Genomic DNA, 49,793 nt, shown 5'->3' on the forward strand with positions numbered 1-49,793 from the left:
TCTGGTTGCACACCGTCCTCCTCGGTTGGGGCCCGTCCCCCCGGCGGGCGGTGGCCCTGGCCGGCGGACCACGCCGCGGGGGGGGCCGGACCCCCCGCGAGGGGGGCGCCCGCCCCACCGGCCACGACAAGCGTCCGATCAGCCGCGAAGGGCCTGGACCGCGGCTTCCAGCCGCTTGCCGAAGTCGCCGTCCGCCTGGCGGAAGTTGTTGATCGCGCGCTCGGCGATGTCGTCGCGCGAGACCTTGGAGATGAAGCCGGCGAGGTTGTCGACGAGCCGGCCCTTCTCGTCCTCCGTCATCAGGCGGTAGAGGTTGCCCGCCTGCACGAAGTCGTTGTCCTCGGCGTGGACGGGGGTGACGTAGTTGCCGGTCGCGCCGGTGACCGGGACCGACTGCCACAGCGGCCGGTCGGTCTGGGCGGGGCCGCCGAAGCTGTTCGGCTCGTAGTTCTTCGCGCCCTTGTGGCGGCCGTCGTACAGGAAGCCGTCCCGGCTGTTGGTCCGCGCCTCGGTGGCGTGCGGGCGGTTCACCGGCAGGTGGTCGGCGTTGATGCCGACGCGGTAGCGGTGGGCGTCGCTGTACGCGAAGAGGCGGCCCTGGAGCATCTTGTCCGGCGAGGGGCCGATGCCCGGCACGAAGTGCGCGGGGCTGAAGATCGACTGCTCGACCTCGGCGAAGATGTTCTCCGGGTTGCGGTTGAGCTCCAGCTTGCCGATCTCGATCGGCGGGTAGTCCGCGTGCGGCCACACCTTGGTGAGGTCGAACGGGTTGAAGCGGTAGGTCGCCGCCTCGGCCGCCGGCATGATCTGCACCTGCACGGTCCAGGACGGGAAGTCGCCGCGCTCGATCGCCTCGCGCAGGTCGCGCTGGTGGCTGTCGGGGTCCTGGCCGGCGAGCTTGTCGGCCTCCTCCTGCGTGAGGTTCTTGATCCCCTGGTCGGTCTTGAAGTGGTACTTGACCCAGAAGACCTCGCCGGCCTCGTTGTTCCACTGGTAGGTGTGCGAGCCGAACCCGTCCATGTGGCGCAGCGAGGCGGGGATGCCCCGGTCACCGAAGAGCCAGGTCACCTGGTGCGTCGACTCGGGCGACAGACCCCAGAAGTCCCAGACGTTGTCCGCCTCCTGGGAGCCGGTGTACGGGTCGCGCTTCTGGGTGTGGATGAAGTCGGGGAACTTGATGGCGTCCCGGATGAAGAACACCGGGGTGTTGTTGCCGACGAGGTCGTAGTTGCCCTCCTCGGTGTAGAACTTCAGCGCGAAGCCCCGAGGGTCGCGCACCGCGTCGGCGGAGCCGAGGTTGCCCGCGACGGTGGAGAAGCGCAGGAAGGTCTCGGTCTGCTTGCCGACCTCGGAGAGGAACTTCGCACGCGTCCACTGCGAGACGTCGCGGGTCACCGTGAAGGTGCCGTACGCACCCGCGCCGCGGGCGTGCACGACGCGCTCCGGGATGCGCTCCCGGTTGAAGTGGGCCAGCTTCTCCAGCAACGCCTGGTCCTGGACGAGGACCGGACCGCCGGGGCCTGCGGTCTCGCTGTTCTGGTTGTCGGCCACCGGCGCGCCGGCCTCCGTGGTGAGGGGTCCCTGCGTCACGTGCGCCTCCTGCGTCATGTCCTGCACTTCGGGGATCGGCCGACCTCGGTCGTCGGCCGACGTTCCGCACAGCCTGTCCCTTGGCGTATGCCGGTCCCGATCCTACAATGGACATTGTCTAAGTCAAGTGAACATCCAAAGTCACACCTGATCGGGACTCGGTCCCCACACTGTTAGGCTGGCCCCATGAGCGACCTGCTGGAACGACTCCGTGGACGCGGCTGGCGCATGACGGCGCAGCGGCGTGTCGTGGCCGAGGTCCTCGACGGGGACCATGTGCACCTGACGGCTGACGAGGTCCACGCGAGGGCTGTCTCCAAGCTCCCCGAGATCTCCCGCGCCACCGTCTACAACACCCTCGGCGAGATGGTGTCCCTCGGTGAGGTGCTGGAGGTCTCCACCGACCACCGGGCCAAGCGCTACGACCCGAACGCCCACCGCCCCCACCACCACCTGGTGTGCGCCCGGTGCGGCGCGATCCGGGACGTGCACCCCGCGGGCAACCCGCTCGCGGACCTGTCGGTGGACGAGCGCTACGGCTTCACCGTCTCGGACGTCGAGGTGACGTACCGCGGCGTCTGCCCCGCCTGCGCCGCCTCCGCCTGAGCGGACCGGGGCCCGTCCCGCGGCGGGCCCCTCTTCCCACGGGCCGCGCCCACGGCTCGAAACACGACGAAGGCCCGGATTCCTGAGAATCCGGGCCTTCGTCTTCAGTAGCGGGGACAGGATTTGAACCTGCGACCTCTGGGTTATGAGCCCAGCGAGCTACCGAGCTGCTCCACCCCGCGTCGTTGAACGCAACATTACGTCAACGGGTCGAGCGGTGCAAATCGCTTCCCCACCACCCCGGAGCCCACCGGCCGAAGACCGCCGGCCCCGGTCGTCCTACGCGGTCAGCTCCTGGTGCAGCGCCTCGCGCAGCCGCGCCGCGCGCTCGGCCACCTCCGCCGGGCCCAACTCGACCGCGCGGGCGCACCAGCGCTGCCCCTCGGTCAGCTCGCCCCGGCGTGCGGCGAGCAGCGCCAGCCGCAGCGCGGCCCGGCCGTGGCCGGCGTTGGCCGCACGGCTCCACCACAGGGCCGCCTCGCGCTCGCTGCCCTCGCGGGCGAGCAGCAGGCCGAGGTTGAACGCCCCGTTGCGGCTGCCCGCCTCGGCGGCCTCCCGGTACCAGTGGGCGGCGCTCTCCACGTCCCCGCGGGCCGCGGCGAGCATCCCGACGCGGACCTGGGCCCGGCGGTGGCCCTGCTGGGCGGCCCGCTCGTACCACTCCTCGCACTCGGTCTTCTCCGGCATCGGCTCCCCCAGCGCGGGCGGCCCCGACGGCGGCTGGCGCGCGTCCAGCACGCCGGCCAGCCGGAACGCCGCCTCGGCGCTGCCGCCGCCCGCCGCGGAGCGCAGGTGCCGCTCGGCCTCCTGGTCGTCGCCGTCGCGCAGCAGGGCGATGCCGACCTGGAGCGCGGCGTCGGTGTGCCCTGCCGCGGCCGCGCGCTGGTACCACCCCAGGGCCGTACGGTCCTCGTCCCGTCCGGCGTGCAGGATGCCCAGGTTGAACGCGGCGTCCACGCTGCCGGCCTCGGCCGCCTTGGAGAACCAGGGCTCGGCCCCGGTGTGGTCCCCGGCCTGGAGCAGCAGGACGGCGAGGGCGTTGGCGGCCTCGCGGTGCCCGGCGTACGCCGCCCGGCGGTACCACTGCTCGGCCTGCGGGGTGCGGTCCTGGGCGGCGCAGAGCAGCCCGAGGTTGTACGCCCCGTTGACGTCCCCGGCGTCCATCGCCGCCCGGTACCAGCGTTCGGCGGTCTGCTGCTCGCCGCGTGCGGCGTGCAGCGCTCCCAGCGCGTTGGCGGCGTTGCCGTCGCCGTCCTGGGCGGCGCGCAGCCACCACACGGCGGCGCTCTCCTCGTCGCCCGCGTCGCGCAGCAGGAAGCCGAGGGCGCAGGCCGCGCGGGCCTCGCCCTCCTTGGCGGCGGTGAGGTACCAGCGGCCGGCCTCCTTCAGCTCGCCGCGCTGCTCCAGGATCGCGCCCAGGTGCAGGGCCGCGCGCCGGTGGCCCCGTGCCGCGGCCTGGCGGTACCACTGCTCGGCCTCGCCGATCCGGCCGGCGGCGGGCCCGGCCACGGGGCTGTCGCCGTCGGCGGCGCTCCTCGCGCCCGCGGACCGCACGTCGGGGGCGGTCGCGGGACCGGGGCGCCCCAGGCCCGTCCCGGCCCGGCCGGACCGGGGGCCCCGGCCCAGGCCGAAGGCGTCGTGCGGGTCCTCGACGGCGTTCCGCTCCAGGGTGCGGGCCAGCCGGTAGGCGGCCTCGCGGTGCCCCTGCTCGGCGGCGGCTCTCAGCCAGCGCTCCGCGCCGACGTCGCCCCGGTGCTCGAGGAGGTCCGCCAGGGCGTAGGCGCCCAGTGCGTGGCCCTGCTCGGCGGACTGCCGCAGCCAGTACTCGGCGCCGGGCTCGTCGCCGCGTTCGCGCAGGTGGCGGCCGAGGGCGTGCGCGGCGGCGGCGGACCCGGCGACGGCGGCGACGCGCCACCAGCCCGCGGCCTCGTCCGGGTAGCCGCGCTGGTGCAGCAGGACGCCCAGGTTGTTGGCGGCGGCCCGGTCCCCTTCGGCGGTGGCGGCGCGCAGGTACGTCTCCGCGTCGTCTAGCTCGCCCCGGCGCAGCAGCATCGCGCCCAGGACGCTCATCGAGGCGGTGTCGCCCGCGTCGGCGGCGCGGCGGTGGCGCGCCTCGGCCTCGGCGCTGTCCGCCGCGTCCACGGCGTCCGTGGTGTCCTGGTCGGAGGCGGCCGCGTCCATGGCCGGACCTCCGCCGGGCTGTTCCATCCTCGTGTGCGTGGTGCGCCCCCCGGTCAGGGACCCGGACGCCGCCGCGGTCCCCGGGCCGCCCGATACGGCGGCGTCGTCTGCGGCGGATGTGCTGAAGCCTGCTGCGGCCGTCCCGGAGACGGTGACGACGAAAGCCTCGTCCACGGTGTTTCCCGTCCCTTGGCCGCGCCGCTGTGCAAACCGCCCCGTCTCCAACAGAGTTGCCCTGTCCCCCATAAATACCATCGTCGCACCACCTGTTACCCGCGTACACCTGGTATAGCGCGGCCAGTGAGGTCACTTCAGCGTTTTGTCGACATGCCCACAGAGAGATAAGTCAAACACGCCCGAACCCAACTCGTGCCCATCGAACCGCGCTTCACGCCCGCCGTTCGGGAAAGTCGCGGTACGGGACGACCAGGACATGACGAAGGCCCGGATTCCAGAGAATCCGGGCCTTCGTCTTCAGTAGCGGGGACAGGATTTGAACCTGCGACCTCTGGGTTATGAGCCCAGCGAGCTACCGAGCTGCTCCACCCCGCGTCGTTGTGTTCACAACCGTACCACGACGCGGGGTGGGTCCTTCTCAGCTCCCCTGGTCACCGCTCTCGGCGGCCCCGGCGGGCTCGCGGGCCGGCTCGGCCCCGTCCACGCCCGCCGGCCTGCCGGTGCTCGCGGGCTTGACAGCACCGTCCGGCTTGGCGGCGGCCTCCGGCTTGGCGCCCGCGGTGGGCTGTGCGGCAGCGGCCCTCTCCAGAGCCTCCTGGAGCGCTTCCTGCGCCTTGCCGTAGGCCGGCCAGTCCTGCTCCTCCAGCGCCTTCTCACCGTCGGCGTACGCCTTCTGGGCGTCCGCGATGGCCTTCTTCAGCGCGGCGGCGCCGGTGGCGGGCGGCTCGGTGGTGTCGCCCGGCGGGTCACTGGGGTCGGGCGGCGTCGTCTCCGCGTCGCCGTCCACCCCGAAGACCGCGTTGAGCGCGTCCCCCAGGCTGTTCTCGAAGACGATCTTCGAGCCGTAGGAGGCGGCCACCTTGCGCAGCAGCGGGTAGTTCTGCGTGCCGCCGCGCGTGTAGACGGGCTCGATGTAGAGGAAGCCGCCCTCCAGCGGCACCGTCAGCAGGTTGCCGTACTCGATGTCGGAGTCGGTGCCCTTGAGGTTCCTCACGAACTCGGCGACGTCGTCGTTGCCGTTCAGCTCGCTCTGGAGCTGGCCGGGGCCCTTCACCGTCGAGGTGACCCGCAACAGCCTTATCGTTCCGTAGTCCTTGCTGGCCGCGTCCGCGTTGACCGCCATGAACGCCCCCAGGTTCGGACGCCCCTTGGGGGTGAACGTGGTGGTCAGCGAGAACTGCTGCTCGTCCTGGCCCGGCATCTTCATGCTCAGGTAGTAGGGCGGGACGGAGCCCGGCTCCTTGTTGGTCGGGTCGTCCGGCACCTGCCACGCGTCACTGCCGCTGTAGAACTGCGCGGGCTTCTCGACGTGGTAGCGGGTCAGCAGCTCGCGCTGGACCTTGAACAGGTCCTGCGGATACCGCAGGTGGTCCATGAGCTCCTGGGGGATGTCCCCGCGGGCCTTCACCGTGTCGGGGAACGCCTTGCGCCAGGTCTTGAGGACCGGGTCCTCGGTGTCCCACTCGTAGAGCCGGACCTTGCCGTCGTAGGCGTCGACGGTGGCCTTGACCGAGTTGCGGATGTAGTTGACCTGGTTCTGCTGGGCGACGACCGCGCGCTGGTTGGTGGTCAGCGAGTCGGCCGTGGTGTCGCCGAGCGTCGTCCGGGACGCGTACGGGTAGCCGTTCGTCGTGGTGTACGCGTCGACGATCCACTGGATCCGACCCTTGACGACCGCCGGGTAGGCGTCACCGTCGATGGTCAGCCAGGGGGCGACCGCCTCGACGCGCTCCTTGGGCGTGCGGTTGTACAGGATCCGCGAACCCTCGCCGATGGCTCCCGAATAGAGGATCTGCGGCTCGCTGAAGGAGACCGCGTACGCGGCGCGGTTGAACGAGTTGGCGAGGCTGACCCCGCTGTCGCCCTTGTAGCTCGTGGTCTTCTCGCCGTCCTCCTCGTAGTCGAGCTCCTTCTGGGGCCCGCCGACGATGGAGTACTGCTCGGTCTTCTCGCCGTAGTAGATCCGCTGCTCGTACTTGTCGAACTCACCGGTGGAGGGTAGGCCCGACTCGGTGAAGTCCGGGGACCCCGGCGGGTTGTTGCCGGTGGTGGTGCCCCGCGCCGCGATGGCGCCGTAGCCGTGGGTGTACGTGAAGTGGTCGTTGATCCAGTTCCGCTTGGGCAGACCCTGGATGTTCAGCTCACGCAGACCGATGACCGTGTCCTGCTCCTTGCCGTCCGCGCCCTTGTAGCGGTCGACGTCCAGCGTCCGGGGGAACTGGTAGTAGTTCCTCTTCTGCTGGAGCTGCTGGAAGGCCGGCGAGACGACGTTGGGGTCCATCACGCGGTAGCTGGCCGCCGTGTTGGCCGCGGCCCGCAGCGTCGTGCCGTCGTCCGTCGTGGCCTGGCCCTCGTAGTCGTCCACCTTCGCGTCGTCGATGTCGTACGCGTCGCGCGTGGCGTCGATGTTCTTCTGGATGAACGGCGCTTCCTTGGCCTGCTCGTTCGGCTGGACCTGGAACTTCTGCACGATCGCCGGGTACAGCCCGCCGATCAGGATCGCCGAGAGCACCATCAGGCCGAAGCCGATGACCGGGAGCTGCCAGGTGCGGCGCCACAGCGTGGCGAAGAACAGCACCGCGCAGATCACGGCGATGCAGAACAGGATGGTCTTCGCCGGGAGGTAGGCGTTGGCGTCGACGTACCGCAGGCCGGTCCAGTTGTCGGTGGCCTTGAAGTCACTGGACTTCACGGCCAGGCCGTAGCGGTCGAGCCAGTACGCCACGGCCTTCAGGGAGACGAAGACGCCGAGCAGCACCGAGAGGTGGCCGGTGGCCGCGCCGGTGGCGCGGGCGCCGGGGCTGGTGATGCGCAGCCCGCCGTACAGGTAGTGGGTCAGGGCGGCGGCGATGAGCGAGAGCACGGTCGCCGCGAAGCCGAAGCCCAGCAGGAAGCGGTACCAGGGCAGGTCGAAGGCGTAGAAGGCGACGTCCAGCTTGAACTGGGGGTCCTTCTGGCCGAACCGCACGCCGTTGACGTACATCAGCCAGGTGCGCCACTGGCCGGAGGCGGAGGCTCCGGCGATCAGCCCGACGAGCGCCGTGACGGCGAGCAGCACCCACTTCTTGAAGGGGGCGACGCTCATGCGGTAGCGGTCCAGGCTCTGCTGCTCCAGCGACATCGCGCTCAGCGGCGGCCGGAGCCGGTGCGCGAGCCAGATGTTCACGCCGATGGCGAGCGCCATCAGCAGCCCGAAGACGAGGAAGAGCCCGATCTTGGTCCACAGGGTGGTGGTGAAGACGGATGAATACGCGACCGACCTGTACCAGAGCCAGTCCGTCCAGAACCCGGCGAACATGACGAAGGCCATGGCGAGGACCGCCAGGACGCCCAATGTCATGAGCAGGGTACGGGCGCGCCGGGACGGGCGGCCGACTCTGATCCGTGGCCCGGTCGGGCCTCCGCCGCGGTCCGGCATCTGGAAAGCCAACGTGCGCACCTCGAAGTTCGCGGTCGTGGGGAACAGGCTCAGCGATCCTAGAGCCCACCTATGCAACTTACTGAGGCTTTACCTAGTTCCCGCTTCCGGGGTGGAAGGAGGCAGGATATTGGCCATGCCCAACGTTTCCCCCGCAGGACCTCCGATGGCCGCGAGTCCGCTGACCGTCGCCGTCCTCGAAATCGACGCCTACGCCTCCACCCTCGGCTGGGACCAGCCCGCCCGGCTGTTCGCCCTGGTCGACACCGCCCGGCTGCGGGCCCAGGAGCCCGCTCTCGCCGCCCAGCTCGGCCTGGACGGAGCCGCCGCCGCCCCCGTCGCCTCCCTCACCCCCGTCGAACAGGAGGAGTTGCCCGCCGGCACGGCGCTGGACGACTTCCTCGCCACGATCGCCTGGCCCGACGCGGTGGCCGGGTGCGCCATGACGGTGGAGCGGCTGATGCTGCCGCCGTCCGCCGAGGCGTCCGTGCCGGAAGGGCTCAGCGACAAGCGGCTGGCGGAGTGGGTGGCGAACCACCCCGACCGGCAGGAGGTCCGGATGACCGTGGCCGTCCTGCGGGACGGCGCGCGCGAGTCGGCCGTACGGCTGCGGGAGAAGGACTCCCCCACCGAGGTCCTGACCGGCGCCGGGCTGGTCCCCGGTCTCGCCGAGGCCCTCGCGGCGACGTTCGAGGCCTGAGCCGCGCCCGTCGTCCGGACCCGCGCCGGTCCGGGCGGCGGGGCCTCAGCTCGCCGAGCAGCTCGGCAGGCCGTCGGTCTCGCCGTCGCGGATGCGCTCCAGCGACTTCTTCGCGTCCGCGATGGTCTTCACCCGCACGAGGGTGAGCCCGCTCGGGACGTCGGCCGCGGCCGAGGCGCAGTTGTCGCTGGGCGTGAGGAAGTAGCGGGCGCCCGCCTCGCGGGCCCCGACGAGCTTCATGGTGATGCCGCCGATCGGGCCGACCGCGCCCGCGTCGTCGATGGTGCCGGTGCCCGCGACGAATTCGCCGCCGGTCAGATCGCCGGGGGTGAGCTTGTCGATGATGCCCAGGGAGAACATCAGCCCGGCGCTCGGCCCGCCGACGTCCGCGAGCTTGATGTCGATCTCGAACGGGAACGTGTGGTCCGTGCCGGCCCTGATGCCGACGATCGCGCGCCCCTTGCCCGCGCCGGCCCCGCCGCCGTCCTCTGCGGGGGCCTTCCGGGTGGTGAGGGTGACCTTCTCGCCGCCCTGGGGGGTCCGGCCCGCCTTCTCGGCGGCGGCGGCCTCATCGGCCGGGACGACGGTGAAGGTGACGTCCTCGCCGGGGCGGTGCTCGGTGACGAGCTTCGCCACGTCGTCGGGCTCCTTCACCGCCGTGCCGTCGACGGCCTTGATCACGTCGCCCGCGTGCAGCTTGCCCTCGGAGGGGCTGCCCTTGACGACCGTGGAGACCACGACCTGCGTGGAGACGGGGATGTCCAGCTCCCGCAGGGCGGCCACCTTGGCGCTCTCCTGGGACTGGCTGAACTCCTCGGCGTTCTCCTGGGTGGACTGCTCCTCGGTCTTGCCGTCCGGGTAGAGGGTCTCGTGCGGCACGACGACGCTGTCGTGGGCCAGCCAGCCGTAGACGGCCTCGACGAGGTTCATCCGGTAGTCCGCACCGGTGACGCGCACCGTCGTCATGTTGAGATGCCCGGAGGTCGGGTACGTCTTGCGACCGGAGACCTGCAGGACGGGCTCGCCACGCGCCTCGCCCAGGGTGTTGACCGTCGGTCCGGGGGACATCTCCGCGTACGGCACTTTGATCAGCACGCCTGCGCAGAGCAGCGCGATGAGGACGAGGGTGGAGGCGAGCATCGTCGCGGTGCGGCGTGGCATGGAACGACAGTACGGGAAGGGCCCGTCAGTGCACTTCCGGGGCCGGTCCGTCCGGGAGGGCCGGTGCACGGCGGAAGGGCGTCACACGGCGTGCGGCTCTCTCAGAGGACTCCGGAACCGGAGTGCGACTTCTCCATCGCGTCCCGGAACCTGGCGTAGCCGGCGAGTTCGGTGACATCGCCGGCCGTGCGGTTGCGGGCAGCCCAGCTCGCCCATATCGCACCGCCGACAGCAGCGAAAAGTGGAATCAACAACCAAGCGAGTGCCGCCATCACGACCTCCCTACCCCATGAGCGACCGAGTGACCGATCAGCAGATTAACGATCCGGAAGACCAACGCTCACGCCAGGGGGGCCGTTACGCAAATCGGGGCTGATGCGCCCCGGTCCGGTTTGCGGTCAGCACGCTCCGACCCATTCCTCCGTGCCGTCCGTGAAGCGCTGGTGCTTCCAGATCGGAACCTCGTGCTTGAGGTCGTCGACGAGCCTGCGGCAGGCCTCGAACGCCTCGGCCCGATGGGGGCAGGAGACGGCGACGACCACCGCCGGATCGCCCACCCGCAGTTCACCCACCCGGTGGACGGCCGCCAGCGCCCGGACCGGGAAGTCGGCGACGACCTTCTCCGCCACCCGGCGCAGCTCGTCCTCGGCGGAGGGGTGGCACGAATAGCCCAGCGCGTCGACGTCCTGCCCCCCGTCGTGGTTGCGCACCGTGCCGACGAAGAGCGCGGTGCCGCCCGCGGCGTCGTCCCCGACGGCGCGGAGGACCTCGTCGACCGAGAGGGGAGTCGGCCGGATCGCGAGCAGCCTGACGGGGTCCGGAGCCGCCTGCTCGCCGGGGTGGTCGTGGGTGCGTGCCATGCCCCCATCGTGCCGTACGGCGCCGACATCGCGGTACCGCCGTCTCACCCGGCGGCGGGCGGGTCGTCCTGGAGCCTCCTCCAGGACCGCGGCCGCGAGGCGTCAGATGCGGCGGCGCGCCTTGCGGGCGCGGCGGACCAGGGCCGCTGTGCCGAGCAGGGCGACCGTGGCGCCGGCGGCTCCGGCGGCGGTGGCGTCCTTGCGCCCGAGGCGGCGTCCGGCGAGGGTGTGGCGGCCCTCGACCTCGGCGAGGAGGGAGCCGAGGACCTCCTCGTTGGTCCACTTCGGCCGCCACCCGGCGTCGTGCAGCCGGCTCACGCTCACCACCCAGGGGTGCATCGTGTACGCCAGGTCCCCGGCCGGCGAGGGCGTGAGGCCGATCCGGTGCAGCCGGGCGGCGGCCCCCAGGGCGACGGCGGAGGGCAGCTCCATCCGGCGTACGCCGCTCAGCTCCTCGATCTCCTCCTGCTCCAGCCAGCCGTCGCAGCCGACCGCGAACTCGCCGTCGATCTTCTCCAGGGCGGCGTACTCCAGGGCCGTCACCAGGTCGTCCACGTGGCAGAACTGCCAGGTGGGGCGCGATCCGGCGACGACCAGCAGGCGGGGTGACTCGAAGTAGCGGGTCAGCGCCGTGTCGGTGCCGCCGACCAGCACGGTGGGGCGCACGACGGTGACGTTCAGACCGGGGTGGGCGCGGGGGGCGCGGCGGCCGAGCCGTTCGATCTCCAGGAGGTCGCCGACGCCGGTGGCCTCCGCGGTGGCGCGCAGTTCGGCGTCCTCCGAGAGCGGCACGTCGTTGTCCGGGAACGCCCCGTAGACCATCGCGGAGGTGCACAGCACGACCCGGTGGACACCTGCGGCGGCGGCCGCGGTGAGCACGGTCTGGGTGCCCCGTACGTTGTACGCGGTGCGGGCGGCGGGGTCGGTCTCCAGGTCGAGGTCGAGGGCCAGGTGCACCACGACGTCCGCGCCGCGCAGCTTCTCGGCGATGACCGGGTCCCGGACGTCCAGGACGTGCCAGGTGGCCTCGGACACCTCACCGCGGCGCTCGTCCATCGCGATGACCTGCTTGACGGCGTCGGACGCGGCGAGGTGGGCGGTCAGCAGGTGGCCGATGCCGGTCGCGGCGCCGGTGACCGCGATGACGGGGCCCCGGTCGCGCGGGGACTTCTTCTCGGGCGTGTTCTCGGGCGAGGGGTCGGACAGGTTTCGCGCTGCGCGAACCTGCGGATCTGGGGAACTCACCGGGCGTCTCCAGCGGTTGTCTTCAGTACGTACCCGAATGACGCGTACGTACCAGGTGGCGTCCATCCTGCCGCAGGCCCGGAGTCGGCGGAGCACTGAGCCCCGATGCGGGCGTGGTGTCTACGCTGGATGGTGATGTCGGGCAGCCGCCGCCGGTTCCAGCCGGCGGCCCTACGAGCCGAGGAAACCCGTGAGTGACACCCCATTCGGATTCGGCCTTCCGCCGGAGGAGCCGGAGAACGGCGACGAGGGCAAGAAGAAGGACCCCACCGAAGGTGGGCAGAGCGCGGGCGGCATGGGAGGCCCGTTCGGTTTCGGACCGGGAGCGGGCGGTGAGAACCCGTTCGCCGCGATGTTCGGCTCGATGAATCCGAACGATCTCGGCGCGGCCTTCCAGCAGCTCGGCCAGATGCTGAGCTACGAGGGCGGTCCCGTCAACTGGGACATGGCCAAGCAGATCGCCCGCCAGACGGTCTCGCAGGGCACGTCGGACGGCACCAAGGACGAGAGCGTCGGACCGGCCGAGCGCACGGCGGTCGACGAGGCGCTGCGCCTGGCGGACCTCTGGCTGGACGGGGTGACGTCGATGCCCTCCGGCGCCGTCTCCACCGTGGCGTGGAGCCGCGCGGAGTGGGTCGAGGCCTCGCTGCCCGCCTGGCGGCAGTTGGTCGACCCGGTGGCCGAGCGGGTGGGCCTGGCGATGGGCGATGTGCTGCCCGAGGAGATGCAGGCCATGGCGGGCCCGCTGATCGGCATGATGCGGTCGATGGGCGGCGCCATGTTCGGCCAGCAGATCGGCCAGGCCGTGGGCGTGCTGGCCGGCGAGGTGGTGGGCTCCACCGACATCGGGCTGCCGCTGGGCCCGGCGGGCAAGGCCGCGCTGCTCCCGCTGAACGTGGCGCGCTTCGGCAAGGACCTCAGCGTCCCGCTGGACGAGGTGCGGCTGTACCTGGCCCTGCGGGAGGCGGCCCACCAGCGCCTGTTCGCCCACGTGCCGTGGCTGCGGTCCCATCTGTTCGGCGCCGTCGAGGCGTACGCCCGCGGCATCAAGGTGGACACCGCCAAGCTGGAGGACGTGGTCGGCCAGTTCGACCCCTCGCAGCCGGAGCAGTTGCAGGACGCCCTTCAGCAGGGCATGTTCCAGCCGGAGGACACGCCCGAGCAGAAGGCGTCGCTGGCCCGGCTGGAGACGGCTCTGGCCCTGGTGGAGGGCTGGGTGGACGCGGTGGTCCACGAGGCCGCGAGGACCCGGCTGACCTCGGCCGACGCCCTGCGCGAGACGATGCGCAGGCGTCGCGCCTCGGGCGGTCCGGCCGAGCAGACGTTCGCCACGCTCATCGGGTTGCAGTTGCGTCCGCGGCGGCTGCGGGACGCCTCGCGGCTCTGGGCCTCGCTCACGGACGCGCGCGGTCTGGAGGGCCGGGACGCGCTGTGGTCGCACCCCGACATGCTGCCGACCGCCGGCGACCTGGACGACCCGGACGGGTTCGTGCACCACGAGCAGGCGGACTTCTCCGAGCTGGACAAGATGCTCGGCGAGGCGGCGAAAGGCTCCGGCGGGGCGGCCGCGAAGGAGCCGGGCGCCGAGGACGGGCCGGCGGGCGACGCCGGCGCGGAGCCCGAGAGCGGTTCCGGGAGCGGCGGCCGGGACGACGAGGACGGCAAGGACGGCCCCGCCCGGTGAGCCTGCACGACGACGCCGTCCTGGTGCTGAAGGGGTACGCCGAGGAGGACGGGAGCGGCGAACAGGCCGGGCTGCGCCAGACCTATCTGGACCACCTGGCGCTCCACGGCGACGGCATGTGGAAGGCCTGCGGGGCCGGGCACGTGACGGCCAGCGCCCTGGTCGTCGACCCGGAGCGCGGCCGGGTGCTGCTCACGCTGCACAGGAAGCTGCGGATGTGGCTCCAGATGGGCGGCCACTGCGAGCCCCAGGACGCCACCCTGGAGGCGGCGGCGCTCCGCGAGGCGGTGGAGGAGTCCGGCGTCCCCGGTCTCACCCTGCTGCCGGGCGGCCCGGTCCGGCTGGACCGGCACCCCATCCCCCCGCCGTGCACCTGGCACCTGGACGTGCAGTACGCCGCGCTGGCCCCGCCCGGCGCGGCGGAGCGGATCAGCGAGGAGTCCCTGGAGCTGCGCTGGTTCCCCTACGACGAGGTGGCCGCGGTGGCGGACACGTCCGTCGTACGGCTGCTGGAGGCGACCCGGTCCCGACTGGAGCGGACGGGCCGGTAGCCTCCGGTCGCAGACACGCGTAAGGGGCGGCCTCGCAGGAGGCCGCCCCTTACCGCTGTGTCCGGTCCGGCCGGTCAGTTCCACACGTTGTTCTGGTTCTGACCGCGGGAGCCCTGCTGCCCCACGCCGAACTGGGCGCGGGCGCCCTGGCCGATCTGCGCGTTCTGCGGGGGCATGACCTCGCTCGGCTGGACCAGGGCGAACCCCTGGCCGAGGAAGCTCAGCTCCCAGCCCTCCCCGGTGGTGCCGCGTCGCCGGAAGACGCCCGCGGAGTGCGTCTGGGCCTGCATCTGCACCCGCAGGGAGCTGGACCAGGCGACGATCGCGTCGGCGTCGACGTTGACGTACTTGTCCGGCGTGACCTGCATCGTCAAAGGCTGGCCCGAGGTCATGAGGGCCACCTTGCCGGTTCCCGTGATGGTGAGCTGGTACTTGCCGCTGCCGGAGATCCCGTACTGGCTGTCCACCGCGACGACCTCGGTGTGCAGCGCGGAGTCGAGCGCGAGGACGTAGGAGCTGTCCACGGTCAGCCCGTCGCGGTCGACGTCCACCACGTGGACGTACTGGGCGAGGTTGGCGAGGTAGACGGTGCCCTGGCCGGACACCCGCATCAGGTCGAGGCCCTCGCCGGTGTGCTCGCGGGCGCGGCGCTGCCCCGCCGACTGGTACTCCCCGTCGAAGTCCATCAGCCCCTGGTAGGCGACCATGGCGCCCTTGCGGGCGAGGATGTCGTCGTGGCCGGTCAGCGCGACCCGCAGGAGCTGCGGGTTCTGGAGTGCGTACCGGTCCTGGGTCTGCTGCTCGGTGTGGCTGAAAAGCGGACTCTGCATGGCGTGTTCCCTCCCCCTCAGTTCCGGACCCGCAGGCGGTCCGTGCTGTCCTCGCTCGGCTGGACGACGACGATGCCCTGACCGGAGAAGGCCATCTGGTACGCCTCTCCGCTGCCGCGGCCGATCAGCGCCCCGGCCTTGAAGCTGCGCTTCCCCTTGACCTTCAGATTCGGGGACCAGGCGACCAGCGCGTCCGGGTCGACGTACGTCTCGTCCTCGCCGCGGCCGCAGTCGACGACGATCGGGGTGCCCCGCGAGGTGATGGCGACCCAGCCGGTCCCCTGGACGACGACGTTCCAGAGCCCCTGCCCGGCGAACTTGGCGAGCCCCTTGACCTTCTCGACACCCCAGGTGAGGTGGGCGTCGAAGGCGAGGAGGTTGGTGCCGTTGACGGAGATGGCCTCGTCGTCGAGGTTGACGACGAGCACGTCGGCGCCGTAGTCGGCGAGGTACAGCAGCCCGTCGCCGGAGCACTTCATGACGGGCGCGCCCTCGCCGGTGATCCACTGGGAGGCGATCTGGCGGACCGCGGGCGGGTTGGGCTCGTACTGGATGAAGCCCTCGTACGCCACCATCGAGCCGGTACGCGCGAAGAGGTCCTGCCCGGAGGCCATGGCGACCTTGAGCATACTTCTGCCGTGGTTCTCCATGCGGGCGGTGACGGGGGTCGGGGCGAAGCCCGCGAGTTGCTGGTTCATGACGGGCTCCCTCAGACCTCGTAGGGCTGGACGACGATGAAGTTGCCGGGGGCTCCCCGGAACTGGAGGTTCACGGTCTCCCCGCTGTGTCCCGGATACGCGTTGCGGCGCAGCCGGACCTGGCTGGAGACGATCACCTGCGAGGCGGCCGACCAGGCGACGACGGCGTTGCAGTCGGCGAACGTGGTGGGCGTGACCGGCAGGACGACCGGCGTGCCGTGGGTCTTGACGATCACGGTGCCGGAGCCCTGGAACTGCATGGTGAACAGCGCGCCGCCGGGGATGCCGTGCCCCTCGATCCTGCGGATCTCGTACTGGAGGGACTCGTCGAAGGCGAGGACGCTCTCCGCCGAGACGCAGACGGCGTCGCCCTGCAGCTCGATCGGGTGGAGGTGCGCGCCGGTTTCGGCGAGGAAGACCTGGCCGCGTCCGGTGCAGCGCATCAACTGCATCTCCTGGCCGGTGGCGTTGCCGACGGCACGGCCGACGAACCCGGCGCCCTTATAACCGAAGTCCACCTTGCCCTGGTACATCACCATGCTGCCCTGGCGCGCCAGCACCCCGGCGCCGCCCATGGTCAGGTCGACCCGCATGAGCTGCTGGTTCTGCGGGGTCCAGCGCTGTCCGGTCGCGGTCTCCTTGTACGGCTGCAAAGCCGCCTGGAGGCCGCCCCCGGTGGCCGGTACGCCCTGCGGCACTCCCGCGGGGGGACCGCCGGCGGGCTGCTGCCCGAACGGGCCCGGTGCGGGCTGCCCGTACGGCGCGGGCGCCTGCTGGCCGAAGGGCGCGGCCGGCGGGGCGCCCTGGCCGGGGAACTGTCCGGGGGCCTGGCCGAACGGGGGCTGGTGGGGCTGGGCGTACGGGGACGGGCTCTGGGGGGCCGGTGGCGCCTGGTGGGCCGGGGGCGCGAGGGGAGCGGCGATCGTCGGCGCCGCGTGCACCGGGTGCTGCGGGACGGTCGGCGGCGCGGGTGCGGGCGGGGCGCCGAAGGCCGGGGGCTGGGAAGCCTGCGGAGCGGGCGGGGCGGGCGGGGCGCCGAAGGCCGGAGGCTCCGCGGCCTGGGCCGGCGGGGCGAACCCCGGAGCGGCCGCCGCGACAGGCGGGGCGGGCGGGGCCTCCTCCTCGGCGACCTCACCGCCGAAGTTCTTCAGGAGCGCTTCGAGACCGCCGTCGAAACCCTGGCCGACGGCGGCGAAACGCCAGACGTCCTTCAGGTAGAAGTCGCCGAGCATCACCGCCCGCTCGGTGGTGAACTCCGACCCGGTGAAGGAGTACCTGACCACTTCCTCGCCGCCCGCGACGATCCGGATGTAGCCGGGGCCGATCTGCGACATCTGTCCGGCGCCGTCGAGCGTCGCGGTGAAGGAGAGCTTCTGGACGGCTGCCGGGACTCGGTCGAGCGTGACGCGGAAGGACTCGGTGTCACCGGCCTGGGCGCCGAGGAGCTGAATGGATTCCTCAGGCGATTTCGGCTGGTTGAAGAAGATGAAATACCGGTCGTCGGAGAGCTGCTCGTTGGCGTCGAGACCGAAGCAACTGATGTCGAACGTCAGTCCGGGGCCGGCGATCTGCACACCTACGTACAGGTCCGTCCCTGGTGTGAGATCACTGATCTTGGCCTTGTGGCCGCGTTGGAATTCCCTGGCCATGCGTAACGACCGTCCCCCATCCCGAAGGTGAATGCGTCGCGCCAGGCTAACCGCAAACGACGACATCCGGCCAAGCCGGTACACATCCGGTACAGAACCGTCGAGCGGGGCCCTTCCGCAGCACCGGAAGTGATCCGCCGCCTCCGGCCGCTCTCATTCCTCACGCGCGGCGGGCAGATGGGGCAGCCGGTCCGCCGCCACCACGCCCTCCAGGTAGCCGCGGGCCCGCTCGGTGCGCGGGTACGCCTCCAGGAGCCGCCAGAACCTCGGGCCGTGGCCGGGGACGAGCAGGTGCGCCAGCTCGTGCAGGAGCACGTAGTCGACGACGTACTCCGGCATCCCCTGCAACCGGTGCGAGAGCCTGATGCTGCCCTCGGCGGGGGTGCACGAGCCCCAGCGCGTGTTCTGATTGGTCACCCAGCGCACCGAGACGGGCCTGGCCCGGCCGTCGAAGTACTGGGCGGAGAGCCGTGCGGCGCGTTCGGCCAGCTCCGTGTCGCCCAGGACGCGCTTGCTCTCCTGCGCGGCGAGCCTGTCGAGCATCACGCCCACCCAGCGGCGCTCCTCCGCCTCCGACATCCGGGCCGGGATGAGCACGATCGTGCGGTCGCCCTCCCGGTAGGCGGAGACCGTTCTTCTGCGCCGGGTGCTCCGGCGCACTTCGACCGCGCTCGCCGACGAAACGCGGGGCGGAGGGGCTGCCGCGCCGCGCTGAGCGCTTCCGGCGCGGCGCGCGGGGGTCTCCCCGGCGAGACGGGACGGCGGGTCGGCAGGCACGCCATGACGTTACCCGCAGTGCGTACGGGAAGTCCCGCCCGCGGACGGTTCCGCGGTGATCACCCCCGGACAGGCAGCATTCAAATGATTAACAACCCCTGCCTGTGGATAACTCTGCGCGCGATTCTTCGCGGGACCTCATTCTGGCAAAGGATTCGCGGGGTCACTGCCCTGCGTGCCGGCGGTCCGCGGAGCACGCCCCCGCGGGCCGTGCGGAGTACGGCCGGGGCCCTCCCGTGCCGTGATCGCGAGACCGCTCGGGGGAGAAACCATGTATCCGATGCTGAAGCCCGCATTGCGCCGTGCCTGGCGCGGACGGAACACCGTGCAATTCGGCGTGACGCCCGCGCACGCCGTGGCACTCGGTCCGGTGGACCTCGCCACCGGAAGCTTTCTGGAACTGCTCGACGGCACTCGAGGACTGCCGCTGCTGCGCGAGGAGGCGAAGGCGCTGGATCTACCGGACCGCCACGTCGACGTGCTGCTCGCGCGGTTGGCGGAGGCCGGGCTTCTCGACGATCCGCGATCGGCGGGTCCGCAGGCCGACGCGCTCTGCCACCGGACGGAATCGATGGACCGCCGACGCCCTGATGTGGCCTCGCTCTCCGTGGTCCACCCCGAACCGGGCGGCGGGCTGCGCCGGACGGCGGCCCGGCGGGCGATGCGCGTCCAGGTGCGGGGGGCGGGTCGGGTCGGCGCGTCGATCGCCTCGGTGCTGTCCGGCGCGGGGGTGGGCCATGTGGACGTGCTGGACGGGGGCCGCGTCGAGCCCTGGGACGTGGCACCGGCCGGGTTGCCCCCGGCGTCCGTGGGGGAACGGCGCGACGTGGCCGCCCGCCGGCTCGTCCACCGGTCCGCCCCCGGCCCCGCTCCCCGCTCCACGGCGGCGGGCCGGACCGGCGCGGGGGCGGACCGGGCGGGGAGCGCCGGGGAGCCCGGCTTCTCCCTGATCGTCGTCGCGCCGCGGGACGGTCTCGCGGTGTACGCGCCCGTCGCGGACACCGCGGGCCCGTGGATGGCGTCCGGCACCCCCCATCTCTACGCGGGGGTGATCGAGGCGACCGGGGTGGTCGGTCCCCTCGTCCTGCCCGGCGGCACCGGCTGCGCGGGCTGCCTTGAGCGGCATCGCGCGGACCGGGACGCGCAGTGGCCCCGGATGGCGGCGCAGTGGCGCTCGGGGCGGCGGGGGACGGTGAGCGCCTGCGACCTTGGGCTGGCCACGGCGGTCGCCGGCCTCGCGGCGGCGCACGCGCTCGCTTTCCTGGACGGGGGCCTGCCCACCAGCACGGGTGTGCGCTGGGAGGCCGCGCTGCCCCTGCTGGACTGGCGCAGCCAACGGATCGACCCGCACCCGGACTGCCCCTGCGGGGCGGCCGAGGACTCGGGAAGACACCCGGCGGACGAGAGCCGGAGAGGTCCCGACGCCCGGTACGACGCACCGACGGGCACCGGGGCGTCCGCCTCGCCGAGCGTTAACGGGGCACGGGCCTCGGGTGCTCTTCCGGCGCAGGACACAATGGCCGGGTGACCGCCGTCGACGGTGTGACGCCGGAGGCTGGAGCGGCACGGCAGTCTGGGAACTGGAGGGGCACATGTCTGATCTTCCCCGGAAGGCGGTTACGCGTACCGCCAAGCTGGCCGCGCTCCCGATCGGCTTCGCCGGCCGTGCCACATGGGGACTGGGCAAGCGGATCGGCGGAAAGTCGGCCGAGCTGGTGGCCCGTGAGCTGCAGCAGCGCACGGCGGACCAACTGTTCAAGACCTTGGGCGAGTTGAAGGGCGGGGCCATGAAACTGGGTCAGGCCCTCTCCGTCTTCGAGTCGGCGCTCCCCGAGGAGATCGCCGGGCCCTACCGGGCGGCGCTGACCAAGCTCCAGGAGGCCGCGCCGCCGCTGCCCGCCCGCACGGTCCACAAGGTGCTGGCCGAGCGGATCGGCGAGGACTGGCGGGAGTGTTTCCTGGAGTTCGAGGACACTCCGGCGGCCGCCGCCTCGATCGGCCAGGTGCACCGGGCGATATGGCATGACGGCCGCGAGGTCGCGGTGAAGGTGCAGTACCCCGGCGCGGGCCAGGCGCTGCTCTCGGATCTCGCCCAGCTCAGCCGCTTCGCCAGGCTGCTCGGTCCGCTCGTCCCCGGAATGGACATCAAGCCGCTCATCAAGGAGCTGCGCGACCGGGTCACGGAGGAGCTGGACTACGCCCTGGAGGCCCAGGCCCAGCGGGAACACGCGGAGGAGTTCGCCGGCGACCCGGACGTGGTGGTCCCCCAGGTCGTGCACCAGTCCGACCAGGTGCTCGTCACGGAGTGGATCGACGGCGTTCCCCTGGCCGAGATCATCGCGTCGGGGACGCCGGAACAGCGGGACCGTGCCGGACAGTTGCTGGCCCGCTTCCTCTTCTCCGGTCCGGCACGCACCGGTCTGCTCCACGCCGACCCGCATCCGGGCAACTTCCGACTCCTGCCCCCGGCCTCGACGGAGGAAGGGCACGGCGCCGGTGGTGCGTGGCGGTTGGGAGTCCTGGACTTCGGCACGGTCGACCGCCTTCCGGGCGGGCTGCCGCAGACCATCGGGGACGCCCTGCGGCTGACGCTGGAAGGCGACGCGGCGGCCGTGTACGGGCTGTTGCGCGAGGAGCGCTTCGTGAAGGAGTCCATCGAGCTGGACCCGGAGGAAGTCCTCGACTACCTGGTGCCGATCATCGCGCCGGTGCGGTCGGAGGAGTTCACCTTCACCCGTGAATGGCTCCGTGAACAGGCCGCCCGGATAGCCGATCCGCGCTCCCCCGCCCACCAGCTCGGCAGGCAGCTCAACCTCCCGCCTTCCTACGTACTGATACACCGGGTGACCCTCAGCACGATCGGGGTGCTCTGCCAGTTGGGTGCGACGGTCCGACTGCGAGACGAACTGGAGGCGTGGCTGCCGGGGTTCCTCGCGGAGGACCCGGAGGGCGTCGACGAGGAGGGCGAGCCGAAGAACGGCGCCGCGCCGCGGACCGGGGCGGAGGGGCCCGAGCGGTCGGAGCTGGAGGAGGCCGAGGACCGGGTCCGGGAGGAGCCGGCTTCGGAGGAGCGGGCCTTGGAGGAGCGGGTGGCGCAGGAGGAGCGGGTGGCGCAGGAGGAGACGAGCGAGAAGGCCGTCCAGCCGTAGCGCCCGGCACAGCGGCGCGCGCGGACCTCGGGCCAGCCGGTGTGGGCCGGGCGGAGGTCAGACACCAGGTGGTCTGAGACCGGGGCCGGGGGGGGCAGGGGCCTGGGACAGCGGAGGCGTAGGTCAGGCACCACATGGGCTGGCCCGACACCGCGTGGGCTGAGGTCGAGATCTGGGCCGGGGGCGTAGGTCGGACACCGCGTGGACCGGGTCCGGGTACTGGCCTTGGAGCCGGGTGCCGGGTGCTGAGGCGGGGTGCCGGGTGCTGAGGCGGGGTGCCGAGCGCTGGGGTGGGGCGCCGAGCGCTGGGGTGCGGGCCGGGGTAACCGGCGCCTACCACCAGAGGGAGTCGAGGCGGCCTTCGATCGCGCGGATGTGGAGGCGGGCGCAGGCGTCGCAGAAGCAGCGGCGGTCGCCGTCCTCCACGGAGTCGACCCAGGTCAACGGGACCGTGTCGCCTTCGGCGGTGGCACCGCAGCGGGCGCACACCACCTGTGCTGCGGCGGCGCGTTCAGGGGGCTGGGTCTCCTCGTCCATCCGGCGACGATATCCCCGTGTCCGAGGGGGCGGCGGCACAACGCACCGCGGGGCCGCCCTCGTTCGGGCGGCCCGCGGCGGGGTGTGGCGCTCTTCGCTGATCGGGTCCGGGCGGGGCCCGAGTGGCCCCCGTGGTGGCAGGCAGCCGTGGCGCGGAGGGGGAAGCGTCCGCCCCGCGCACGGCGGGCGGGTCAGTGCATGACCGCCATGGCCAGCGCGCGGCGGGCGCGCAGGGAGGCGCGCTCGGCTCGGCGCTGCATCCGGCGAGCGGCGATCAGGCGTACGGACTGCTGGTCCGCCTGAGCCTCCCGCAGGCGCTCGTGCATATGCGCACGGGCCAGGGCTTCAGGGATGAGTTGCATTTCGCGGGTCCTGTTCTGGCGCGAGTCGTTCGCGCCGATGATGGTGACGTCGGGGGTGGCGGAGCCGACCGGCTCCTTCGTGGGGGTGGTCATCGGTGCCTGATTCCGGGGGTCATGAGTGTGGGGACGGTCAATGGTTCCGAGGCGGTACCCGCGCGTGGGGGCGGGGGCCCCACAGGTGGCGGTCACGCCGCGACCGGGTTCTTGCGCGGGCGGCCACGCGGCCGCTTGCGGGCCACGACGACGCCCTGGACGAACAGCTCGCCGCCCCAGACGCCCCACGGCTCGCGCCGGTCCTTGGCGCCGGCGAGGCAGGCCTCGACGAGCGGACAGGTACGGCACAGGGACTTGGCGTACTCGACGTCGGCCGGCGACTCGGCGAAGAAGACCTCCGGGTCGTACGAGCGGCAGGGAACGGGTACGCCCAGGTTCTCGATGGCGTCGTCGAGCGCGGTGAGCGTGGTGAGCGGGGTCAAGGCGGAGTCCTCCGTGGAGCCGGGCGGCGAGATCGGGTCGGAAAGCGGTACTGACGGGGCGTGCGTTTCGATGTGCACGGTGGTGGTGTCCTCGTCTGGTCGTGCCGGCCTGTTGGCCGGTTGGCGGCTGCTGGTACCAGGTCCTGCTTGTCCCGAGGCTCCTTCGTTCCATCTCGTCCGTTCGGACAAAACAAAAGGGCCGCGGATCCCGAGTGGGGTTCCGCGGCCCTGAAGGCGCCGGCCTGATGCTGGATCAGGCTGGATCGCTCCAGGGTTCAGGCCCACGGAAGGCCCACATCGTGTGGTGCTGCTGCGTCTGCTTCTTGGCTCCGGCACCGGTCGCCGCAAAGGCGTAGGCATCGGCCTGCGCTGCCTTCGCTACTGCTGCCGCCGGTGCCTCGATCGGTCGCTCATTGCGCTCCCGCGTCACGGGGAGGCTCGCCGGGGACACCGGACGGACGGCGAAGACGCCGGACAGACCGGTGGCAGGGAGCGAGGCGGCCGAGGAGCAGGTGACGCCGAGCGAGCAGGCGGAGACGACCGAGAGACCGGTCATTTTCTGGGTTTCGATGATGCTGATCACTTCAATCGCCTCCTCTCGGCGTCTCGGGGGTCCGGCCGGGGCCGGTCCTGCGTATTCGGGGTAAGTACAGCACGGAATCAGGGCTTCAGAGAAGTCGCTGTTCCCGTGGTTAAGAACCTATGGTGACGACTGGTGCGGGCGCAAACTATTTTCCCGACGAGTTTTCCTCACCCCTCGCCGGCGCCCTCCCGATGCTCGTCATCCCCTGTCCCACCTGCGCAGATGGCCAGGACGTCAGCGCCGAAGCGGTGCAGCTTCCGGTTGCCGACGCCCGCAATGACCACCAGCTCGCCCTCCGTGGACGGCACCGCCTCGGCGATGGCCATGAGCGTCTTCTCGGTGAACACGCAGAAGTCCGGCTGGCCCAGCAGCGCGGCCTGGGCGGCGCGCCAGTCGAGCAGCCGGCCGTAGAGCGCCTCGTCCATGTCGGAGGGGCACTCCTCGCACCGCATCAGCTTCATCTCGCCCGCGGCCGTGAGCGTGCGGCCGCAGACCCGGCACCGCACCGGTCCCCGGCGCTTGCGTTCGGCGGCCGGGGTCCTGTCGGCGGTCGCGGTCCGGCCGGAGCCCCGGTCGATTCCGCCGCCGCCCCCGGCCCCTCCCCGGCCGGGGGCCGCCGCGGAGCCCGGCCGCAGTCCGTTGAGGAAGCGGGTCGGCCGCCGGCTCGCCCTGCCCCCCGGTGACCGGGACAGCGCCCAGGAGAGCGAGAGGTGGACGCGGGCGCGGGTGATGCCGACGTACATCAGGCGGCGCTCCTCCTCCACCTGCTCGTCGGTCTTGGCGTAGGCGATCGGCATCATGCCCTCGGTCAGGCCGACCAGGAACACGGCGTCCCACTCCAGGCCCTTCGCCGAGTGCAGCGAGGCCAGGGTCACCCCCTGGACGGTCGGGGCGTGCTGGGCCGCTGCCCGTTCGTCCAGCTCCCGTACCAGGTCGGAGAGGGTCGCGCCGGGCCTGGCCGCCTCGAAGTCCTCGGCCAGCCGCACCAGCGCCGCCAGCGACTCCCAGCGGTCGCGCACCGCTCCCGACCCGGCGGGCGGGCGGCTGGTCCAGCCCTTGGTGGAGAGCACGGCCCGGACCTGGGACGGCAGCCCCTCCGCCTCGTCGAGCAGGGAGTCGTTGCGTCCGGCGCGGGCGGCTCCGCGCAGGGCGGTGCCCGCCTCGCGGACCTCGGCGCGCTCGAAGAACCGCTCCGCGCCGCGCAACTGGTAGGGGACCCCGGCGTCCGCGAGGGCCTGCTCGTAGACCTCGGACTGGGAGTTGACCCGGTAGAGGACGGCGATCTCGCCGGCCGGCACGCCCGCGGCGATCAGGTCGCGGATGCGGCGGGCGGTGCCCTCCGCCTCCGCGGGCTCGTCGGGATACTCCGCGTAGACGGGCTCGGGGCCCTTGTCGCGCTGCGAGACCAGTTCGAGCCGGTGATCGGCGGCCTTTCCGCGGGCCTGGCTCAGCAGGCCGTTGGCGAGGTGGACGACCTGCGGGGTGGAGCGGTAGTCGCGGACCAGCTTGACCACGGTGGCGCCGGGGTGGCGGGTGCGGAAGTCGAGCAGGTGGTCGGGGGTGGCCCCGGTGAAGGAGTAGATCGTCTGGCTGGCGTCGCCGACGACGCAGAGGTTGTCCCGCTCCCCGACCCAGAGGTCGAGCAGGCGCTGCTGGAGGGGGCTGACGTCCTGGTACTCGTCGACGACGAAGTGCTGGTACTGGTTGCGGACGTGCTCGGCGATATCGTGCCGGTCCTGGAGGATGCCGACGGTGAGGAGGAGGACGTCCTCGAAGTCGATCACCGAGCGGTCGCGCTTGAGCTGCTCGTACGTGGAGTAGATCTGTGAGAGCACCGCCGGGTCGCGCGGGGCGTCGCGCTGGGTCTTGACCACGGCGGCCGGGTAGTCGGCGGGCACCGTCTGGGTGACCTTGGCCCACTCGATCTCGCTGGTGACGTCGCGCAGCTCGTTGCGGTCGAGTCGGAGCTGGCAGCGGGCGGCGGCCTCGGCGACCAGTTGCACCTTGCGCTCCAGCAGTCGGGGCAGCTCGCCGCCGACGGCTTTCGGCCAGAAATACTGGAGCTGGCGGAGCGCGGCGGAGTGGAAGGTCCGCGCCTGCACGCCCGTCGCGCCGAGCTGCCGAAGGCGTCCGCGCATCTCTCCGGCGGCCCGGTTGGTGAAGGTGACGGCGAGCACGGTGGCCGGTTGGAGGATGCCCGCCCGCACCCCGTAGGCGATGCGGTGCGTGATCGCGCGGGTCTTGCCCGTCCCCGCTCCGGCCAGCACGCACACCGGTCCGTGCAGGGCGAGAGCCACCTCGCGCTGCTCGGGGTCGAGCCCGTCGAGCACGGCGTCCGGGGACTCGGGAACCTGCGGGAAGAGACTGGAATGCGTTGCTGCTGTCACCCCGCCATGCTGCCAGGTCGCACGGGACGGGTGCGGCGGTCGTCCACAGGGGCGGGGTATTCGTCGTACCGGGAGCGAGGTGCGCGCCCTCGCTGCGGGGCGGAGTGCCCGCGCGGTACGGGAGCGGGGGTGCGCTCGCTGCGGGGCGGAGTGCCCGCGCGGTACGGGGGCGGGGATGCACGGCGCTGCGGGGCCGTTTCGCGGGCCGGCCGCGAGGCGCTGGCGCACGGTACGGGGGCGGGGATGGGCGGCGTACGGGCGTGAGGTGCGTGCTCGGTATGGGCGCGGGTACGGGGGCGTACTCGGTGCGGGGGGCGGCTTCCGGGGGCGGCCGTGGGGGCGCGGCGGGAATGGTGGCGGGCTCCCGTGCGTTCTGCTCCGTGCGGGTCGGTGGTCGTGTGGCGCCGGGCCGCAAGTGACGCTGCCGGCCGCGCAGCGGTACGGACGAGACGAAGGAGCGCCAGCGACATGGCGGGCACTGTGACGATGTACAGCACCACCTGGTGCGGCTACTGCCGTCGGCTGAAGAGCCAGATGGACCGCGAGGGCATCGCGTACAACGAGGTCAACATCGAGCACGACCCCGAGTCGGCGGCCTTCGTCGAGAAGGCGAACGGTGGGAACCAGACGGTGCCGACCCTTCTCGTCGTGGCGGCCTCCGGCACCGAGTCGGTGATGACGAACCCGTCGCTGGCCCAGGTGAAGCAGGCGCTCGACGCCTGATCCGGATGGCCGGGCCGGCGCGTTCCACGCCGGCCCGGCCCGGGGGGGGGGGGGGGGGGGGGGGGGGGGGGGGGGGGGGGGGGGGGGGGGGGGGGGGGGGGGGGGGGGGGGGGGGGGGGGGGGGGGGGACGGGTCCGGTCCCCCTCCTCCCCCCCCCCCCCCCCCCCCCCCCCCCCCCCCCCCCCCCCCCTCCCTCTTCCCCCCCCCCCCCCCCCCCCCCCCCCGGGGCTCCCCGAGGCGGCGGTCAGCCGGTCCGCTTCACGCCGCCCGGCCTCGGCAGCGGCTTGCCGTACCACAGCTCGATCAGACGGGCCGCGATCGAGATGCCGAACGGGGGCAGGACCTCGCCGGACTCGAAGGCGGCCGTGAGGTCGTCGCGGGAGAACCAGCGGGCCTCCTCGATCTCCTCGCCGTCGACGGTGATCTCCGAGGAGGTGGCGCGCGCCATGAAGCCGAGCATCAGGCTGGAGGGGAACGGCCACGGCTGGCTGGCGACGTACTCGACCTCGCCGACGGTGACGCCCGCCTCCTCGTACACCTCGCGGGCCACGGACTGCTCGATCGACTCCCCCGGCTCGACGAACCCGGCGAGCGTGGAGAAGCGGCCCTCCGGCCAGTGCACCTGGCGGCCCAGCAGGGCCCGGTCCTGGTCGTCGGTGACCAGCATGATGACCGCCGGGTCGGTGCGCGGGTAGTGCTCGGCGCCGCAGGCCTGGCAGCGGCGGATGTGACCGGCGGCCGCGATGACGGTGCGTTCGCCGCAGCGGGAGCAGAAGCGGTGCAGGCGCTGCCAGTTCTCCAGGGCGACCGCGTGCACCATCAGGCCGGCGTCGCGGGGGTTCAGCAGGAGGCCCGCTTCGCGCAGTCCGGCGGGGCGGGCGGACTGGTCCATGCGGCCGGGCAGCGAGTCCTTCTGCAGCGCGAAGTAGCTGACGCCGTCCTCGTCGGTGCCCAGGAAGTAGCGGTGGTTCTCGGTGACCGGCGCCTCGAACGCCGGGGTCATCACGATCCCGGTGCCCCCGTCGGGGGTGTCGTCGATCAGCACCTGTCCGCCGGACACGACGAAGACGCGGGTCGTCGGGTGGCTCCACGCCACGGACAGCCATGCCTCGTCGAGGCGGAGGTGCGCGGCGCGGTCGATGCCGCTCGGCTCGGTGAGGCCGATCGGGCGGTTGGCGGCGACGTTGTCGAAGGTGCTCACAGGTGCTTCCTACTCCCCCTGGGCGAATCGGGTGTGCGGCGGTGCGCGGAGGCGTGCGGCGGTTTCAGCGGAGCGCCTCGGCCATCTCGCCCCACAGGTAGGCGGTGGTCTCCACGCCCTTGAGCAGCAGGTCCAGCTCGACCTTCTCGTTGGGAGCGTGCCAGCCGTCGGAGGGTACGGAGATGCCGAGGAAGAGGACGGGGGCGTCGAGGACGTCCCGGAGGTCGGCGGCGGGGCCGGAGCCTCCTTCGCGGGTGAAGAGGACCTCCGTCCCGAAGGCCCGGCCCATCGACCGGGCCACGGCCTGGAGGGCGGGGTGGTCCAGCGGGGTCAGGCAGGGGCGGGTGGCGGGCTGGAACGCGATGCGGAGCCGGACGCCCGCCGGGACGCGGGACTCGGCCCAGGCGCGGACGGCCCGCGCCACGCGGTCGGGGTCCTGGCCGTCGACCAGCCGGAAGCTGATCTTCACCAGGGCGGACGACGGGATGATCGTCTTGCTGCCCGCGCCCTGGTAGCCGCCGCCGATGCCGTTGACCTCGGCGGTGGGGCGGGCCCAGACCCGCTCCAGCGTGGAGTACCCGGCCTCGCCGGAGGCCGCCTGCGACTTGGCCGTCCGCAGCCAGGTCTCCTCGTCGAAGGGCAGCGCGGCGAAGAGGGCCCGCTCGGTGTCGGTGAGGTCGCTCACCCCGTCGTAGAAGCCGGGGATCGCGACCCGGCCGTCCTCGTCGTGGAGGGCGGCGACCAGGCGGGCGACCTCGGTGGCCGGGTTGGGGACGGCGCCGCCGAACGATCCGGAGTGGATGTCCTGGGCGGGGCCGTACAGCTCGATCTCGCACTCGGCGAGGCCGCGCATACCGGTGCAGACGGTCGGGGTGCCCTCGTCCCACATGCCGGTGTCGGAGACGATCACGGCGTCGGCGGCCAGGCGGGCCGCCCGCTCCTCGACCAGGGCGCGGAAGTGCGGCGAGCCCGACTCCTCCTCGCCCTCGACCAGCAGCTTGAGGTGGACGGCGGGGGCGGTGCGGCCGGTCGCCGCGAGGTGGGCCCGCACGCCGAGGGTGTGGAAGAACACCTGGCCCTTGTCGTCGGCCGCGCCCCGCCCGTACATCCGGCCGTCCCGGATCTCCGGCTCGAACGGTTCGGTGTCCCAGCCGTCCTCGCGGGCGGCGGGCTGGACGTCGTGGTGGCCGTAGACCAGCACGGTCGGCGCGTCGGGGTCCTCGCTGGGCCACTCGGCGAAGACCGCCGGGGCGCCGGGCGTCTCCCAGACCTCGGCGACCGGGAAGCCGGTCTCCTTCAGCTTGGCGCTCAGCCAGGCGGCACTGCGCCGTACGTCCCCCTCGTGCTCCGGCTGGGCGGAGACGGAGGGGATGCGCAGCCACTCCGCGAGGTCGTCGAGGAAGGCCGCGCGGTGCTGTTCGGTGTACGTACGGACGGCGCTGTCCGGGGTCTCGCTCATGTTCTTGAGCCTATCCGTCCCGCGGGGCCGGTTCGTCCAGCAGGATGCGCTCCAGCTCGGCCCGGCCGGGCAGCCCCCGCGGCCGGACGGTCTCCCCGCTGCGGACGTAGAGGAAGGCCGCGGTGACCGCGTCGAGCGGCAGACCGTGCAGCTCGGCCCAGGCCAGCCGGTAGACGGCGAGCTGGAGGGGGTCGGCGGTGCGGTGGCGGGTGGTCTTCCAGTCGACGATCTCGTAGCCGTCGTCCGTGCGGTAGACCGCGTCGATCCGGCCGCGGATCACCCGGCCCGCGAGGGTGATCTGGAACGGGGCCTCCACACGGTACGGCGTGCGCCGGGCGTACGCGGTGCGCTCGAACGCCTCCTTCAGCTCGGCCAGGTCGCGCTCGTCGGCGATCTCCGCGTCGCTCTCGGCGCCGGGCAGCTCGTCGGGGCCGAGCATGGGCAGCGGCAGCTCCTCGTACCGGGACTCCACCCAAGCGTGGAAGCGGGTCCCCCGGCGGGCCGCCGGCTGCGGCGGCCGGGGCATGGGACGGGCCAGCTCCCGCGCGAACGCGTCGGGGTCCTCCGCCAGGCGCAGCAGTTGGGTGGCGGAGAGCGAGGCGGGCACGACGACCTCCCGCACGGTGGCGCGGGCCCGGCGCAGCTCCCCGGCCAGGGCGTCCAGGTCCCGGTCCCAGGACGCGAGGGTACGGGCCTCCTCGGGGGTGAGCGGGTCCGCCGGCTCCTCCTGCGGGTGGCGCGCGGACTCCTCCCGCGGGTGGCGCGCGGCCGGGACGCGCGGGGGCGCGCCGGGGCCCGGCGCTGCGGCCGGGGCCGGGGCGGCAGCGGGGGCCGGGACGGTGGTCGGGGCGGTGGTCGGGGCCGGGGCGTCGGTCCGGGGGCGCTCGGTGGGCAGGCCGTCCCAGTCCCAGTCGGCGGGCGCCGCGTCCGGCCCGTCCCCGTACGCGTGCTCGTCGCCGTACGCGGGCTCCGGCTCGGGCTCGTCCCCGTACAGGGGCTCCGGCCCGTCCCCGTACGCGTGCTCGTCCCCGTACGCGGGCTCGTCCCCGTACGCGTGCTCGTCGCCGTACGCCGGCTCGTACGCGGGTCCCCCCTCCCCGTGCGCGGGCGCGCCCCGCTCCGCGGGCGCCGGTGCGTGCTCGGCGGCGGTGAGGCGTTCCAGGTGGGCGAGGACCGTGTCCCGCGCGGCGCGGCGGCGGGCCAGGGCGTCGGGGTCCAGCGGGAGCGGCCAGGCCTGGTCGGCGTCGCGCTCCGCGAGGGTGGGGTTCTCCTCGTCCTCGGCGGGTTCGTCGGCCCAGACCTCGATCTCGCCGTGGCCCGCCGCGCAGTGCTCGTACAGCGCCTCCAGGAAGGCGGACGGGCCCCGCGTCCTCTTCTGGGACGGGCCCCACCAGTGGCCGGAGCCCAGGAGGAGGCTGCGGGGGCGTGTGAAGGTGACGTAGCCCAGCCGCAGCTCCTCCGTGTGCTGGTGCTCCTTCATCTCCTCCTTGAACGCCTTGAGGCCCTTGGCGTCGAAGGAGTCCAGGGCCGGGAGGGTGGCCGCGTCGCCGCGCAGGGCGTGCGGGAGCACCTTGGCCTGGGTGGTCCACGCCTCGCGGGACTGGCCGCTGGGGAACTGGCCGGTGACCAGGCCGGGCACGGCGACGACGTCCCACTCCAGGCCCTTGGACTTGTGGGCGGTGAGGACCTTGACGGTGTTCTCGCCGCCGGGCAGCGCGTTGTCGAGGCCCTTCTCGTACTGCGCGGCGGTGCGCAGGAAGCCGAGGAAGGCGAGCAGGGTGGCCTCGCCGTCCAGGGAGGCGAAGCGGGCCGCCGTGTCCAGGAAGTTGGCGAGGGTCTCGCGGCGGCGGGCCGCCAGCGCCTGCGGGGAGGCCGACAGCTCGACCTCCAGGCCGGTGGCGGCCAGAACCCGGTGCAGCACGTCCATCAAAGGGTCGGCGAGCGAGCGGCGCAGGTCGCGCAGCTCACGGGCGAGCCGGGCGAAGCGGACGCGGGCCTCGGCGGAGAACGGCAGCCCGTCGTCCGCCGCGTCCCCCGCGACGAGGAAGGTGTCCAGGGCGTCCGCGAGGGATATCACCTCTGCCGGGTCGGTGCCCTCGACGGCGTCCGCGAGCCGCTGGTCCGGCTCGGCGTCGTCCCCGTGGCCGGACCGGTGGACGAGGAGGCGGGCGCGGCGGCCCAGGAGGGCGAGGTCGCGGGGGCCGATGCGCCAGCGCGGTCCGGTGAGCAGCCGGACCAGGGAGGCGTTGGCCCCCGGGTCCTGCAGGACCTCGCAGACGGCGACCAGGTCGGCCACCTCGGGCAGGTGCAGCAGCCCGGCGAGGCCGACGACCTCGACCGGGACGTCCCGCGCGACCAGCGCCGCCTGGATCTGCGGGAAGTCCCCGGCGGTGCGGCACAGGACGGCGATCTCGCCGGGCGGGGTGCCGGTGCGCACGAGGTGGGCGAGGGAGTCGGCCAGCCAGTCGATCTCCTCGGCGTGGGTGCGCAGCAGCGCGCAGCGGACCCGGCCGTCGCGCTCCGCGCCGGGGGCGGGGCGCAGCGCCTCGACGCCCTCGTGCATGGCGCGCAGGGGCTCGGCGAGGCCGTTGGCGAGGTGGAGCAGGCGGCCGCCGCTGCGGCGGTTCTCGCTGAGGCTGTAACGGGTGGCGGGGGCGCCGTCGGCGTGCGGGAAGTGTTCGGGGAAGTCGTCGAGGTTGGCGACGGACGCGCCGCGCCAGCCGTAGATCGCCTGGCAGGGGTCGCCGACGGCGGTCACCGCGTGGCCGGTGGGCGGGGCGGAGTCCGTGCCGCCGCCGAAGAGGGCGGAGAGCAGCAGGCGCTGGGCGACGGAGGTGTCCTGGTACTCGTCGAGGAGGACGACCCGGAAGGTGTCGCGCAGGATCTCCCCGACCTCGGGGCGGGTGAGGGCCAGCTCGGCGGAGAGGGCGATCTGGTCGCCGAAGTCCATCAGGTCCCGGCTCCGCTTGGCGGCCCGGTAGCGCTCGGTGAGGCCGAGGAGCGAGCGGCGGGCCTCGGCGGCCGGGGGGATCGCGCGCAGCTCGGCGTTGGTGAGCCGGGCGCTCTCCAGGGAACGCAGCAGCTCGGCGTCGTACGCGTCCAGCCGCTCGGGGCGCACGAGGTGTTCGGACAGCTCGGCGTCGAGCGCCAGCAGGTCGCTGACCAGGGTGGGGAAGGAGCGGGTGAGCGCCGGGTAGGAGCCCGGAGCCTCCCGCAGCACCTTGGCGGCGAGCTGGTAGCGGGTGGCGTCGGCCAGCAGCCGGGTGGTCGGTTCGAGGCCGATGCGCAGGCCGTGGTCGGCGAGGAGGCTGCCGGCGAAGGCGTGGTACGTGGAGATGGCGGGCTCGCCGGGGGGGTGGTCCGGGTCGATGGCGTCGGGGTCGGTGATCCCGGCGGCGACCAGCGCCCTGCGGACGCGCTCGGCCAGCTCGCCCGCCGCCTTGTTGGTGAAGGTGAGGCCGAGGACCTGCTCGGGGGCGACCTGTCCGGTGCCGACCAGCCACACCACGCGGGCGGCCATCACCGTGGTCTTCCCCGACCCGGCTCCGGCCACGATCACCTGCGGGGCGGGCGGCGCGGTGATGCAGGCCGTCTGCTCCGGGGTGAACGGAATCCCGAGCAGCTCTTTCAGTTGCTCGGGATCGGTGATGCGTGGGGACACCCGAGCAACGGTAACCGGCCCCGCCGACAATCCGTCGCGAACCGGGAGCCGCCGGCCCTCACTCGACGATCTGGCGGCCCTCCGGCCGGGCGCCGCACGAAGCGCGGAAGGCGCAGTGGGCGCAGTGCTGGCCGGTCGTCGGGGTGAACCGCTCGTCCAGGACCTTTCCGGCGGCGGTGGCGAGGAGGTCGGAGACCCACTCCCGCGCCGGCGGCTCCTGGGTCTGGACCTTGGGGAGGGCGTCGCCGCCCTCCTTCTTGGGGGCGGGCTGGCGGAGCTGGACGAGTTCGGCGCCGCCGGGCTCGGGGCGCCGGCCGTCGAACAGCTCGTCGACCGCGCCCTCGCGGACGGCGAGCTGGTAGACCGCGAGCTGGGGGTGGGCGGCGACCTCGTCCCTGGTCGGCGCGCCCTTGCCGGTCTTGAAGTCGACGACGTACGCCCGGCCCTCGGCGTCCCGCTCGACACGGTCCATGGAGCCCCGGACGCGGACGGCGTACGCGCCCGCCTCCAGCGTCACGTCGAAACCGTGCTCGCTGCCCACCGGCGTGCGCCCCGCGCGGTCCAGGACGTGCCAGCGCAGGAAGCGCTCCAGGGCGGCGCGGGCGTGCTCCTTCTCCTGCTCGGACTTCCAGGGGGCGTCGAAGGCGAGCCCGTTCCACACGGAGTCCAGGCGTTCCATGAGGACGTCCAGGTCGGCGGGGGTCCGGCCGGAGGCCACCTCGTCGGCGAGCACGTGGATGACGTTGCCGAACCCCTGGGCGGCGGTGGCCGGTGCGTCGGCCTTCACCTCGCGGCCCAGGAACCACTGGAGGGCGCAGGTGTTGGCGAGCTGGTCGAGCGCGCTGCCGGAGAGGGTGACGGGCTGGTCGCGGTCGCGCAGCGGGACGGCGGAGCGGGTCTGCTCCTCCAGCCCCCACCAGCGGTACGGGTGGGCCGCGGGCACCAGCGGCTGGCCCTCGTCGTCGGTGAGCGCGGCGAGCCGGGCGAGGCGGTGGGCGGCGGCGTCCCGCAGGGCCTCGGAGGCGGCGGGGTCGACGGTGGTGGCGCGCAGCTCAGCGACGAGCGCGGCGACGGCGAGGGGGCGGCGCGGGCGGCCGGTGACGTCGCGGGGTTCGACGCCCAGCTCGGCGAGGAAGCGGGAGGGCTGGTCGCCGTCGTCGGCGGGCGCCTTGACCGCGGTGACGACCAGGCGCTCGCGGGCGCGGGTGGCGGCGACGTAGAAGAGGCGGCGCTCCTCGGCGAGCAGGGCGCCGGGCGTGAGGGGTTCGGCCAGCCCGTCGCGGCCGATCCGGTCCGCCTCCAGGAGGGAGCCGCGGCGGCGCAGGTCGGGCCAGAGCCCTTCCTGGACCCCGGCGACGACGACGAGCCGCCACTCCAGGCCCTTGGAGCGGTGGGCGGTCATCAGGCGTACGGCGTCGGGGCGGGCGGTCCGCCGGGAGAGGGTGTCGGCGGCGATGTCCTGGGCGTCGACCTCTTCCAGGAAGTTCAGGGCCCCGCGCCCGCCGGTGCGCTCCTCGGCGCGGGCCGCGGTGTCGAACAGGGCGCAGACCGCGTCGAGGTCGCGGTCGGCGTTGCGCCCGCCCGGCCCGCCGCGCAGTGCGGCACGCTCCAGCCTGCCGGGCCACGGGGTGCCGCTCCACAGGACCCACAGGGCCTCCTCGGCGGTGCCGCCGCCTTCGAGGAGTTCGCGGGCCTTGCGCAGGAGCGCGCCGAGGCGCTGCGCCCCGTGGGCGTACGCCGGGTCGTGCGTGACGAGCCGCTCGGGCTCGGCCAGCGCGCGGGCCAGCAGGTCGCCGGAGGGCGCGGGGACGCGGACCCCGGCGGCCCGCTCCTCGTCGCGCAGGGCCCGGCCGAGGCGGCGCAGGTCGGCGGCGTCCATGGCGCCGAGGGGGGAGGCGAGGAGGGCGAGGGCGGTCTCGGTGTCGAGCCAGGAGGCCGTGACGGGGGCGGGCGCGTCGGCCTGGGCCCGCACCTGGGCGCCACCCTGTGCGTGCTCGGGGGCCGCGTCCCGCGCGCGCTCCCCGACCACGTCCTGCGGTGCGGCTCCGGTCCCGGCGTCCTCCCCGGCCACGGCTTGCGGCTCCGCTCCGGCTTCGCCTCGCCCGTCTTCCCCGACCACGGCCTGCGGTACGGCTCCGGCCGCGTCCCGCGCGCGCTCCCCCGCCCCGTCCCGTGCGGTGCCGCCGGTGTCGTCCTCCGCTTCCGCCCCGGCCTCGTCCTCCCGGCCCGGCGGCTGCGGCCGGGATCCGTGCAGCGCGGCGGTGGCGATGGTCCGCAGGGCGGTCAGCAGCGGGGCGACGGCCGGTTCGTGGCGGAGCGGGAGGTCGTCGCCGTCGACCTCCAGGGGGACGCCGGCGGACGTGAGGGCGCGGCGGACGGCGGGCAGCGAGCGGCCTCCGGCCCGTACCAGCACGGCCATCTCCCGCCACGGCACCCCGTCCTCCAGGTGGGCGCGGCGCAGCAGGTCCGCGATGTGCTCCAGCTCCGTGGACGCGGTCGGGCAGGTGTACGCCTCGACGCGGCCGCCCTCCCGCACGGCGTGCAGTTCGCGGTGGGCGCGGACCGTGTCGGCGGGCAGCCGGGGCAGCGGCATCCGGCGGGTGAGCAGGCGGGTCGCGGCGAGCAGCCCGGAGCCGGAGCGCCGCGAGGTGGTGAGGACGCTCACGGGCGCGGGGGCGCCGTCCGCCCGCCGGAAGGCGTCCGGGAAGTCGAGGATGCCGTTCACGTCGGCGCCCCGGAACGTGTAGATGGACTGGTCGGGGTCGCCGAAGGCGATCAGCGTGCGCCCCCCGCCGCCGTCCGGGGCACGCCCGGCGGACGGGGCACGCCCGGCGGACGGGGCCGGCCCGCGGTTGCCGGCCAGCGCGTGCAGCAGGCGCACCTGGGCCGGGTCGGTGTCCTGGTACTCGTCGACGTACACGGCGTCGTAGCGCGCGGCCAGGTGCGCGGCGACCTCGGGCCGCTCGGCGAGGAGGACGGCGCGGTGGACCAGTTCGGCGTAGTCCAGGACGCCCTGGGCGTCGAGGACGTCGAGGTACTCCGCGAGGAACCGGGCGGCGGCGGTCCAGTCCGGGCGGCCGGTGCGGCGGGCGAAGGCGGCCAGCGCGTCCGGGCCGAGGCCCAGCTCACGGCTGCGGGCCAGCACGGCGCGCACCTCGTCGGCGAAGCCGCGGGTGGTCAGGCAGGCGCGCAGCTCGTCGGGCCAGCGGACGTGGGCCAGGCCCGCCTTCTCCAGGTCGATCTGGCCCGCGAGCAGATCGCGGACGGTGACGTCCTGCTCGGGCCCGGACAGCAGGCGCAGCGGGTTCGCGAACAGGTCGGCGTCCTGGTGGGCGCGGACCAGGGCGTAGCAGTACGCGTGGAACGTGGTGGCCTGCGGGCCGCGCGCGGCCCCGAGCCGGGCGGCCATCCGGTCGCGCAGCTCGGCGGCGGCCTTGCGGCTGAAGGTGAGGACGAGGATGCGGGACGGGTCGCCGCCCCGGTTCACCCGCGCGGCGACGGATTCGACGAGGGTGGTGGTCTTCCCGGTGCCGGGTCCGGCGAGGACCAGCAGCGGGCCGCCGGGGTGGTCAACCACGGCGCGCTGGGCCGCGTCCAGGAGAGGGGGGTCCACGGACCCCGGCGGGGTGCGCACCAGGCGGTACGCTCCCGCGGTCCGCGCCCGTGGCTCACGGTGCGGACGGTGCCGGGTGGGGGAGGAACTCACGTGGATCGCCGGTCCTGGTGGGTGTACAGGTGATGGGGAACAGGTTCGAGGAGAGGGGCGGCGCGTGCCGCGCGATGACGACGCTACGCCAGCGGCGGGGCGGGCGGCGGCGGCTGCGCTGCGTCCCTCGTCACGTGACCGGCCGCGTCCGGGCCGCCCGGCCGGGGCCGGGAGGCGGCCTCCGTACGGGCCGGGGGTGCGGGCGCGCCGAGGCGGGCGGCGGGGACGGTCAGGTGTGACGTTCCTCGCCTGCGGCGCCCCGGCCGCCCCGACCGCCGCGGCCGCGCGAACCCCCCGGACCGCCCCGACGCCGTGCGCCACCGGCACCGCCGGGACCGCCCCGCCCCCGTGCGCCGCCGAGATCGCCGGGACCGCCCAGCTCCGCCGGGCCGTCCGCTCCCCCGCCCGCCGGGCCGTCCGCGCCGCCGTCCCAGCGGGCACGGCGCATGTCGAGCCGCGGCACGTGCCCCTCCGCCTGCCGGGACGCCTCGCGCAGCGGGGTGCCCTCCGCGCGGTAGTGCCCCAGTGCGCGCGACTCGTGGCCGGGCAGCAGCGCCCCGTCCGCCCGGACGACGCGCCACCACGGCACGGCGGCCCCGTACAGCGCCATCACCCGGCCGACCTGCCGGGGCCCTCCGGCGCCCAGCCACTCCGCGACGTCGCCGTACGTCATCACCCGGCCGGGTGGGATCAGCTCGGCCACGTCCAGGACGCGTTCGGCGTACTCCGGCAGCTCCGCGCCGACCGGGGCGGCGCCGGTCCCGCCCCCGCCCGTCTGGTCCTCGCTCATCCGCCCCATCCTGCCGTACGCCACCGACAACGCGGGCCCCTCAGCGGTCCGGTCACCCGGTGTGCGCGCGGCGGCGAAGGGGCGTATGTTGCGCTTCCCGCGCCCGTCCCGTGCACCCTGCTGCCCCCCTCCGCCCACGGGCCGTGCCACCATCGTGCGGGCGGTGACCGGTGATACGAGAACACGAAGACGAACCAGAGGCGACGAAGGAGCAGGGCGTGCAGCCACCGAAGGCGGCGGACGCCTCTGATGCCGGAGGGCGTCCGCCGGGCGCCCCGGAGACCTCCGCGGCGCCCCGCGCGGGCCATCCGGCGGCCCCCGCCCCCGGCGGGCCGGCCGGCTCGACCCTGGCCTCCGCCGAGGCCGCCCTGAGCGACCGGGTCTCCGGTGACGAGCCGCTGCTCGCCGCCCGTGTGCACCGCCCCTCCGACCTGGTGCGGCTGCTCATCGGGGTCTGCGCGATCGTCCTGCTGCTGACGATCTCCGCGTTCGCCCAGGGCACCACCACCGGCCTGGAGGACGACATCTCCAAGGGCACCGAGCAGGCGCCCGATCTGCTGATCAAGATCGCCGGGCTGGTCTCCAGCATCGCCGTGCTGCTGGTGCCGGTCGCCTTCGCCATCGAACGCCTGATCAAACGCGACGGGCTGCGCATCGCGGACGGCGTGCTCGCCGCCGTGCTCGCCCACGGGGTGACCCTCGCCACCGACCTGTGGGTCTCGCAAGCCGCCCCCGACGGCATCCAGGACGCGCTGACGCAGCAGCAGACGACCGGCGGCCTGACCGATCCCGTGCACGGCTACCTGGCCCCGGTCATCGCCTACATGACGGCGGTCGGGATGGCCCGGCGGCCGCGCTGGCGCGTCGTGCTGTGGGTGGTGCTGCTGCTCGACGCGTTCGCGATGCTCGTCGGCGGGTACACCACCCCGTTCTCGATCATCCTGACGGTGCTGATCGGCTGGACGGTGGCGTACGGCACGCTGTACGCGGTCGGCTCGCCGAACGTCCGCCCCACCGGGCAGCACCTGATGGCCGGACTGCGCCACGTGGGCTTCCGCCCGGTCGCGGCGATGCGCACCGAGGACGCCCCGGACAACGCCGACCAGAGCGACCGGGGACGGCGGTACCTGGTCACCCTGGAGGACGGGCCGCCGCTGGACGTGACCGTCGTCGACCGGGAGCAGCAGGCCCAGGGCTTCTTCTACCGGGCCTGGCGGCGGCTGACGCTGCGCGCGATCACACAGCGCCGCTCGATCCAGTCGCTGCGGCAGGCGCTGGAGCAGGAGGCGCTCCTCGCGTACGCGGCGATCGCCGCCGGGGCGAACGCGCCCAAGCTGATCGCCACCTCCGAGCTGGGGCCCGACGCGGTGATGCTCGTCTACGAGCACATCGGCGGCCGGTCGCTGGACGCGATGGAGGACGAGGAGATCACCGACGACCTCGTGTACAGCGCCTGGCGGCAGGTGAAGGCCCTCCAGTCGCGGCGGATCGCCCACCGCAGGCTGACCGGCGACGCCATCCTGGTGGACGGTTCGGGCCGGGCGTTCGTGACGGATCTGCGCGGCGGCGAGATCGCGGCCGGCGACCTGGTCCTGCGGATGGACGTGGCGCAGTTGCTGACCACCCTGGGGCTGCGGGTGGGCGCGGAGCGGTCGGTGGCCGGGGCGCTGGCCGTGCTCGGCCCGGACGCGGTGGCCGACAGCCTGCCGCTGCTCCAGCCCATCGCGTTGAGCCGCTCCACGCGGGCGGCGCTGCGGCGCATCGCCCGCGAGCGGGCGGAGCGCGAGCGGGAGGCGGTCGTGGAGGCGTCGCACGCGGCGAAGCAGGCGAAGGCCCTCGCCGCCGGGGCGGACGCGCCGGCGCACGCGGCGGACGACGGGAAGCCGGACACCAAGGTCGAGCGCAGGTCGCAGCGCAGCGAGAAGCAGGCCGAGAAGCGGGCGATCGACGACGCGATGGAGGAGGCCCGCGAGGCGGACCTGCTCGCCCAGATCCGCCGCCAGGTGCTGCTGATCCGGCCGCAGGCGCCCGTCGAGCCGGTCCGCCTGGAGCGCATCAAGCCGCGCACCCTGTTCAGCTTCATCGCCGGGGCCATCGCCGCGTACTACCTGATCTCCCAGGTCACCCAGGCGGACTTCGGGACGGTCGTGGAGGAGGCGGAGTGGGGCTGGGTGGCGGCCGCCTTCGGCTTCTCGGCCCTCAGCTACGTTGCGGCGGCGATGAGCCTGCTGGGCTTCGTGCCCGAGCGGGTGCCGTTCCGCAAGACCGTGCAGGCGCAGGTGGCCGGTTCGTTCGTGAAGATCGTCGCCCCGGCCGCCGTCGGGGGCGTGGCGCTGAACACCCGCTTCCTCCAGCGCGCCGGGGTGCGCCCCGGACTCGCGGTGGCGAGCGTCGGCGCCTCGCAGTTGTTCGGGCTCGGCTGCCACGTCCTGCTGCTGGCGCTGTTCGGCTACCTCACCGGTACGGAGAAGACCCCGGACTCGCTGACCCCCTCCCGTACCGTCATCGCCGGCCTGCTGACGGTGGCGGTGCTGGTGCTGGTGGTGACGGCGGTCCCGTTCCTGCGGAAGTTCGTGGTGACGCGGGTGCGCTCGCTGTTCGCGGGCGTCGTGCCGCGCATGTTGGACGTGGTGCAGCGGCCGCAGAAGCTGCTCACCGGCATCGGCGGGATGCTGCTGCTGACCGGTCTGTTCGTGCTCTGCCTGGACGCCTCGATCCGGGCGTTCAGCGGTCCGGACGTGCCCCAGCTCAGCTACGCGAGCATCGCGGTGGTCTTCCTCGCCGGCAACGCGCTCGGCTCGGCGGCCCCGACGCCCGGCGGGGTCGGCGCGGTCGAGGGGGCGCTGACCCTGGGCCTGATCGCGGTCGGACTGCCGAAGGAGGTCGCGGCGCCGGCGGTGGTGCTGTACCGCGTGATGACGCTGTGGCTGCCGGTGCTCCCCGGCTGGATCTGCTTCAACCAGCTCACCCGCAAGGGCGAGCTGTAGCCCGAGACGTACGCCTGTTCAGGCTGCGCTCGCAAGGGTGAGCCGCACCCGAGACGTACGCCTGTTCGGGCGGGTGGCCGGGACCACCCGCATGGACCGCGCCCCGCGCGCTGTCCGGTGCGCCGCCGCACGATGGGCCCATGAGGACTCCCCCCGCGCTGCGCGCCGCCGCCCTCGCCACCACCGCCGCCGTGCTGCTGCCGCTGGCCGCCTGCTCGGACGGCGACGGCGGGGACGGGTCCTCGACGCCCACCGGGGCCTCGACCGCCTCGCCCTCCGCCACCCCGCGCGAACTGGCCTCGCAGAAGCTCGACTGGTCCCGGTGCCCCGCCCCGAACACGGCCCAGGGCGGCGGCGCGTCGCCCTCGCCGCTGCCGGGCGGCGCGGTGTGGGAGTGCTCCTTCATGGACGTGCCGCTCGACTACGCGCGGCCGGACGGCCGGACGATCGAGCTGGCGCTGGTCCGCGCGAAGGCTAAGGACCGCGAGCGGCGGATCGGCTCGCTGGTGTTCAACTTCGGCGGGCCCGGCGCGTCCGGCATCGCCACGCTGCCCGCCTTCGGCACCGAGTACGACACGCTCCGCACCCGCTACGACCTGGTGAGCTTCGACCCGCGCGGGATCGGCCGCAGCGAGGGCGTGGAGTGCGCGGACGACGCCCAGTTGGACGCCTTCTACCAGGAGGACTCCACACCGGACGACGCGGCCGAGGAGAAGCGGCTCGTCCAGGGCCAGAAGGACTTCGTCGCGGCCTGCGAGGAGAACTCCGGCCCCGAACTCCCCTACGTGGGCACGGTGAACGCCGCCCGCGACCTGGACCTGGTGCGCGCCGTGCTGGGCGACGACAGGCTGCACTACTTCGGCATCTCCTACGGCACCGAGCTCGGCGGCGTCTACGCGCACCTCTTCCCGGACAAGGTCGGCCGGGCGGTCCTCGACGCGGTGGTCGACCCCACCCAGGACGCCCGGCAGTCCGCCCTCGGCCAGGCCCGCGGGTTCCAGCTCGCCTTCGACAACTTCGCGAAGGACTGCGCCGAGCGCGACGACTGCGCGCTGCCCGGCGCCACCGCCCAGGAGGTCGAGCGGGGGATCGCCGACCTCCTGGCCGGGCTGGAGGAGAAGCCCGTCGAGGGGCTGGGCGACCGGAAGCTGACGCAGACGCTCGCCACCACCGGCATCGCCTCCGCGCTCTACTCCAAGGAGACCTGGCCCCTGCTCGAACAGGGCCTGGACGAGGCGGGCGGGGGCAAGGGCGGACTGCTCCTCGCCCTGGCCGACTCGCTCAACGGCCGCTCCGAGGACGGGCGGTACGACAACTCCAACGCCGCCAACACCGCCGTCAACTGCGCCGACAGCGAGCAGCGGTTCACCCCGGAGCAGACGAAGGCGGCGCTGCCCGCGTTCCGCGAGGCCTCCCCGCTGTTCGGCGACTACCTGGGCTGGGGCCTGCTGGGCTGCACCGGATGGCCGGTCGCGGGCGCGTGGAGGACGCCGGACGTCAGCGCCCCCGGCTCCGCCCCCATCCTCGTCATCGGCAATACGGGCGACCCGGCGACCCCGTACGCGGGCGCGCGGGCGATGGCCCGGAAGCTCGGCGCGGGCGTCGGGGTCGAGCTGACGTACGAGGGCGAGGGGCACGGGGCGTACAACAGCAAGGACGCCTGCGTACGGCGGGCCGTCGACGGTTACCTGCTGGACGGGAAGGTCCCGGCGAACGGCACCACCTGCCCGTGACGGGTCGCGGACCCGCGGGAGGGGCCGGTCCCGCTCGGTGCGGACCGGCCCCTCCCGCGTACGCGCCCTAGTACACCGGCTTGCCGGGCTCGATCTGGTTGACCCAGCCGATCACGCCGCCGCCGACGTGCACCGCGTCGGCGAAGCCCGCGGACTTGAGGACCGCGAGGACCTCGGCGCTGCGGACGCCCGTCTTGCAGTGCAGGACGATGCGCCGGTCCTGCGGGAGGTCCTGGAGGGCGTTGCCCATGAGGAACTCGTTCTTCGGGATCAGCTTGGCGCCGGGGATCGAGACGATCTCGTACTCGTTCGGCTCGCGGACGTCGATGATCTCGATCTTCTCGTCGCCGTCGATCCACTCCTTGAGCTGCCGCGGGGTGATCGTGGCCCCGGCCGCCGCCTCCTGCGCCTCCTCGGAGACGACGCCGCAGAAGGCCTCGTAGTCGATCAGCTCGGTGACGGTGGGGTTCTCGCCGCAGACCGCGCAGTCGGGGTCCTTGCGGACCTTCACCTGGCGGTACTGCATCTCCAGGGCGTCGTAGATCATCAGACGGCCGACCAGCGGGTCCCCGACGCCGGCGAGCAGCTTGATGGCCTCGGTGACCTGGATGGAGCCGATGGACGCGCAGAGCACGCCCAGCACGCCGCCCTCGGCGCAGGAGGGGACCATGCCCGGCGGCGGGGGCTCCGGGTAGAGGCAGCGGTAGCAGGGGCCGTGCTCGGACCAGAAGACCGAGGCCTGGCCGTCGAAGCGGTAGATCGAGCCCCACACGTACGGCTTGTTCAGCAGCACCGCGGCGTCGTTGACCAGGTAGCGGGTGGCGAAGTTGTCCGTGCCGTCCACGATCAGGTCGTACTGCGCGAAGATGTCCAGCACGTTGTCGGCTTCCAGCCGCTCCTGGTGCAGGACCACGTTGACGTACGGGTTGATCCCCAGCACCGAGTCCTTGGCGGACTCCGCCTTGGACCGGCCGATGTCGGCCTGGCTGTGGATGATCTGGCGCTGCAGGTTCGACTCGTCGACCTCGTCGAACTCCACGATGCCCAGCGTGCCGACACCGGCCGCGGCCAGATACATCAGGGCCGGCGAACCGAGCCCGCCGGCGCCCACACAGAGCACCTTGGCGTTCTTCAGCCGCTTCTGCCCGTCCATCCCGACGTCCGGGATGATCAGGTGGCGGGAGTACCTGCGGACCTCGTCGACGGTGAGCTCAGCGGCTGGCTCGACCAGGGGGGGCAGCGACACAGGAACCTCAACAATGCAGGTGGTCGGTTTCTACGCACATCGACCTACATACGGCCGACTACGTACGGTTGTTCTCCTCGTAACACTGCCACGACCCGTCTCATTCCGAGAGACCCGGTCCGATCCGCGAGACGATTTCGTCCCAGTACCTGGGCAGCGTCGCAAAGGGGTCGCTTTGTCCGCTTCGGCCGTCCCGGTCGGTGAAGAAGATCGTCCCGGCGCCCTGCCAGCGGGCGATCCGCATCGCCTCGTCGAGATGGGTGCGCGGGACCCCGTGGACGAAGTGGGCGAAGCGCTCCGGGGGGTAGTCGGCCGTCCACTCGGCCACCTGGGACCAGCGGTAGTCGGTCCACGGCCCCTGGAAGGTGACCAGTTGGTCGGCCGCCTCCGCGTACCCCGGATGGGGCTGCGCGCCGTGGCCCAGCACCAGGCGGCCCCCGTCGTCCGCGCCCCCGCCCTCCGCCAGCACCGCGCGCAGGGCGTCGGCCAGCCGCCGGACCGCGGGCAGTCCGGCGCGCTCGGCGGGGCAGCGGGCGAGGTAGAAGCCGCCCACCCGGTACCAGTCGGCGAACGCGCGGGCGTCGGCGAGGAGTTGGTCGAGGGGGCGTTCGCCGCGGGCGAGGTCGAGGTGGCCCAGCAGCCTGCCGCCGGACGCCCGCACGGCGTCCCCCCGCGCGTCGCCGCGCAGCGCGCGCTCGCGGGCGCCGCGCAGCCTGCCCGCCGCCTCCAGGCAGTGCGGGTCGGGCCGGGTGCCGGGACCCTCGGCGATGTTCAGGACGGCCCAGTGCAGCGGGGTGCCCGGACGGCTCAGCTCGGCCCACTCGGCGGGGGCCACCAGCGGGTGGGCGTAGCCGGGGACGCCGACGCCGAGCTGCCGGCCGCCCGCGGTCCGGCGGGCGGCGTCGGTGGCGGTCAGATACGACACGCCGCCTCCATCCAGATGTCCGCCAGGGACTCCTCCAGATTGATGCGGGGCCGCCAGCCGAGCCGGTCCCGCGCGGTGCGGACGTCCGCCTGCTGCCAGGCCCCGCAGCCGTCGGGGTAGGGCGACGGGGTCGCCGAGAGGTGCTCCATCACCGACTCGGCGGAGGTGCGCGGGGCCCCGATGGGCAGCCGCGCGGGGGGCCCGTCCAGCTCGTTGAGCGCGCCCGCGTACCCGGCGACCCTGGCCAGCACGGCGGCGGCGTCGCGCAGCCGGACGGCCCGCCCGGTGCCGATGTTGACGACGCCCTGGGCGGCGGAGAGCGAGGCGGCGTGCACCGCCCGCGCCACGTCCCGTACGTCGACGAAGTCCCGCTGCACGCCGAGGCCGCTGAGCTTCAGCTCGCCGTCCCCGGCCTGCATGGCCCGGCGCATCGCCTCGGCGAGCCGGCCGAGCGGGGAGCCCGCCGGGGTGCCGGGGCCGACCGGCGAGAAGACCCGCAGCACCACGGCGTCGAGGCCCGAGCCGAGGACCAGCTCGGTGGCGGCGAGCTTGCTGACGCCGTACGGGCCGCCGGGGCGCGGGACGGCGTCCTCGGCGGTGGAGGAGCCGGGCTGGGAGGGCCCGTACTCCGAGGCGCAGCCGACCTGGACGAGCCGGGCCCCGCAGCCGCTGCGGCGCAGGGCCTCGCAGACGGTGGCGACGGCGACGGTGTTGTGGCGGGTGAGGTCGCGCGCGCCGCCGCGGGTGGCGCCCGCGCAGTTGACGACGACCTGGGGGTGGACGGCGTCCAGGAAGCGGGTGAGCGCTCCGGGGCTGCCGCCCGCGAGGTCGAACCGGACGTCGGCGTCGTCGCCGCGCCCGAGGGCCGTGAGGTGGACGGCGGGGTCGGCGAGCAGGCGGTCGGCGACGAAGCGGCCGAGGAATCCGTTGGCTCCGAGCAGCAGCACCCTCATCGCGCACCGCCTCGGTGCCGACGGCGAACTGCCGGTGCGGGGTACTGGGGGGTCATCGCGGGTTTCTCCTTGTTTCGGTCGGTTCGGCGCCGGGTTCACCCGCGGCGTCGGCTCCGCGGGGCGGGTCGGTCGGACGGTCGTGGAGTGGAACGGCCCCGGTCGGTACGGGGCCGGGACCGGCTCAGGTCCCGGCGCGGGCGGGCAGGGCGCGGGGCCGCGGCCCGAGGGCGGCGGGGCGGTGCGCACGAGCCCGCGCGGCCTGTCCTGCGGTCGGCGGGCGGACCGTCAGGGCGCCTTCCACCGGCGGCCACGGCGGGGCGCCCGCTCCCCGGCCCGCCCGGCCCCACCGGCCCGGAAAGCGGGGCGGACGGCGGGCGCCGGTCACCGCGCGCGGGCGCACGCCGCCGGTCCGGGGCGGGAACGGCTCGGCGCACGCCGTCGCACCCCGTGCGCCGCTCACTCGCCCGGCCTCACCGGTCGCATACGGCCGACCACCGTCGGTGAGCGGTCCGATCCGCACGTGTGCACCCCGATCTCCCGTATGGGCGGCCGCCGTCGGAGACGGCGACTCACAGCGGGACGACCGTAAGCGGATACGCCAGTGGCGCGACGGACGGTTGTCCATCGCGCCACCGAAAGGGGTGAACCGCCGTAACTTTCCCCCACCCGTCGCGTTCCGTTGCGATACAGCGGTCCGTCGTCACGGAGCGTCAGGCCACGGCCAGTCCTGGCGGAGGAGCGGGGCGGGAGCGGTCAGCCGCCGGGGTACACCCAGGGGTTGGGCCTGCACGCGATGCCCTTGAGCTTCAGCGTCTTGGTCTGCTGCTGCATGACCGGGGCGAGGGCTCCGGGCGTACGGCAGCTCACGTGGTTGTGGCCCAACCGGTGCCCGACCTCGTGGTTGATGAGCATCTGGCGGTAGGCCAGCATCCGCTCCGGGCCGAACGTGGCCGCGCCCTGCGCCCAGCGGTAGGCGTTGATCATGATGCGGTCGGTGGCGGCCGAATCGCAGGACACGTTGTCGACCGTGGTGTCCAGGCCGGACTTGGCGCACCACGCGCCGGTGGTTCCGGGGCTGGCGAGCGTGACCACGAAGTCGGGGCTCCCCGAGGAGATCCGCTCGAACGTCATGGCGCCGCCGTGCGCCCAGCTCCGGTCGTCGTTCAGCGTCTTCTGCACGGCTTCGGCGAAGAGGCCGGCGTCCAGGCCGAGCCCCTTCTCGACGTCGACCCGGTAGCGCCACTTGTGGCCCTTGCCGGGAGCCTTCGCCAGACCGGGCACCGCCTCGAACGTGCCGTCGCCCGTCAGGTCCGGGACGAGCGGATACGGCTTCGCCATCCGCTCCTCGTACGACAGGGCCTTGACCTCGGGCCGGGGCGCGGGCCGCTCGGGGCCCGGCCGGTCGTCGGAGCGGGAGGCGCCCTCGCGGCCGCCCGGCCGCTCCACCCCGCCGGCGCGGGCGGCCGCCCCGCGGTCGCCGGAGTCCTCGGTCGCCTGCGCGGCCACGATGACCGCGAGCACGGTGGTCACCGCGGCGGCCGCGATGCCGGTGGCCACGCGCCCCCGGCCGCCCCTGGAGGCCCCGCCCCCGGCGGGCCCCCCCGCCCCGGCGTCGTCCGCGTCCTCCCCGCCGGCCGGGGGCCCGGCGGGCGGTGCCGCGTCGGGTCCGGGTGCGGGCGGCTCCTCGTCGAAGGCGTCGACGAACTCGCGGCGCGGGCCCGGAACCGTCGGGCCCGCGGCCGGCTGCCGCGCCGCGCGGCCGTCCGCGGCGCGCTGGGCCGCCCGCTGGGCGGAGACCTGGCGGGCCACGGCCTGCCGGCGGACCGAGGCGTCCGGGCGCTCGGCGGGGCCGGGGGGCGCGGGGGCGTACGACCGGGCGTCGCCGCCCCGGTGGGCGGCGGAGTGCTTGCGGGAGGCGGTCGCGGCCGGGCGGTCCTCATCGGCGGCGGACTGCGGCCCGGCCCCCCAGCCACCGCCCCGCTCGCGCTGTTCGGGATGGCCGCCGCGCACCTGCGGGGCGTCCGGGGAGAACGGGGAGCGCCCCTCTTGGGAGGGCGCGGGCGCGGGCCGCCTGCGCCGACCGCTGCCCGGAGCGGCGCGGGACGCGACGCGCTCGCCGCCCGGCTCCGCCGCGGCGGCCTCCGGGCGGATCGCCTCGGAGCTCTTTCGGCTGTGTCGTCCCACGCCCCGGATCAGCTCCCGCCGCAATCGTCCAGCAGCTCCCGGAACGCCTGGGCGACCGCCTCCGGGTACTCCATCATCGCCACGTGCCCCGCGTCGGGCAGGGTCAGCAGCCGGGCGTCGCGGAAGGCCGCGCACGCCCTGCGCGCCATCCGGTACGAGACGAGCCGGTCCCGTCCGCCGTACACGAGCTGGGTCGGCGCGAGCACCCGCTCGGCCTGCCGCCACAGTCCGTGCTGGCCGCCCAGGGTGTAGGCGTCGACGATGCCTCGGGCCGAGCGCGTCATCGCGTCCCAGAAGTACGGCAGCCCCAGCCGCCGCTCCATCTCGGCCACCGCGTTGCGGAAGGCTTCCTCGGAGACCCGTGCCGGATCGCCATAACAGAGTGCCATGACTCCGCGCGTGCGCTGCTCCGCCGTCCAGCCCCGCGTGAGCCGGGCGAACAGGGGAGCGACCCCCGGCACCGCCAGGAGGCCCGTGGGGACGGCGGGGCGCTGCACCCACCACTCGGGCAGCGCGGGCGAGATGAGCGTGAGGGTGCGCACCAGGTCGGGGCGGACGGCGGCGATCCGGGTGGAGACCGCGCCGCCCAGGGAATTGCCGAACAGGTGGACGGGCCCGCGCTCCTCCGCGTCGAGGAGGCGGATCACCGCGCGGGCGTGCCCGGTGATGGAGTAGTCGCCGTCGTCCGGCGGCGGCGAATCCCCGAATCCGGGCAGGTCGACCGCCTCGCCGTCGACCACGTCGGCCAGCAGGGGCATCAGGGCGGACCAGTTCTGCGACGAGCCGCCGAGCCCGTGCACGTACAGCGCGGGGGGCAGACCGGTCCGCGCGCCCGGTCGGCAGCGGATGTTCAGACCGATCCCCGGCAGCGACACGGAGCGCAGCCGCTCGCCGTCGGCGACGCGGACGGCGCTGACCGTGGGGGCCACCGCTGCGGCGGCGGCCCGGGTTCCCGGCAGATCGGTCGAAGACATGCGGCAATGTTACGAGACGATCACGCCCTGGTTCGTGTGTTCGCCGTCACAGGGCGCACGGCCCGGCGGCGGGCCGGTGGGAGCCGCGTCGCGGGGTAGGAGTCATGCTCCTACGCTTCAAGGAGAGGAAGGGAGCCCCCATGACGGTCGACCCCAGCGACCCGGACACCTTCGAGGACGCCGAGCCGGACGGTCCGGGCCACGAGGCCCCGGAGGCCGACGCCGCGGAGCAGCGCAGGGACGTCCGCCCCGAGGACGACGAACCGGTGGAGAGCGTCGACCCCGCCCTCGCCGACGAGGCGGACGCGGCGGAGCAGCGCAGGGTCATCCCGCTGGACGAGGACGATTACCGGTAGTGCGCCCCGGTTTGCCCGCGGCCGCGGACGCGGACGGCTTCCGCAGGGGTCCGGTCCGTGAAATTCTGCGTCCGCGCCGCGCGCAGCCGGGTTACCCAAAAGTACGATGGCTCTAACGGCGCAGTGCGCACGGACCGACTGTGCTGGAACAGATATTTGGGAGGCGGCGTGACAGCCACCGAGCAGACAGAGGCGGCGCGCCCGCGGGGCACCCGGCTGCCCCGCCGCGCCCGACGCAATCAGCTGCTGGGCGCCGCACAGGAGGTCTTCGTCGCGCAGGGCTACCACTCCGCCGCGATGGACGACATCGCCGAGCGGGCCGGCGTCAGCAAGCCCGTGCTCTACCAGCACTTCCCCGGCAAGCTGGAGCTCTACCTCGCCCTCCTCGACCAGCACTGCGAGGCGCTGCTCCAGGCGGTCCGCACGGCGCTGGCCTCGACGACGGACAACAAGCTGCGCGTCGAGGCGACCATGGACGCCTACTTCGCGTACGTCCAGGACGAGGGCGGCGCCTTCCGGCTGGTCTTCGAGTCGGACCTGACCAACGAGCCCGCGGTCCGCGAGCGGGTCGACCGGGTCTCCCTCCAGTGCGCCGAGGCCATCTCCGACGTGATCGCCGGGGACACCGGGCTCTCCAAGGACGAGTCCATGCTGCTGGCGGTCGGGCTCGGGGGCGTCTCGCAGGTGGTGGCGCGCTACTGGCTCTCCAGCGGGTCCGCCATCCCCAGGGAGACCGCGGTGCAGTTGCTCACCTCGCTGGCCTGGCGCGGCATCGCCGGCTTCCCGCTGCACGGCGCCGAGCAGCACTGAGCCCGCGCCGGACGCCGTGTTCGCTGCGGGCGTTGCCGGTCGGGCCCTGAGCGGTGCCCCCGCCGGGCTAATGTGGCTGCGTACGGCGCGGTTCACCGCGCAGGGACTGACCGTCGGAGGGACATAGCCGTGGAGGTCAAGATCGGGGTGCAGCACACGCCCCGCGAGATCGTTCTGGAGAGCGGGCTTTCCGCCGAGGACGTCGAGAGCGCGGTCGCCGCGGCGCTGGGCGGCAAGGCGGAGCTGCTCAGCCTCACGGACGACAAGGGCCGCAAGGTCCTGGTGCCGGCGGACCGGATCGCCTACGTGGAGATCGGCGAGCCCACCACCCGGCGGGTGGGGTTCGGCGCGCTGTAGTCCACGGGACGCGTTGCTCAGGGGAGCGGGGGGGGGGGGGGGGGGGGGGGGGGGGGGGGGGGGGGGGGGGGGGGGGGGGGGGGGGGGGGGGGGGGCGGGGTGTGGTG

37 protein-coding genes and 2 tRNA genes are annotated in these 49,793 nt (G+C 73.8%); 12 read left to right on the forward strand and 27 right to left on the reverse strand.

Features of this window, described 5'->3' with window-relative positions:
• Positions 1 to 138: 138 nt before the first annotated feature.
• On the reverse strand, positions 139 to 1,590 hold the full coding sequence (locus ACZ6EJ_RS20320; RefSeq protein WP_469268857.1) for a catalase: 1,452 nt from the start codon (positions 1,588 to 1,590) through the stop codon (positions 139 to 141).
• Between the two features lie 186 nt (positions 1,591 to 1,776).
• Between ACZ6EJ_RS20320 and ACZ6EJ_RS20325 the strand changes: the two genes are divergently transcribed.
• Entirely contained in the window at positions 1,777 to 2,196 is a 420-nt protein-coding gene (locus tag ACZ6EJ_RS20325) for a Fur family transcriptional regulator (RefSeq protein WP_469268858.1), read from the forward strand.
• Between the two features lie 108 nt (positions 2,197 to 2,304).
• Here ACZ6EJ_RS20325 and ACZ6EJ_RS20330 read toward each other — a convergent pair.
• The 4 genes from ACZ6EJ_RS20330 to ACZ6EJ_RS20345 all read right to left on the reverse strand — a co-directional run bounded on the left by ACZ6EJ_RS20330 (position 2,305) and on the right by ACZ6EJ_RS20345 (position 7,972).
• A tRNA-Met gene (locus tag ACZ6EJ_RS20330) sits at positions 2,305 to 2,378 on the reverse strand.
• A gap of 97 nt (positions 2,379 to 2,475) precedes the next feature.
• Positions 2,476 to 4,632 carry a tetratricopeptide repeat protein gene (locus tag ACZ6EJ_RS20335; RefSeq protein WP_469268859.1) on the reverse strand — a complete coding sequence of 719 codons (2,157 nt, stop codon included), beginning with the start codon at positions 4,630 to 4,632 and terminating at the stop codon, positions 2,476 to 2,478.
• A 223-nt stretch (positions 4,633 to 4,855) separates the two neighbouring features.
• A tRNA-Met gene (locus ACZ6EJ_RS20340) sits at positions 4,856 to 4,929 on the reverse strand.
• Between the two features lie 43 nt (positions 4,930 to 4,972).
• Entirely contained in the window at positions 4,973 to 7,972 is a 3,000-nt protein-coding gene (locus ACZ6EJ_RS20345; protein ID WP_469268907.1) for a UPF0182 family membrane protein, read from the reverse strand.
• Between the two features lie 136 nt (positions 7,973 to 8,108).
• Between ACZ6EJ_RS20345 and ACZ6EJ_RS20350 the strand changes: the two genes are divergently transcribed.
• Positions 8,109 to 8,672: a PPA1309 family protein gene (locus ACZ6EJ_RS20350; protein WP_469268861.1), complete on the forward strand. Its 564-nt coding sequence runs from the start codon at positions 8,109 to 8,111 to the stop codon at positions 8,670 to 8,672.
• Between the two features lie 45 nt (positions 8,673 to 8,717).
• On the opposite strand, the gene ACZ6EJ_RS20355 is transcribed toward ACZ6EJ_RS20350, so the two are convergent.
• The 3 genes from ACZ6EJ_RS20355 to ACZ6EJ_RS20365 form a co-directional block, all read right to left on the reverse strand.
• Positions 8,718 to 9,833: a YlbL family protein gene (locus ACZ6EJ_RS20355; protein WP_469268863.1), complete on the reverse strand. Its 1,116-nt coding sequence runs from the start codon at positions 9,831 to 9,833 to the stop codon at positions 8,718 to 8,720.
• A gap of 398 nt (positions 9,834 to 10,231) precedes the next feature.
• Positions 10,232 to 10,693 carry a molybdenum cofactor biosynthesis protein MoaE gene (locus tag ACZ6EJ_RS20360; RefSeq protein ID WP_469268864.1) on the reverse strand — a complete coding sequence of 154 codons (462 nt, stop codon included), beginning with the start codon at positions 10,691 to 10,693 and terminating at the stop codon, positions 10,232 to 10,234.
• A gap of 102 nt (positions 10,694 to 10,795) precedes the next feature.
• The gene (locus tag ACZ6EJ_RS20365; protein ID WP_469268865.1) at positions 10,796 to 11,938 is read right to left on the reverse strand and encodes an SDR family oxidoreductase; all 1,143 of its coding nucleotides are present in this window, start codon (positions 11,936 to 11,938) and stop codon (positions 10,796 to 10,798) included.
• A 190-nt stretch (positions 11,939 to 12,128) separates the two neighbouring features.
• On the opposite strand from ACZ6EJ_RS20365, the gene ACZ6EJ_RS20370 reads away from it, so the two are divergent.
• Together ACZ6EJ_RS20370 and ACZ6EJ_RS20375 are read left to right on the forward strand one after the other, a co-directional pair.
• Positions 12,129 to 13,622 carry a zinc-dependent metalloprotease gene (locus ACZ6EJ_RS20370; RefSeq protein ID WP_469268867.1) on the forward strand — a complete coding sequence of 498 codons (1,494 nt, stop codon included), beginning with the start codon at positions 12,129 to 12,131 and terminating at the stop codon, positions 13,620 to 13,622.
• On the forward strand, positions 13,619 to 14,173 hold the full coding sequence (locus tag ACZ6EJ_RS20375) for an NUDIX hydrolase (RefSeq protein WP_469268868.1): 555 nt from the start codon (positions 13,619 to 13,621) through the stop codon (positions 14,171 to 14,173). Before ACZ6EJ_RS20370 ends, ACZ6EJ_RS20375 begins: the two co-directional genes overlap by 4 nt.
• Positions 14,174 to 14,247: 74 nt before the next feature.
• Here the strand turns inward: ACZ6EJ_RS20375 and ACZ6EJ_RS20380 are convergent, their stop codons facing one another.
• The 4 genes from ACZ6EJ_RS20380 to ACZ6EJ_RS20395 form a co-directional block, all read right to left on the reverse strand.
• Positions 14,248 to 15,003 (reverse strand): AIM24 family protein, encoded by a 756-nt coding sequence (locus tag ACZ6EJ_RS20380; RefSeq protein ID WP_469268870.1) that lies wholly within the window; start codon positions 15,001 to 15,003, stop codon positions 14,248 to 14,250.
• Between the two features lie 17 nt (positions 15,004 to 15,020).
• Complete coding sequence (locus tag ACZ6EJ_RS20385; protein ID WP_469268871.1) at positions 15,021 to 15,701, reverse strand: AIM24 family protein; 681 nt, start codon at positions 15,699 to 15,701, stop codon at positions 15,021 to 15,023.
• 11 nt (positions 15,702 to 15,712) lie between these two features.
• Positions 15,713 to 17,350: a TerD family protein gene (locus tag ACZ6EJ_RS20390; protein ID WP_469268873.1), complete on the reverse strand. Its 1,638-nt coding sequence runs from the start codon at positions 17,348 to 17,350 to the stop codon at positions 15,713 to 15,715.
• 153 nt (positions 17,351 to 17,503) lie between these two features.
• A complete protein-coding gene (locus ACZ6EJ_RS20395; RefSeq protein ID WP_469268875.1) occupies positions 17,504 to 18,127 on the reverse strand; it encodes a M48 metallopeptidase family protein in 624 nt (207 codons plus the stop codon).
• A gap of 271 nt (positions 18,128 to 18,398) precedes the next feature.
• On the opposite strand from ACZ6EJ_RS20395, the gene ACZ6EJ_RS20400 reads away from it, so the two are divergent.
• Positions 18,399 to 19,655 carry a TOMM precursor leader peptide-binding protein gene (locus ACZ6EJ_RS20400; protein WP_469268876.1) on the forward strand — a complete coding sequence of 419 codons (1,257 nt, stop codon included), beginning with the start codon at positions 18,399 to 18,401 and terminating at the stop codon, positions 19,653 to 19,655.
• Between the two features lie 64 nt (positions 19,656 to 19,719).
• Positions 19,720 to 21,276, forward strand: coding sequence for an ABC1 kinase family protein (locus tag ACZ6EJ_RS20405; RefSeq protein ID WP_469268877.1), 1,557 nt, complete (start codon positions 19,720 to 19,722; stop codon positions 21,274 to 21,276).
• Between the two features lie 333 nt (positions 21,277 to 21,609).
• Here the strand turns inward: ACZ6EJ_RS20405 and ACZ6EJ_RS20410 are convergent, their stop codons facing one another.
• The 5 genes from ACZ6EJ_RS20410 to ACZ6EJ_RS20430 form a co-directional block, all read right to left on the reverse strand.
• On the reverse strand, positions 21,610 to 21,813 hold the full coding sequence (locus ACZ6EJ_RS20410) for a hypothetical protein (RefSeq protein WP_469268879.1): 204 nt from the start codon (positions 21,811 to 21,813) through the stop codon (positions 21,610 to 21,612).
• 191 nt (positions 21,814 to 22,004) lie between these two features.
• Positions 22,005 to 22,364 (reverse strand): hypothetical protein, encoded by a 360-nt coding sequence (locus ACZ6EJ_RS20415; protein WP_469268881.1) that lies wholly within the window; start codon positions 22,362 to 22,364, stop codon positions 22,005 to 22,007.
• Complete coding sequence (locus tag ACZ6EJ_RS20420) at positions 22,361 to 22,729, reverse strand: WhiB family transcriptional regulator (protein WP_469268883.1); 369 nt, start codon at positions 22,727 to 22,729, stop codon at positions 22,361 to 22,363. Before ACZ6EJ_RS20420 ends, ACZ6EJ_RS20415 begins: the two co-directional genes overlap by 4 nt.
• A gap of 175 nt (positions 22,730 to 22,904) precedes the next feature.
• A complete protein-coding gene (locus ACZ6EJ_RS20425) occupies positions 22,905 to 23,234 on the reverse strand; it encodes a hypothetical protein (RefSeq protein WP_469268884.1) in 330 nt (109 codons plus the stop codon).
• 167 nt (positions 23,235 to 23,401) lie between these two features.
• Positions 23,402 to 25,621, reverse strand: a complete 2,220-nt coding sequence (locus tag ACZ6EJ_RS20430; protein WP_469268886.1) for an ATP-dependent DNA helicase UvrD2 — start codon at positions 25,619 to 25,621, stop codon at positions 23,402 to 23,404.
• Between the two features lie 468 nt (positions 25,622 to 26,089).
• Here ACZ6EJ_RS20430 and ACZ6EJ_RS20435 point away from each other — a divergent pair, with 468 nt between their 5' ends.
• Positions 26,090 to 26,344 carry a mycoredoxin gene (locus ACZ6EJ_RS20435; RefSeq protein ID WP_469268888.1) on the forward strand — a complete coding sequence of 85 codons (255 nt, stop codon included), beginning with the start codon at positions 26,090 to 26,092 and terminating at the stop codon, positions 26,342 to 26,344.
• A gap of 244 nt (positions 26,345 to 26,588) precedes the next feature.
• Here the strand turns inward: ACZ6EJ_RS20435 and nudC are convergent, their stop codons facing one another.
• From nudC to ACZ6EJ_RS20460, 5 genes are all read right to left on the reverse strand, one after another.
• Positions 26,589 to 27,545 (reverse strand): NAD(+) diphosphatase, encoded by a 957-nt coding sequence (nudC, locus tag ACZ6EJ_RS20440; RefSeq protein ID WP_469268889.1) that lies wholly within the window; start codon positions 27,543 to 27,545, stop codon positions 26,589 to 26,591.
• Positions 27,546 to 27,609: 64 nt separating this feature from the next.
• Positions 27,610 to 29,004, reverse strand: a complete 1,395-nt coding sequence (locus ACZ6EJ_RS20445; protein ID WP_469268890.1) for a dipeptidase — start codon at positions 29,002 to 29,004, stop codon at positions 27,610 to 27,612.
• A gap of 10 nt (positions 29,005 to 29,014) precedes the next feature.
• The gene (locus ACZ6EJ_RS20450; RefSeq protein WP_469268892.1) at positions 29,015 to 32,665 is read right to left on the reverse strand and encodes an ATP-dependent helicase; all 3,651 of its coding nucleotides are present in this window, start codon (positions 32,663 to 32,665) and stop codon (positions 29,015 to 29,017) included.
• 58 nt (positions 32,666 to 32,723) lie between these two features.
• A complete protein-coding gene (locus ACZ6EJ_RS20455) occupies positions 32,724 to 36,371 on the reverse strand; it encodes an ATP-dependent helicase (RefSeq protein ID WP_469268893.1) in 3,648 nt (1,215 codons plus the stop codon).
• Positions 36,372 to 36,600: 229 nt separating this feature from the next.
• A complete protein-coding gene (locus tag ACZ6EJ_RS20460; protein ID WP_469268894.1) occupies positions 36,601 to 37,161 on the reverse strand; it encodes an MGMT family protein in 561 nt (186 codons plus the stop codon).
• 218 nt (positions 37,162 to 37,379) lie between these two features.
• Between ACZ6EJ_RS20460 and ACZ6EJ_RS20465 the strand changes: the two genes are divergently transcribed.
• Positions 37,380 to 40,148 carry a lysylphosphatidylglycerol synthase transmembrane domain-containing protein gene (locus ACZ6EJ_RS20465; protein WP_469268895.1) on the forward strand — a complete coding sequence of 923 codons (2,769 nt, stop codon included), beginning with the start codon at positions 37,380 to 37,382 and terminating at the stop codon, positions 40,146 to 40,148.
• A gap of 140 nt (positions 40,149 to 40,288) precedes the next feature.
• Positions 40,289 to 41,881 carry an alpha/beta hydrolase gene (locus ACZ6EJ_RS20470; protein WP_469268896.1) on the forward strand — a complete coding sequence of 531 codons (1,593 nt, stop codon included), beginning with the start codon at positions 40,289 to 40,291 and terminating at the stop codon, positions 41,879 to 41,881.
• Positions 41,882 to 41,948: 67 nt separating this feature from the next.
• Here the strand turns inward: ACZ6EJ_RS20470 and moeZ are convergent, their stop codons facing one another.
• From moeZ to ACZ6EJ_RS20495, 5 genes are all read right to left on the reverse strand, one after another.
• A complete protein-coding gene (moeZ, locus tag ACZ6EJ_RS20475; RefSeq protein ID WP_469268897.1) occupies positions 41,949 to 43,127 on the reverse strand; it encodes an adenylyltransferase/sulfurtransferase MoeZ in 1,179 nt (392 codons plus the stop codon).
• Between the two features lie 100 nt (positions 43,128 to 43,227).
• On the reverse strand, positions 43,228 to 44,052 hold the full coding sequence (locus ACZ6EJ_RS20480) for a spherulation-specific family 4 protein (RefSeq protein ID WP_469268898.1): 825 nt from the start codon (positions 44,050 to 44,052) through the stop codon (positions 43,228 to 43,230).
• Positions 44,040 to 45,005, reverse strand: coding sequence for an NAD-dependent epimerase/dehydratase family protein (locus ACZ6EJ_RS20485; protein ID WP_469268899.1), 966 nt, complete (start codon positions 45,003 to 45,005; stop codon positions 44,040 to 44,042). Before ACZ6EJ_RS20485 ends, ACZ6EJ_RS20480 begins: the two co-directional genes overlap by 13 nt.
• Positions 45,006 to 45,758: 753 nt before the next feature.
• A complete protein-coding gene (locus tag ACZ6EJ_RS20490; RefSeq protein ID WP_469268901.1) occupies positions 45,759 to 47,189 on the reverse strand; it encodes a DUF3152 domain-containing protein in 1,431 nt (476 codons plus the stop codon).
• 8 nt (positions 47,190 to 47,197) lie between these two features.
• Positions 47,198 to 48,163 (reverse strand): alpha/beta fold hydrolase, encoded by a 966-nt coding sequence (locus ACZ6EJ_RS20495; RefSeq protein ID WP_469268902.1) that lies wholly within the window; start codon positions 48,161 to 48,163, stop codon positions 47,198 to 47,200.
• A gap of 140 nt (positions 48,164 to 48,303) precedes the next feature.
• On the opposite strand from ACZ6EJ_RS20495, the gene ACZ6EJ_RS20500 reads away from it, so the two are divergent.
• The 3 genes from ACZ6EJ_RS20500 (at position 48,304) to ACZ6EJ_RS20510 (ending at position 49,686) form a co-directional block, all read left to right on the forward strand.
• Positions 48,304 to 48,519, forward strand: coding sequence for a hypothetical protein (locus ACZ6EJ_RS20500; RefSeq protein WP_469268904.1), 216 nt, complete (start codon positions 48,304 to 48,306; stop codon positions 48,517 to 48,519).
• Positions 48,520 to 48,687: 168 nt separating this feature from the next.
• Entirely contained in the window at positions 48,688 to 49,329 is a 642-nt protein-coding gene (locus tag ACZ6EJ_RS20505) for a TetR/AcrR family transcriptional regulator (RefSeq protein ID WP_469268906.1), read from the forward strand.
• 129 nt (positions 49,330 to 49,458) lie between these two features.
• Positions 49,459 to 49,686: a DUF3107 domain-containing protein gene (locus ACZ6EJ_RS20510; RefSeq protein WP_010061602.1), complete on the forward strand. Its 228-nt coding sequence runs from the start codon at positions 49,459 to 49,461 to the stop codon at positions 49,684 to 49,686.
• Positions 49,687 to 49,793 lie beyond the last annotated feature (107 nt).

The organism is Streptomyces sp. NPDC041970 (assembly GCF_055588985.1).

Excerpts from the sequence above, each read along its gene's own strand:
- ACZ6EJ_RS20360 (WP_469268864.1), bottom strand. The coding sequence starts at position 10,693 with ATGGCACGCACCCACGACCACCCCGGCGAGCAGGCGGCTCCGGACCCC.
- ACZ6EJ_RS20390 (WP_469268873.1), bottom strand. The coding sequence starts at position 17,350 with ATGGCCAGGGAATTCCAACGCGGCCACAAGGCCAAGATCAGTGATCTC.
- ACZ6EJ_RS20500 (WP_469268904.1), top strand. The coding sequence starts at position 48,304 with ATGACGGTCGACCCCAGCGACCCGGACACCTTCGAGGACGCCGAGCCG.
- ACZ6EJ_RS20380 (WP_469268870.1), bottom strand. The coding sequence starts at position 15,003 with ATGCAGAGTCCGCTTTTCAGCCACACCGAGCAGCAGACCCAGGACCGG.
- ACZ6EJ_RS20325 (WP_469268858.1), top strand. The coding sequence starts at position 1,777 with ATGAGCGACCTGCTGGAACGACTCCGTGGACGCGGCTGGCGCATGACG.
- ACZ6EJ_RS20350 (WP_469268861.1), top strand. The coding sequence starts at position 8,109 with ATGCCCAACGTTTCCCCCGCAGGACCTCCGATGGCCGCGAGTCCGCTG.
- ACZ6EJ_RS20470 (WP_469268896.1), top strand. The coding sequence starts at position 40,289 with ATGAGGACTCCCCCCGCGCTGCGCGCCGCCGCCCTCGCCACCACCGCC.
- ACZ6EJ_RS20385 (WP_469268871.1), bottom strand. The coding sequence starts at position 15,701 with ATGAACCAGCAACTCGCGGGCTTCGCCCCGACCCCCGTCACCGCCCGC.
- ACZ6EJ_RS20495 (WP_469268902.1), bottom strand. The coding sequence starts at position 48,163 with ATGTCTTCGACCGATCTGCCGGGAACCCGGGCCGCCGCCGCAGCGGTG.
- ACZ6EJ_RS20355 (WP_469268863.1), bottom strand. The coding sequence starts at position 9,833 with ATGCCACGCCGCACCGCGACGATGCTCGCCTCCACCCTCGTCCTCATC.
- ACZ6EJ_RS20335 (WP_469268859.1), bottom strand. The coding sequence starts at position 4,632 with ATGGTATTTATGGGGGACAGGGCAACTCTGTTGGAGACGGGGCGGTTT.
- ACZ6EJ_RS20405 (WP_469268877.1), top strand. The coding sequence starts at position 19,720 with ATGTCTGATCTTCCCCGGAAGGCGGTTACGCGTACCGCCAAGCTGGCC.
- ACZ6EJ_RS20435 (WP_469268888.1), top strand. The coding sequence starts at position 26,090 with ATGGCGGGCACTGTGACGATGTACAGCACCACCTGGTGCGGCTACTGC.
- ACZ6EJ_RS20460 (WP_469268894.1), bottom strand. The coding sequence starts at position 37,161 with ATGAGCGAGGACCAGACGGGCGGGGGCGGGACCGGCGCCGCCCCGGTC.
- ACZ6EJ_RS20410 (WP_469268879.1), bottom strand. The coding sequence starts at position 21,813 with ATGGACGAGGAGACCCAGCCCCCTGAACGCGCCGCCGCAGCACAGGTG.
- ACZ6EJ_RS20400 (WP_469268876.1), top strand. The coding sequence starts at position 18,399 with ATGTATCCGATGCTGAAGCCCGCATTGCGCCGTGCCTGGCGCGGACGG.
- ACZ6EJ_RS20485 (WP_469268899.1), bottom strand. The coding sequence starts at position 45,005 with ATGAGGGTGCTGCTGCTCGGAGCCAACGGATTCCTCGGCCGCTTCGTC.
- ACZ6EJ_RS20445 (WP_469268890.1), bottom strand. The coding sequence starts at position 29,004 with ATGAGCGAGACCCCGGACAGCGCCGTCCGTACGTACACCGAACAGCAC.
- ACZ6EJ_RS20345 (WP_469268907.1), bottom strand. The coding sequence starts at position 7,972 with ATGCCGGACCGCGGCGGAGGCCCGACCGGGCCACGGATCAGAGTCGGC.